Below are 57,671 nucleotides of genomic sequence, written 5' to 3' on the forward strand. Positions count from 1 at the left end.
CGCTCGCAGTCCAGCGGGAGGAATCCTCAGCGTCGCGCTCAATCAGCGCGGCGTCCGCGAAGTCCTGCAGGGTCTCGCCGAAGACCTCTGCGGCCTCCGCCTCGGTGAGCGGGCGAGCCAGCAGGAAAAACGCCAGCAGACGCGCCAGGTTCTTCTCACCCACACTGTAATCGTCGCGCAGAATGTGCTCCACACGCCACAGACCCGGAACCACCTGGTCACGAGCCATCGCCTCAGCCGCCTCAACACCCAACAGCTCCTGCACAGCGTCATAGCTGTAATTCAACGCCAGCAGGCGTTCACGGATGCGGGTCAGGCGGGCGTAATCATCGCTGCGGGGAGCATCCGCAACGGCGGCATACTCGGGAGCAAAAGAGGCGGCAGAAATAGTCATGCACACCATTCTACGCACCCGCCGCACCCGACCGCCCTGCCCAGCTGCCTTACCTAACCGCCCGAGCGCGCCGCACCGCTGCATGTGTTTTCCAGCTCCGACCCACCCACTGACCAAAACCGTCATCTGCGCAAGAGTACCCAGCCCATCGCATACACTGAAACCATGAGTAACCTGTACCCCGATGAAAGTATCAGCGTCGACAAGTGCTGGGAGCGTCTGCACGCAAACACTCTCGGCCGCCTCATCCTCACTGACGGACAGCACGTTGATGTGCTGCCCGTGCTCTACGCCGTCGCCAGCCAAGACGACAAGCAGGAAATCTACATCCGCACCACCCGCGGCAACAAGTTCTCCTCCGTGGTGGTCAGCCGCCGCGTCGCCTTCGAAATCGATGAAACCCTCGAAGACGGCATCCGCTCCGTCATCGTGGTCGGTATCGCCCACTGGCTGCCGCCGGAAATGACCCCGCAGATCGTGCGCACCTTCGACCTGCCCGATTCCGAAACCCACGAAATGCAGTGGGTGCGCATTGCGCCGCAGACTGTGTACGGTCGCGAATACCCGCTGCTGCCCGCATACCTGGACGGCACCCACCCCGACTCTGACACCCTCACCAGCTAGAAACGCAGGTGAGCGGGTGCGGTGCGCCCCAGCACCCGCCTCCATGTACCCCGTGCACACACCACCGCTTCGGTACCGTATGATGTACCGAGTACCCTGCGCACTCATGCAAGCTCAACACGCCCGGTCCTCATCAACTAGAACCGTGCCAGCTCGCCCAGTGCCGGGCCACCGCGCGCTCGCCGCATGAAACGCACCGAACGCACCACATCAACTCAACATAAACTACACCCCCACCGATCACCTCACCCACGTACAACCACAACCGACCGGCGCCCACAAGCGCCAGCGTAGGTTATGGTTGAATACGTAGCTTTTCAACACACAGATAGAGGAGTGCCGTGCCCGCTCAGGCAAAGACCGGAAAAGCCCTGCTGATTGTGGAGTCTCCCTCCAAGGTCAAAACCATTAGCAGCTACCTCGGCGAGGACTACCTTGTCGACTCGTCCATGGGCCATATCCGCGACCTTCCGCAGCCCTCCGAACTGCCCGAAAACCTCAAAAAGAGCCCCGTCGGCAAGTTCGCTGTCAACGTTGAAGAGAACTTCGAACCCTACTACGTGGTCAACCCCGACAAAAAGAAAAAGGTCGCCGAACTCAAGCGCAAGCTCAAAGAAGTAGACGCGCTCTACCTGGCAACCGATGGTGACCGCGAAGGTGAAGCCATTGCATGGCACCTGAAGGAAGTCCTCAAGCCCAAGGTACCCGTCTACCGCATGACCTTCCCCGAAATCACCCGGGAAGCCATTCAGCGCGCCTTCGGCGAACTGCGCGATATCGACCTGCACCTGGTCGACGCACAGGAAACCCGCCGCATCCTCGACCGCATCTACGGTTACGAAATTTCCCCCGTACTCTGGCGCAAGGTCGGCCGCGGCCTCTCCGCAGGCCGCGTGCAGTCCGTCGCAACCCGCCTCGTCGTCGAGCGCGAACGCGAACGCATGGCATTCGTCGCCGCCAACTACTGGGACCTAACCGGACGCTTCCTCACCGCAGCCTCCGAAGGCTTTGACGCCAAGCTGGTCGCCGTAGACGGCAACCGTGTCGCAACCGGCAAGGACTTCGCCGACGACGGCACCCTCAACACCTCCAAGGTCACCCACCTGAACGAGGAAGCCGCCCGCGCGCTCGCCGCAGCCCTGCAGTCCGCCGCGTTCTCGGTACGCTCCGTTGAGACCAAGCCGTACAAGCGCCGCCCCGCAGCGCCGTTCACCACCTCCACCCTGCAGCAGGAAGCCGCACGTAAGCTGCGTTTCTCCTCCCGCGTGACCATGCAGGTGGCGCAGCGCCTCTACGAAAACGGTTACATCACCTACATGCGTACCGACTCGGTGGCACTGAGCGAGCAGGCGATCTCCGCCGCACGCCGCCAGGCCTCCGAGCTGTACGGCGCAGAATTCGTGCCCTCCGCACCGCGCGTGTACACCTCCAAGAGCAAGAACGCACAGGAAGCCCACGAAGCAATCCGCCCCGCCGGTGACACTTTCCGCACCCCGGACGCCGTGCGCGGCTCCCTGTCCAACGACGAGTTCCGCCTCTACGAACTGATCTGGAAGCGTACCGTCGCCTCCCAGATGGCTGACGCGACCGGTTCCACCGCCTCCGTGCGCCTGGGCGCCGTGGCATCTAACGGCCAGGACGCCGAGTTCGCTGCATCCGGTACCGTCATCACCTTCCGCGGCTTCCTCGCCGCCTACGAGGAGGGCGTTGACGCATCCCGCGTGGCTGAGCGTGAGGCGAAGGACGCTGAGAAGCGCCTGCCGAACCTGACCACCGGCGAGGCACTGACCGCCGAGGCGATTGAACCCGCCGGCCACGAGACTCTGCCGCCCCCGCGCTACACCGAGGCGTCCCTCGTGAAGACCCTGGACGAGCTGGGCATTGGCCGCCCCTCCACCTACGCGGCGGTTATTTCGACCATCATGGACCGCGGATACGTGAACGTTCGTTCTGGTTCGCTGATTCCGTCCTGGATCGCGTTCTCCGTGGTGCGCCTGCTTGAATCCAGCTTTGGCCCCTACGTGAACTACGAGTTCACCGCGCAGATGGAAGAAGACCTCGACCGTATTGCACGCGGCGAAGAATCCCGCGTCGAATGGTTGGGAGAGTTCTACTTCGGCGGCGGCTCCAAGCGCGGCCTGAAGCCCATCGTCGACAACCTCGGCGAGATTGACGCCCGCAGCATCAACTCCATCCCGATTGCGGACGGCATTGTGCTGCGCGTGGGCAAGTTCGGCCCCTACCTGGAGGCTGAAGGCACCCTCGACACCGAGACCGGCGAGCTGACCGAGCCGGTTCGCGCGAACGTACCCGCCGACCTGGCACCGGACGAACTGACCGAAGCGAAGGCACGTGAACTGCTCGAACAGGGCAAGTCCGACGGCCGTGTGCTCGGCGTGGACCCCGCCACCGGCCGCCAGATTGTGGCTCGTGACGGCCGCTTCGGCCCCTACGTCACCGAGGTGATCGAGGAGATGACCGAGGAGCAGATTCAGGCGTACCTGGACGCTCAGCCGACCGAGTACTACAAGAACGGCAAGCCCAAGCCGAAGAAGAAGCCGAAGCCCGAGAAGCCGCGCACCGCGTCCCTGTTCAAGTCCATGGACCTGGCGACCGTGACCCTGGAGCAGGCTCTGCAGCTGATGAGCCTGCCGCGCGTGCTCGGTACCGACGCTGAGGGCGTGGAGATCACCGTGCAGAACGGCCGCTTTGGCCCGTACCTGAAGAAGGGCACGGACTCCCGCTCGATTGGCAGCGAGGACGAGATTTTCACGATTACGCTGGAGCAGGCACTGGAGATTTACTCCCAGCCGAAGCAGCGCGGTCGTGCGGCGGCTAAGCCTCCGCTGGCTGAGCTGGGCGTGGACCCGGTCAGCGAGAAGAAGATCGTGGTGAAGGACGGCCGCTTTGGCCCGTACATCACCGACGGTATTACGAACATTACGGTTCCGCGTGCGGAGTCGGTCGAGTCGCTGACCCACGAGCGTGCGGTGCAGCTGCTGGCTGACAAGCGCGCGAAGGGCCCGGTCAAGCGTAAGACCGCCGCGAAGAAGACCACCACGGCTAAGAAGACGACTGCTAAGAAGACGACTGCAAAGTCTACTACCGCGAAGAAGACGACCACTCGTAAGACCGCGGCAAAGAAGACCGCCGAGTAGCCGAGCGTAGTTCTTTCTGAACTGAAGGCGCAGGATGCGTCCCGAAACCCCCGCGTGGGGTGGGGCGTCTCCTGCGCCTTTTGCGTGCCCGGGAAAATGGATGCCCGGCGAACGTTTGTGCTCGGGGTGCTCGGAGGTGCGGCGCGTTTTGTTCCCGTGCTGTGTTTCTTAGGCTTGCGCTGCGTTTTTGTGCCCGCGCTGTGTTGATGCTGGGCATCCGCCCGGATTGTTTGCGGAGTGAGCCGCGCCTCTGACAGACTGGAAGAGGCGCCGCACCTGCGGTACCGCACACAGATAATATCCCGCCGCGCGGCGGGGGAGGGGAGCGCACCGTGCGCCTGGGAGTTCTGGATGTCGGGTCGAATACGGTCCACCTGCTACTGATTGACGGCAGCCCTGGAGCGCGCCCCGAACCGTACGCGTCGCACAAGATTCCGCTGCAGCTCGTGCAGTATCTCGACGCTGAGGGCAATATTTCGCAGGAGGGCGCGGACGCGCTGACCCGCTTTGTGGCCAGCGCCCGCGACTTCGCCATCGAGAATGAGGCGGAGGACCTGCTGGCGTTCTCCACGAGCGCTATCCGTGAGGCGGGTAATGGTGCGGCGGTGCTGCATCAGGTGCGTGAGCAGACCGGCGTGAGCCTGAACGGTATTTCGGGCGACCAGGAGGCGGCGATTACGTACTTTGCGGTGCGCCGCTGGCAGGGTTGGGGTGCGGGCCGCATCCTTGATTTTGATATTGGTGGCGGCTCGTTTGAGTTTTCGACGGGCACGAACGCGCTACCGGATGCGGCGATGAGTGTGCCGTTGGGTGCGGGCCGTTTGACGCGTGAGTTTTTTGATGAGCAGCCGCCGAAGCCGAAGCAGGTGAAGCGTCTGCGTAAGTATGTGCGTGAGCAGATTGTCCCGGTCGCGGAGAACCTGTTGCAGTATGGCACGCCGGATATGACGGTGGGTACGTCGAAGACGTTCCGTTCGTTGGCGCGTATTTGTGGTGCGGCGCCGTATTCGGCGGGCCCGCATGTGAAGCGTGAGATGCATCTGCAGGATTTGCGCCTGTGGACTCGCCGTATGGAGGCGATGACGGTGTCTGAGCGTGCTGACCTGCCGGGTGTTTCGAAGACGCGTGCGGAGCAGATGCTGGCGGGTGCTATCGCTGCGGAGGCGGCGATGGAGGCGTTTGGTATTGAGACGATGCGTGTGTGCCCGTGGGCGCTGCGTGAGGGCCTGATCCTGAAGCGTATTGAGCACCTGGCGGAGGGTACGGGTACTCCGGTCAACCCGAAGACCCTCCTGGGTGAGTAGCTGGTGCATAACGTGGCCGAATAGCCGCAGTGAACCCCGCAGGCTGGTGCGTAATGAGCGCCGGCCTGCGGGGTTCAAGTTGTACTTTATTGTTTCGTGATAATCTGTGAACGTTGACGGCTGTACAGCGATGTAAAATGCGGCTGTCTAGGAAGTTTATCCACCAACAAAGTTGTCGGAAAGGAAGTGCCTATGGTGACTAACAAGAAATCTGTGAAGATCCAAGACGTTATTGATGAAGTTAATAGCGTATGGGGTGAAGCGCACGAAGAAAAACGAAAAAGAATATTTCTTGACAATATATTAAAACTCCCCTTGTATGCATTTTTCATCTTTTCATTATTTTATTTTTCTGCTATTATAATCGCTTTTCCATTTTTAATTTCATTGTCTGGTGACGAGGATGGCTCTCATATTTGGCTAGTGTCTGAAATATTTAATATTCCATATTACTTATTTGATTTAAGAGTCGGAATTATTTCCTCCATTGCCAGTCTTCTTCTGAGTTTATTTGTAAGTGTTGGAAAATTTGCTGACGGGGAAAAAGGTCTTATTGGAGAAGCTCGACGAGCTGCATATCGAAAATTTGCAAGAATGGTCGGATATATTATTTTTGCTGCCTTTGTTCTTAGTTTTTGGTATGGTTTTCTGGCAGGGTATTTGAATGGCACCTCGTATGCGCCAGAATTTATCGGTACGGAGGGGAGAGGCCCTGGGTGGGGGACGCTACTTGTGCCGAGGGGAATGGACCTTAGTCGGTACGGGGATATCCCCTTGTGGGTCCTTGTATTCTTTGCATGGTTTACCCTATCATCTGCGCTAATGCTTACATATAATGAAAAAGACCTCTTGATCCAAAACGCATACATTGTGCAGAGAGTTAACCATATGAATATGTCTGCCGATTTTAGTGTTAGGGATGCATATAAATTGGCTCTGCAGGCGATTGAATCGGAGAGGGATATTCCCTCCCTATCGAGATTCTCTAATGGTAAAAGAAGAGAAAAATATAGTGATTTGTTTGTGGGGGATGGCGGATATTATGGATTTAAATTTGTTGAGATTACCATCTGGTCAAGGTTGTGGCGATGGCTTTTATTATTTTTGGGTCTATCATTGTATTCTTCTGTATTGATGCTCATGGCTCGAACGTTTGAAGGGTGGCCTCTGGTTTTGCTCACCCTGGTAATTCTATTTGTGTTTGAGATGTATATTTATGCAACTAATGATCCCATGTATAGGGAGATTTATAAAATAAATTTGGAGAATGTTCACGGAATGGATAGGGTTAAAGAGTTTTTTAAATCTAGTGTATTTGCTGCATTTGTTGAGGCGGCACGTCTGGTGGTACTGGCTGTTATTGTTTATGTTTCTTTCGTGGAATATCAGCCTTCGTTTATACCTATATTTATGATTATTATTATTTTTTATCTTGGGCGGATTGCTGTGAACTCTGATATTAAGATATTGTTTGAGTCTAGGCTCAAGGAATTTTCTGACGAGTTTCTTGCAGTGCATATTTCTCGCAATGAAAATGTAAATTATCTGATAGTTGCATATATCTACTGTATGATGCTTAAAGTAAATGAATTCTATCTGGAATATAAATCTGAAATTTTGGATTCAGAATCTAGTATCTCTATGTCGGTAAAATATAGAAAGTCTAGGGTTGCTATCCGTAGGACTCCGAAAAGTATTCTCATGCACAAAGACTCTCGTTCCCAGTAAAGGCAAACTTAGAGAATCTGCGTGTGGCTTCTCGCTATTGGGGGTGCCCATAACCCGTGCAGAATTTGTGCCGTGGTTTAGCGTCTTCGATCATGGTTTTTAACTACGACCAAAGACACTAACCTATGGCACAAATTTCGGCACTGTAAAATAAAAGCAGTCCCGAGTGCACACGCATCCGGGGCTACCCATTTCGCTTTTTGAAGGACTGTCTATTGTCATTTTGATATAATTACAGAGGATGTAATTAACAGGCAGAAGGGCTGGGTTATATTGATATATTACAGAATTTTTTATACTAAAATTTAGTGACGTAACAAGAGTAGTGACTTTACAGAGACTATTGACGAGAGGCTATTGGAGGTATCGATGAGTTTTCTAAACTATAACAAAGACGAAAAGTTAGAATTTAACTATAAGAGGGCATGCGGGTTGTGGCTAATTGTGGTGGCGGCAGTTATCGCAATAGCCACCATGACCGGAGGAAAGCAAATAATAAACATGCAAGTATTCAGCATTGGGTATGTCGTCAGCTTTTTCTCAATCAACATGAATAAAAAGGTGCTGAATAGCCTGTCTAATGGCCCTTCGAGCGAATTTCAGAAGAAAGTATCTTCACGTGCCGTTATTCTATTGTTTGTCTTAATGGTTTTGTTGGGTGGTCCATTCTTCGCAACTGAAAATTGGAGATTGATTTGGCTGGGAGCGTTGATGGCAACCGCACTGCATTTCTTCCCTTATTATTTTGTGCATGGAAAGTCAATGATATACCTGGGCCTTATCTGCGCCGTTAATATTTTCGTGGGTTATATTTATAGCGACATTCCATTAGAGGTAATTGCATATATTGATGCGGCAATTAAGCTCATGTTTGGAATTTACCTCCTATTTCTTTCAAAGCCCTCAAAGCAAGTATAAGACGCAGATTTTGATGCGCTAAAAAAGCGGCCCCGGACGCTTACATGTCCGGGGTCGCCTGCTAGGAAAGGAACAATCACCGATGACGAACCAACTACTGTTAGCACAGGTGCTAGCTGAGGGGACCGAATCTACGCAGAGTCTTACCGCTATACCCTGGACAACAATAGTATCTTCTGCAATTGGTCTTCTTGGCTCAATTCTTGTCGCGTGGTGGAGCGGTCGAAAGATTGACAAGCAAATGGAGCTGTCGAAACAGGCTACTCCACCGGAGCTAACTCGTTATAAGACATGGGTTGAAGTATCTGAAAAATATAAAGAGCTCATGGAATTTGAGAGAGCTAATAGTTTTGAAGACACTGAAAAGGAGTATCAAGAAATTAGAGCATCCCGAAAAGCTGCCCTTGATCGTGCTGTTTGGGAACGGAGGGTGCTTTCTTCGTGCTCGGATATAGTTGCTCAGAGGAGACTCTTGGAACTTCCGGAAGGGTATATTTTTACTGAAAACGTAAACTCTATCCAAGCAGTTCCCTCCTTTGAGTCTAAAATATCTATCATCTTCCATTTTATCTCGTATATTATTTCGATTATTTTTTCAGTCGTATTCATCATTTTCCTTGCGAAATATTTTGTAATATTTTCAGGGCATGCTTTAAATGCTGAAATAGATTATCTCCAGGCTTTTCTTTTTATTGTTTTTGGTTTTCTGCTCTTTTTTATGAGTATGATGGCTGTCCGTCTTTTATATATTGTATTGGATGGTTTTATCGATGCCCTGAGGGGTGTGAAAATCGCAGAACATGAGTATATTAAAATCGTTCAGATATATGCGAGGGAGGAAGTTTTTGCAGAGGTAATTAAAGTGGCATCAAAAACGTATAAAAACGCTTCAAGGGTAAGGTATTCATTCCTTGATGAAAAGTATTCGGATATGATTAATCTTCCTGCTGTGTGGCGCTCTGGCGTTTGGTATTCAGGTATCTCAAAGTTTTTAGGATTTATGGCACCTTATTTTGTTCTAGAAAAGTTTAATAAGAGTGAAAAGCCCTACGGTTCTTATTTAGAGGGGGCATTTGAAATTGATGCTAAGAACCCTGTAGATGAAGAATCGCTTGCTCAGGATAGAGCAGTTTCAGATAAGAAAGACAAGAACTGATTTGCTCTAGATAACCTCTGACTCCCCGAGGGCAAACATTGAGAAGCCACATGTGTTTCGAACAGCCACATCATAAGTGGCTTCTGGAAACACATGTGGCTTCTCGCTATGGGGCTGTAACCCGTGCAGAAATTGCGCCATGGTTTAGCGTCTTCTGCCATGGTTTTTAGCTACGACCAAAGACACTAACCTATGGCACAAATCCGGAACTCATGACCGAATCTCCGGCTGCGCCAGGTAGGTGAGAGCCGGTTATGGGTTATGACTTAGCCTTTTTGTCGATGGGTTAGTGTCTTCACTGCGGGTTAAAGACCCACGGTGAAGGCACTAACCTATCGAAAACCTTGGTCTAAAAAGCAGGAGGCCCCGGACGCACACGCATCCGGGGCCGCCCGCCACCTGTCAGAGCCTACTTCTTAGCGCCGAACGCCCGCGTCCACGCCCAGCGAGTCAGCACCGCCGTGCCCACCGCAACCGCCATCGGTAGCCACGCACTCGCACCCTGACCCGTAAAACCAATCAACAACGTCAACGCAGACAGCGGCGCATTCATCGACACACCCAAAAACGCTGCCGTACCCGTCAATGCCGCCGCATACAACACCATCGACGCGCCACCCGGCACCCCACTCAAGCCGGGGAACGCCCACAGCGCCAGCGCCGCCACACAAAACGCAGCCGCCGCACCCAACGCCAAACCCGGCGTCAACGTACCGCCATACGAGCCCGAACGCAGACTCAACAGCACCACGGCAGCCTTCGCCACGCACAACGCCAACACGTACCCTGCCGCTGCCGCAGACAAGCCGCCCGCCGCCGCATCCAGAGACACATTAAACGTGTGCTGAGTCAGTAGGCGACCATTACCCAGAATCTCCGGAAGCCACAGCGAAACTACCGCGACCAGCGCAAACGACACCGAAATACGCCACAAAAGAGAACGGTCCTTCGCCTTAATCTTCTCAGCGCGCTGCGACAACACCCTAAAACCCAACGCCAGGGGAGCCAACACCACACCCGTCAACGCCGCAACCGTCAGCGTCGTCGCATCCAACGGAAGCTGCGGCACCGGGTACGTCGGCGCACTCGAAATCACCAGATTCGCTGTGGCCGTCGCCGTCCACACCGTCACCGCACCCACATACAGCGACCACAGGCTCAGGCCCGCAGCCATCGCCTCCACAAGGTACACCAGGCCACCAATCGGCACCTGATACACCGCCGCCAAACCGGACGCCGCACCCGCCGCCACCAGCAGACGACGCTCACGATCACCCAGCAGCGGCGAACCATCCGCGCGAGTGCCACCCACACGCTCCAGAAAACGCGCGCACCGACCCGCAGCCAGCGCACCCAGCTCACGAGGCGCGACCTCCTTACCCACAGGGGAGCCCGCACCCACCGCAACAATCTGAATCACCGAATGCGAAATCTGCCGCCACAGCGACGGCGCACGATCCTCCTCGGTCGCACCGGCAATCTGCGACTTCACGCCGACCACACGCCGACCGCCGGACTGCAGGTAATACCAAACCAGCGCCACAAACGGACCCAACGCCGCCAAAACCAGGGCACGACGCGCCGGGTCAGCGCCGTCAGTGACCATCGGGTGGTGGCCCTCAGACTGACCGAAAGTTAGCTCCTGCATAAAATCCAGAACATAGTGCAGAACAATCGCGCCCAAGCCGCTGAACACGCCCGTGACCAGTGCGGCAAGGGTCAGCCCCAGCAGGAGGCGAAACAAAAAAGAGCGGGAACCAGCAGGATTCTGCGGGCTATTCGAGGAAGAACCAGAATGAGAAGACATAGAAAAAGGGGTGTGTTGCGTGCTGTGTTGTTGAAGGTTTCATATCCGGCACAAACTGCCGCGGTTGAAGTTGCTTTCATTCTACGCCTGCACTTTTGGCGGCTTATGGGCAGGCTACAAGGTGAGAAGCTGAGCCCGGCGCATGGGGGCGCGCTGAGTGAAGCCGCCACCCAGAAAGCCCGGAAGAAGCACGAGCCAGGTCACATGCCCGTAGCCGCACCCGCTATGCTGGAAGGGTACGCCTCCACACGCCCGCCGCGCACAGCACACCGCGCGCCCGCAGGGCGCAGGCACCCCATTAGGAAGGATCAACGATGACCGCAACTATTGCTTTTCTCGGCACCGGCTCCATGAACGGCTCAATCGCCGCAGGTCTGCTCGCCGCAGGCCACGACCCCGCCCACATCCGCGCCACCGTGCGTAGCGAAGAATCCCGCGCCGCTCTCGCCCAGCGCCTCGGCGACAAGGTCGAAATCATCACCACCGGCGGCGAAGCTGACGGCAACCACAAGGCAACCGCCCACGCAGACGTCGTGCTGCTCGGTGTGAAGCCCTACGGCATCGTCGAGCTCGCCCGCGATATTGCACCCGCCCTCGCCCCGAACGCCGTCGTGGTGTCCGTTGCTGCTGGCGTGACCCTCGAAACCCTCGCCGAGTGCCTTCCCGCAGGTCAGCCCATTGTTCGCTGCATGCCGAACACCCCCTCCTCCGTGGGCAAGGGCGTGCTCGCCATCTCCACCACCGACACCGTGAAGGACGAGCAGAAGAAGCTCGTCGAAGAGGTCCTGGGCACCGTCGGCACGGTCGTTGAGGTCCGCGAGGACCAGATGGATGCGGTCACCGCTGTCTCCGGTTCTGGCCCGGCATACGCGTTCCTGCTTGCGGAGGCGATGGCCGCCGCCGGCGAGAAGCTCGGCCTGGACGCAGACACTGCACTCAAGCTTGCCAGCGCAACCGTTGCCGGTGCGGGATACCTGCTCGACACCAACCCGGATGCGCCCGCCCTGCGCCGCGCCGTGACCAGCCCGAACGGCACCACTGAGCGTGCACTGAACACCTTCGTGGACGGTGGCCTCTTCCCGCTGACCGAGGATGCGATGCGCGCCTGCGCCGCCCGTTCGGCGGAAATGAGCCAGCTGTACACCGCTGACGAGGACTAGTCATTACGGACTAACCAGCGGGGACTAATACCGTCCGGTAGCATCCCTATGATTGGATAAAACCACAGAAAACAGCCTCCTCCCGACAGAACGGGAAGAGGCTGTTTTTCTATGTCTATTCGCAGGCTTCTCAAACACGGGCCCTCAAATACGCGCTCCTCAAAGCCGGCAAAGACAGGAAAAGTAACCGCCGCGGGGTATGGAAAAATGCGCTTAGGGGCGCGCCGCGAAACGCTCAATCAAATCCACCTGACCGGACACAATCAGAATGTCACGCGAGTGAATGCGGGTGGTCGCGTCCGCGTAGGTGAAGTCCTCACCGGGGGACTTAATACCGACCACAGACACGCCGTACTTGGAGCGGATATCCGACTCGGCGAGGGTGAAGCCGTGGGTCTCCTTCGGCGGGCGCATCTTCGCAATCGCGAAGTCGTCATCAAACTCAATGTAGTCCAGCAGTCGACCCGAGACGAGGTGCGCGGCGCGGCGGCCGGCGTCCGCCTCCGGGTAGACCACGTGGTGCGCGCCAATACGCTCCAGAATCTTGCCGTGCGCGGGGGTGATAGCCTTCGCCCAGATACGCTCCACGCCAATGTCTACGAGGTTCGCAGTAATCAGCACGGACGCCTCCACGGAGGTGCCCACACCCACCACGGCGGAACCGAACTCGTCCGCACCCAACTGGTGCAGGGTGTCGATATCGGTCGCATCGGCGGAGACCACGTGGGTCAGCACGCCGGACCATTTCTGCACCAGCTCGGGGTCCTTCTCGATAGCGAGAACCTCCTTATTCTGCAGGCGCAACTGGGCAGCCACAGCCGAACCGAAGCGTCCCAAACCAATCACGAGAACGGGGGCGTTATGTGCACTAGCCAATGGTGGGCCTTTCTTCGGGGAACTTGTAGAGGCGGCGGCGTGAACGCATCGCCAAGCCGGTTGCGGCGGTGGTTGTACCCACACGACCAATAAGCATCAGAACGCTGAGCACGTACACGCCCGCAGGTGGCAGGCTGGCGGAGAGGCCGTTCGAGAGGCCGCAGGTCGCGAAGGCGGAGATGACCTCGAAGATGACTTCTTTGAGATCTGCGCCGCTGATGATAAGAATCGATGCGGCGCCAACACCTACCACGGTAGCACCCATAACAATCACAGAGATGGCAATGCGCAGAGAGGATTCGGGGATGGTGCGATTGAACGCTACAACCTTCTGGTCACCTCGCGCCTCGGCAAGAATCGATAGGGCAATCACGGCGATGGTGGTGACCTTCACACCGCCTGCGGTTGAGCCGGAGCCGCCACCAATGAACATGAGCGTGTCCGTCAGCAAGGTGGAGACGGGCGTAATGCTACTCATATCGACCAGGTTGAACCCGCCTGAACGCATCATCACGGAGGCGAAGATGGCGTTGAGGATTTTATCGCCGGGAGAGTAGGAACCGATGGTTGCGGGGTTATTCCACTCGAAAAGACCCCAGAAGAAGGCACCAAAACCGAAGAAGAAGAGGGTCGTGACCATGGTCAGTTTTGCGGTGAGCTGCCAGTGCGATGGGCGGAAAGGGTTGCGCTGAATCGCAATGAACACGGGGAAGCCGAGCGAGCCGAGGAACACCGCGATGCAGATGGGCACGAGCAGGAAAAGATCGTGGCCGTAGGGTACGATGCCGTCCGAGTGCGGGGTAAATCCGGCGTTGTTGAATGCCGAAACCGAGTAGAAAATGCCGTGCCACAGGGCCTCGTGTGGTGCTTCACCGAGCGCGAGGAATCGTGGGGTGAGGAGCATTGCAATGAACGCTTCGATGGAGAAAGACGCGTACGCCACCGCTTTGACGATGCCGCCGACCTCGCCGAGTCGGCTAATATTCAGGTCTTCCTGCGCGATGAGTTTGGTGCGCAGACCCATTTTGCGGCCGATAGCCAGCGCCAGCAGGGAGGTGATGGTCAGCGTGCCCAGGCCACCCACCTGGCAGGCGAGAAGAATCATTGCCTGACCGAAGGTTGACCACTGATCTGCTGTGGAGACGGTGGTCAGACCGGTCACGGTGACCGCGCTGGTGGAGGTGAAGACCGCGTGGTGTAGCGCGACGCGCTGCCCGTCTGCCGAAGAAATCGGCAGGGACAGCATGACGGTGAAGAAGATGATGACTAGAAAGAAGGCACCGATTGCGGTGCGTGAGGGAGACGCCAGAACTGAGGAATCAATGAAGTCGCGGAAGCGTTCGAGAGTCTTCTGGTTGAACTCTAGTGGGGTTCGTTTGCGCTGAGTCTTGGGGTCTTCGTGGTCACGTAGGGTCGGCAGACGGTCAAGATCGATGCCGGGCACGCTGGTGAGGATGCTGAGGTTTTCAGCTTCGAGGCGATCGCGGCGGCGTCGGCGAACCTGCTGTTTTTGGGGTTCGGAGGTGGCACCGCTGAGGGTGTCCCAGCGGCGGTTGAGCTGGCCCTGGGGGTGGTGGTGTCGGCGCCGGGTGCGGCGGAGTATGCGTCCCATGCGCCTCCTTCAGTGGGTGTCTGGGTGTTCTTCAGCGGGTGTTTGGGTGTTGGTATGTTGGGTGGCGGTTTGAGCCTGCGTTTAACGCCTTCTAGTGTATCGCGCCGGGTGCCTGCTGAGGGGGTTGAGGCTCTGGTAGTTCGGGGGTAAATATGTGAGCTTGGAGAAGGCGTACGGCTGGTTTTGTGGGGTGGAGCCACGAAAACTATATATTCTGTATTGGTTATATATGTATTGAGGGGCTGGGCGGCTCGCATATGCCTAGGATGAGATACAGGAAATCACCACGAGATGTGATAGGCACTTCATGCTTTTCTCCCCTTCAGCGCTTCATATTGAGGTAGCATTCAGCGGTCTTTCAGAATTTTTAAAGGTAATTTCTGTATCACCCTCATTCTAAGCTTGAGGCGCCACTTTATATGTCATAATCGCTATATGCATTCTGATGTTTTTTCTGTCATCGCGGATCCGACTCGCCGCCGAATTGTGCGTATTCTCGCTGAGCAAACCCACACGGTGGGTGCAGTGGTTGAGAAGCTGGGCATGAGCCAGCCGACCATTTCGAAGCACCTGAAAGTCCTTCGCGATGCAGATGTGGTCTCCGTGACCGTGGAGGGGCAGCGTCGCCTCTACTCCCTGAACCCGGATGTATTCGCCACCGTGACCGAGTGGATTAACGAGACCGTTCAGATTGCACGCCAGTCCAATGAGGCGCACGCACCCGTGGCACTGCCCGGTGGCGTGACTGCATCTGCCTCCGATAAGGCGACGGTCGAGAAGATTACGGCTGAGAAGGTTGCAGAGAAGCCGGTCGAGAAGAACTCTGAGCAGAGCACCCAGAAGCCCGAAGCTGAAGAGCCCGCTCAGAAGCTTGTACCCGCTGCAACTGCACCGGCTGCATCCGAGAAGAGCACAACTGCGGAGAAGCTCGAGGCGACCGACCCCGAGACTCTCACCGTTGAAGCGCCCACCTCCGAGGAAATCGAGCAGGCTCGCATTCAGCGCGCCCGCGCACAGTACCTGACCCCCAGCGCGCGCATCTACTCGCGCCCTGCGGAGCATGCTGCTGATAGCACCGCTTCCGAAGCTGTCGCTGAGAAGGCGGGAGTTGCTGAGTCCACCTCGCAGGAAGAGGCTGTGGATAGCACCCCGATGCGCCCCTTCACTCCCGCATCCTACGGTTACGATGCTGGGGTGACCCCCGCGGCGTCGGCACCCCCCGCTCAGCCCGCTACCCCTGCGGCACCTGCTGAAGCTAAGCCTGTTGTAGCGCAGAAGCCGGTGGCATTCCCTCAGCCTGCGGCTGTGGTGCCTTATGGCATTGACCCCGCTGCGGTTGTGGGTGGCTCGATTCAGCCTATCGCTGTGATCCCCGAGGCTGTTGTGCTTGAAAAGATCGCCGAGGAAAAGGCTACCGACGAAAAGGTTGCAGCTGAGAAGCCTGTTGCACCCGCTGAATCCGCCAAGGAAGAAGCAACCCGCAAGGAATTTGCAGCTGAGGATTCTGCAGCTGAAAAGTCTGTGATTGAGAAGAACGTAGTAGATGAAGCCGCGGCAGAAGAGCCCGTGAAGACTGAATCTGCTGAGGAAGTAGCTTCGCCTGCAGAAGCTACTGAGAAGGCTGAACTCGGTAAGGTCGAGCCTGCCAATGATGAGCCTGTCGAGGGTGAGCCTGCTAAGGCTGAAACCTCCGCTGAGGAGCCCGAGTATCAGACCATGCCCGCTTACGATTCGGTGTACCGCCCCAGCACTGAGACGAACAGTGCTGAGACGAAGGACAACCACCGCGGTGGCCTCTTCGGCTTCCTGCGTGGCCGCCGCCGCTAAGACGGGCGGCTAGGGTCTGCCCTGCCGATCACTTCCGGCATTAACTCTCTGTAAAACACACACACTCTCACTCACTTTTTGACCGAAAGACGCATTCACGTGGCTATTCATCGTAAAATTCTGCGCTGGCTCGAGAACGAACTGTTCGAGGGCAACATTCAGCTGGGTCAAGATCTGCCCAGCGATAGCGAAATTGCGCGCGCTATTGGTGTGGGTCGTTCCCGTACCCGCGAGGCTCTACGCACCCTGGAAGATATGGATCTGGTGCAGCTGTACAACGGCCGCGGCAAGGAAATGCTGGTGCACCTGAGCGATGAGCCGGCTTCCGCGGCGAGTGCCGCTCTGCGCCTGCACATGTCTAGCTCGCGTTACCCGACTCGTGACCTGGTTCAGACCCGTATTCTGCTGGAAAGCTGGGCGATTGCGCGTATTGACCCGAAGACCGCCTCCTTCGCGGAGATGGACGAGGTCCTGGCGCAGATGGAAGATTTCGACCTGTCGATTCGTGATTTCCTGGAGCTTCTGCTGACTTTCCACCACCAGGTGATGCGCTGTGCGGGTAATGAGCTGCTGGTGGGTCTGCTCGCGTCGGTGCGTCAGCCGAGCTTTGAGTCGATGCTGTCGCTGGTGGGCCGTATGCCGCTGTGGAGTAGCGCTGTGGAGCGTCTGCGTGCTGAGAGCCGTGCTATTGCGGAGGCTTTGAAGGCGGGCGATTCGGCGACGGCTCGTGCCATGGTGATTGGTCAGCTGCGCGGCATGTATGCCGATGCCGGTATTGACCTGGAGCAGGAGGCGACCTCTGCGAACGGTCTGCCGGGTGAGCCGATTGCTTCTGAGTTTGCGCCGGTTGATGTGGATGAGTTTGCCGCCGATGACTTTGATGATTTGATGCAGGATGATGCGTCCTTCGCTGATGTGGGGGCGTTGCCCGCCGCGGATGCGCCTGAGCCTGTGGTGGAGCCTGCTGTTGAGGTCCCGGCTGAGTCTGCGCAGTCTTCTGCCGTGGAATACAAGGTGCCTGAAGGCGATATCGTCTACATTGAGGAGACGGCTTCTGAGAGCCCTGCCGAGCGTGTTGATACCTCTGCTGAGACTACTTTTGGTGCGGATGCTTCTGCATCTGACAAGGTGGAACGTGTCATTCCCGCTGCATCCCAGCCCGCACCTGCTGTAGCTTCCGCAGCTCCCGCACAGCCTGCCGCGCATTCGGTGAGCCCGGATGTGCCGCTGAGCTTCGGTACCCCGCGCCGCAGCACCCCGGTTGCGCAGGCTGCACCCGCCTCCCAGGCTCCTGCCGCGCAGAATTTTAGCTCGCAGACTCTCGGCTCACAGCCTCTTAGCTCGCAGATTCCCAGCGGTCAGTTGCCGAGCGTGCCTGCCGCCCAGGCGCAGGAAGAGGCTGAGGGCCCCGCGAAGGTTCTGCGTGCTTCTGCGGCGGCTCCGCGTCGTCGTAGCGGTCAGATTATTTCTCCGGTACGTGCGACCATCATTAAGCCGGTGGACCGTAGCAGGGTTCTGACTGCGCCTGCCCGTACCGCGCGTTCTGCGGCTGTCGTGACTGCTGCGGCGCCCGCGGAGGCTGAGTCTTCTGAGAAGGTTCTGCGTGCTCCGGCGCGCCAGGAGGCGCCCGCCGTTCAGCCTGCTGAGCCTACTCGTCTTGAGGCGGCTGCGACCATCCACGACACCTATGAGAAGCTTCCGCATGAGGAGCCGGTGCAGGAGCGCCGCGGCATCTTCTCGAAGATGAAGCGTTTCTTTGGCGTGGATGTGTACGAGCCTGAGGAAGCTCAGGAGAGTGCCGAGAAGGATCAGGCAGTGAAGGAGCAGACTGCGAAGGCTCAGCCCGAGGTTAGTGCCGATGTGAAGCCGGAGAAGCCCGTTGTGGATGCAGAGGCGCTGGCTCGTGCCGAGGCTGAGCGTGCTGAGCGTCTGAAGGCCTTGCACGCGGCGGTGGAAGAGACCGCTGTGGAAAGCTCTGCTTCGGAAATTCCTGCTGAGGAGGTTTCTGTAGAAGAGCCGGTTGAAGAACCCGCTGAGGAATCGGCTGAGGCCGCCTCCCAGGCTGAGGAGAGCTCTTCTGAGGGCGCTGTAGCATCTTCTGGTTCGGCTCTGTCTAAGGGACGGTCTAAGGGCTCGAAGAAGTCGAAGAAGAAGCGCCGTTAGGGCTGCCGAATCCCCGGTTTCACCCGGAAATACCCTCGATAAGCCTGCGGGAGAAGCGGAAATTCAGGGAAAAACTCCTGAAAAGCCGCTCTCGAATGGTGAAAATGGGGGTAAACCTAGTACTCTAGGTAGGTAGCGCTCTAAAACGCAAGGGTATTTCTGTGCCTAAAATGCGTTTTGGATCGGTTATACCGGTATAAATATCCCCGGGTAGCTACCGAGTCGAATGGCTCGGCCGGGTACGAGTAAAGTGAGGAAATCCTATGGGTTCCGTTATCAAGAAGCGCCGCAAGCGTATGTCCAAGAAGAAGCACCGCAAGCTGCTTCGTAAGACCCGCCACCAGCGCCGCAACAAGAAGTAAATAGACTTCTTTCGCCCCGCCCTCCGCATGGAGAGGCGGGGTTTTTGCGTTTCTGCAGTTTCGCGGGCTGGGTTTTGTACGCCGGGTTTTGTATTTGTAGAGGGTATGTGCGGGTCACCTGTTTGGGGTGCGGCGCGCTATCTGAGAGACTGGGATTATGACTGAAACTTCCACCATTAAAGTTCACCTCATGCGTCACGGCGAGGTGCACAACCCCGAGCGTATCGTGTACGGCCGTCTGCCCGGCTACCGTCTGTCCGATAAGGGCCAGCAGATGGTGCGTCTGAGCGCTGAGGAGTTCGCGGCTCGTGCTGAGCGCGGCGCCCGTTTTGTGCATCTGGTCTGCTCGCCGTTGCAGCGTACCCGTGAGTCTGCCGCCCCGGTTGAGGAGCTGCTGGGTCTGACCGCGCAGCCGGATGAGCGCGTCATTGAGGCGGATAACTACTTTGAGGGTCTGCACGTGAACGCGCAGGAGCTGCTGAAGAACCCGCGTCACTGGACGAAGCTGTACAACCCGGCGCGCCCCTCCTGGGGTGAGTCGTACCTGGACCAGATTCGCCGTATGGCTGCGGCTGTCCAGGACGCGGCGCGTACCGCCTACGAGTTGGGCGGCGAGGGTGCGGAGGCGATTATTGTGTCGCATCAGCTGCCGATTTGGATTACTCGCCTGGGTGTTGAGGGCCGCATGCTGCAGCATGACCCGCGTGCCCGCGAGTGCAACCTGGCGTCGATTACGACTCTGGCGTTTAGCACCACTGATTTTGAGCATGAGATGCCGCATTTTGTGGGATATGCGGAGCCTGCTGCGCCGCTGTACGGTGGCGTGATTCAGCTGCCCGGTAGCTAACAAACCCGGTAGCTAGTTCCCGCTAGTTCCCAAAGCTGTTTTGAGCATAGTAAGAGGCTGTGAGCCCATCCGTGACGGATGCGCTCACAGCCTCTTTCTATAAACCTTGAGGGGCGCACGGGCTGCAAACCTAGCTGTCCCGGCTAGTTCTGCCCGTGACCCTGATTCGGTGTGCCGTCCTCGGGGTCCTTATGCTCTGAATCTTTACGCTCGGAATCCTGCTTGTTGTTCGATTCTGCTTCGCGGCTGCGGCGTTCGCGTTCTGCTTTTGCTTTGAGCCAGCGCAGGTACTCTTCATCGTCGTCGGGGGAAGACACCGAGGGCGCCAGGGTGTTGCGTCGCTGGCCGAAACCGGGGCGAGGAGCGCCTGCTGCGGGCTGCGCCTTGGGGCGGCCCAGGATGAGCCACATGAGCGGACCCACCACGGGGAAGAGCAGGGTGACGAGAACCCACAGCCACTTGGGCAGGGTTCGCGCCTCGTGTGCGGGGGTGCGGACGGCGTCCAAGAGGGTGTAGAGGGTCAGCCCCACGATGAGGGCGGCACCGCCAATAATCAGCATGGCTCGAATCATAAGCACTACTATGACATACCGCCGCGTTATCGCAGAACTATGAACAGGGTGCCCGCTAGCGGCTTAACGGTGCGGCAAACCGGGGCAGATTCGTGCGTCGGCTTAGTAGCCGGTCTTAGTAACCGGTGAACACCTGAACCTCGTGGCTAATAATATTCAGCGAACCCAGCCACACGGCGAGAGCAAGAATCACGGAGTACACGAGCGCCACAATACCCGCCTGCTTGAGCACGGGGATCAGCTCGCGGCCGCCGCGCGTCCACACGGTCACGCAGGAGTGGATGGTCGGGCCGACCAGCAGGAAAATCAGCAGGAACCAAGGGTTCTCATCGAGCAGGAGCACGCCCAGACCCAGCGCCAGCGCCATCTCCACGATGTAGGTGATGCGCGACCAGCGTTCGCCCAGGCGGACCGCCATGGTCAGCTTGCCCGCCTCAATGTCGGTGGGAATGTCACGCACGTTATTCGCCATGAGCAGCGCACAGGAAATCAGACCAATGCCGATAGCACCAACCCAGCCGAGCAGGGTCAGGGTGTGCGCCTGCGTGTAGAGGGTGCCCAGGGTCGCGACCAGACCAAAGTAGACGAAGACGAACACGTCACCTAAGCCCATGTAGCCGTAGGGGTGCTTGCCGCCGGTGTAGCCCCACGCCGCGAAGACGCTGGAGGCGCCAATCGCTAGAAACCACCACTGGTTCGCCAGGGCCACCAGGGCAAGACCGGCAAGCATCGCCAGACCGAAGCAGGCAAAGGCGGCGTACTTGACGGAGCGGGGGCTTGCCACACCGGAACCGACGAGGCGCAGCGGACCCACGCGGTCTTCGTCGGTGCCCTTGATGCCGTCGGAGTAGTCGTTGGCGTAGTTCACGCCGACCTGCAGAAAGAACGCGACGAGGAACGCCAAGAACGCGTAGAGCGGCTTGAATTCGTTGACCTCGTAGGCGGCAGCTGAGCCGGCAATAATGGGGGCGACGGCGAGCGGCAGGGTGCGCAGGCGAGCGCCTTCAATCCATTGGGCGGCAGTTGCCACGGGGGTTCCTTCCGGGTCTAAGTGCGTATGATGCGTGGGTGTTGTGCATGTTGGTCAGGGCGTGCGGGCGGCTGCGTGTACGGGGTGAAAACCCGCGGATGAGCCTGCTTTAGCCCTGACGATAGTCTCTGTCCAGGATACTGTATATTTCTGCGCGGTCCGGCTTGCCGGTGCTGGTGAGCGGGAAATCTGGCAGGATGCTCAGCTGCTTGGGGGCGGCGGGGGCACCGAGCTTTTCGGCGCAGCGGGCACGCAGCAGGGCACAGAGTTCTTCATTCAGGGCGGGGCGATTCTCAGTAGGCGTAGCCGCGGCAGCCGCGGCACCAGCAGAGGGCACGAGCGTGACCGCGGCGGCAATGGCGGTGCCCCAGCGGGCATCGGGTAGGCCGATGACGCAGGCTTCGCGTACGGCGGGGTGCTCTTCGAGGACGGTTGCCACGGCGCGGGCGGAGATTTTTACGCCTCCGCTGATGAGCACGTCGTCGCTACGGCCGAGCACCTGCAGGCGCGGCTCGTTGCCGTGCCCAGCGCCGCCAGGGTCATGCGCGGGGCTGTCGGGGTCATGCGCGGGGCTGAGCAGACCGTAGTCGTCGGTGCGGTACCAGCGGGTGCCGTCCGCGGCGGTGAAGAAGTGCTCGGCGGTGCGGGCGGCATCGCCAATGTAGCCGCTGGCGAGGTGCGCGCCGCTGATCCAAATACGGCCCACCTGCGCGGGCTTTCCCTCAATATCCGGCGCTGTGGGCATATTTTCTTCGGGCATGCCTTCTTCGGGCACGAGCTCCACCCGCACGCCGGGCAGAACCGAGCCGGAGTAGACGCATCCTCCGGCGGTTTCGGCGCTACCGTAGGTGGTCACCGTGTTCAGCCCCAGCGCGGTGGAGGCGGTGAGCAGGTCGGCGCTGGCGGGGGCGCCTCCGAGCAGGATTCCGGTGAAGGAGCCGAGCGCCTCGTGAATCTCAGCACCCAGGGTCGGGTTGGCGTCCGCGCTTTCAAGGAGCTTATGTAGCTGAGTGGGCACCAGGGAGATAAACCTGCGTGCCGAGCTCATGCGCTCTACCGCCTGCAAAAAGACTTCAGGAGTAAAGTGCACCGGTTCGGTCACGGAGCGGGCAATGACCGGGGCGGTACCGGCGAGCACAGAGCGGGCGAGCACCTGCGCACCGGCAATATAGTGCGCGGGAAGCGCCAGGAGCCACTGCGAGGCGGCATCGGAGTTTGAGCCGAAGAAGTTCTCGGTGGCTGCCGCGCTGGCGACAAGAGCTCGCGCGGTCAGCGCGGTGCGTTTGGGAGTTCCGGTGGATCCGGAGGTTCCCACCACCAGGGCAATAGGCTCGGCAACCTCTGCACTCTCCACACCAGCACCCGCCGCGTACCCATTCAGCGCAAACTCACCCAGCAGCTGCTCAAAGGCACCCAGCATGGCGTGAGGGTCGGCGGGCTGGTCGGCGCGCACCTGTACCGCCTGCGGGTGCAGGGCAGCCTCCTGCGGGGCGGGGGAGGGCACGAGTCCGGGTGCGGGGGTGTTCATCATGGCTAAATCCTTAGCGGCTGTTGGTAGCGGCTGCGTGCTTATGAGCCGGGGCATGTCATATGCCTGGGAGAAAAGAGGGGCGGCATCAAATGCGCCGGAGCCGGATTCTTAGCTGAGGGTATCAGGGTTGAATCCGGCTCCGAGCCTATGCATCTGAAACTACTTCTGCGGAAGGTACTCCTCCTAGAAGCACTGCTTAGAAGTAGTAGGGGTAGTTGGACCAGTCCGGGTCACGCTTCTGCAAGAACGCGTCGCGGCCCTCCACAGCCTCGTCGGTCATGTATGCCATGCGGGTTGCCTCACCAGCGAAGACCTGCTGGCCGAGCATGCCGTCGTCGGGCAGGTTGAAGGCGTACTTGAGCATGCGGATTGCCTGCGGGGACTGGCGGGCAATGTGCGCCGCGTATTCCAGGCCCTTGTTCTCGAGCTCTGCGTGGGGGACTACGTCGTTGACTGCGCCCATTTCGTACATGCGCTGTGCGTCGTATTCCTTGGCGAGGAAGAAGATTTCGCGGGCGAACTTCTGACCCACCTGGCGTGCGAGCAGTGCCGAACCGTAGCCTGCGTCGAAGGAGCCGACGGTTGCGTCGGTCTGCTTGAACTTGCCGTACTCTTCGGAGGCGATGGTCAGGTCAGCAACTACGTGCAGGGAGTGGCCGCCGCCTGCAGCCCAGCCGGAGACGAGGGCGATAACGACCTTGGGCATGGTGCGGATGAGGCGCTGCACTTCCAGGATGTGCAGTCGGCCTGCGCGTGCCGGGTCGATGCTTTCTGCGGTGTCGCCGCTGGCGTAGTGGTAGCCGTCGCGGCCGCGGATGCGCTGGTCGCCGCCGGAGCAGAATGCCCAGCCGCCGTCCTTGGCGGAGGGGCCGTTGCCGGTGAGCAGCACTGTGCCTACGTTGGAGGTCATGCGGGCGTGGTCGAGGGCGCGGTAGAGTTCGTCCACGGTGTGCGGGCGGAATGCGTTGCGGACCTCGGGGCGGTCGAATGCGATGCGCACGGTGGGCAGATCGCGTAGGATTTCGCCGTTTTCGTCGCGCTCAACCTGGCGGTGGTAGGTGATGTCGGTGAAGTCTTCGAAGCCTTCGACGACGCGCCAGTCGGCGGGGTTGAAGATGTCCGAGACCTTTTCGGGAAGTTGTGCAGTCATAGACCCTATTCTACGTTGCCCGGGCGCTGCGTGAGGCTGTGGCATGGGTTGCCCAAGCATATAAGAAGGCCCGGACCGCGTGTGTGCGGCCCGGGCTTCTCAATATGAAATGGATGTTATTTATCCATTGATAATTTTATTGATTAGAAGCGGCATAGCGCTAGAAGGGTTCGGTCCTATTCGGTTGAATTCCATATTCGGGTCGTTTCGTTGGGCTTTTTTGATAGCGGTATCATATTTTTCAATGGGGAAATCAGTATGAAGCTCTTTATTGTTTTTTCCTGTCATGAATGGGCGGGAAGCAGAGATTGCCTTAACTCGATTATTTATATCTGAATTTGACATATATCCATTAGGGGAATCTTCCATGTGCCAAAGTAGCCATACTTCAAATTTAATATTTGTAACGACCATTAATATATTCTTTTCTTTTGCTTCTTTTAGTGCCTGTTCTAAATTAGTATGCTGATCGACATCAACTACACAGAAAAAACTTTCATATTTATCTGAATCTTTATTTTTATAGTTTAAGCAACCCTTAAGGATACTGCCGGGGTCGGTCCCCTTAGGGGGAATTATATTAAAGTGGACCGAAGTTTTTTCAGGCCTGAGGTGTTCCTTTAATCGTTTAAAGTACTGAACTTCTGTTTTCTCGCCTTCGACGCATATGAGTATGTTTTTTTTGGGGGTGCGGATGGGTCGTTTATTTCGGGCGAATCGACTATTATTCCCCATTTTTTTCTTTCTGTGAATTTAGTTTCGATGAAGGATAATTGACTAGAGCCTTGAAAATACTGTCTGCAATAAACGGAACAGCACCGTAAGTTCCCATAAGGTAAAGTTTTTCAGTGTCGCTATTTAAATCTGTCTGAAAATCATCTAATGAAAACAGCTCTGTGACACCTTGGCGAGTTTTTTCGGTGAACCATATATTTTTACTGCTTAAGCCGAGATCCTCTTGGGCAGCGAGAAGTGTTGCGTCATGAGTGGTGAAAATTATTTGAGCGCCATGTATGTTTATGGAAGTATCCGTAAATAGCCTAACAAGAAGATGCACTAGGTACGGGTGCAGACTGGAATCTAACTCATCCCCGCATACAACCCCACCTTTACGGATGGCTTTCAATGCGGCAAAAGATACGGCGAGCCACGCTAAGGTTCCATCGCTTTCTTCTTCTATATAGAGCGGCGGTGTGTTTTCATCATAGGAATAATGGAAAAACTCTAGGCGTCGTTGGATTATTCGGGCAATTTTGGGTTTAAGGGAATCTGATGAATCATCGCCATCAGTAGAGTCTAAGTTTGATAGTAATTCCTTAATTTTTGCCTGTACTATAATGGGAATATCAGGCGGAAAATTTTGCCCATCAAATTCATTTTCTTTTTGCAAAAGGCCAACACTTTGAATACCGATATCAGCAATCTGCAATAGCAACTCAAGTTCTTCAAAAGAGATTGCATTTTTTGCGAGACCTTCTATTATGGAGTCAATACGAGATTTCTGGTCCCTGTTGAGTAGTATGAAATCAATTCCATGTATGATGCTTTCTGATACTTCCCATAAGATATCTTTCCTCTTAAGAACGAGTGCGCGTGAAAGTATAAGTTCCCGATCATTTACTTCAAGCTTTTGAATTCCTTTTGAAAATATTGTGCTATATTTACCTTCTCCTAGTTTTTCCCGACTAAAGATTCTTTTCCATCGTTTGGTTGGAATATATTCGAGATACTCAAAAGTAATTCCTTGAGGGGAAGCTCCAAAGCTATATCGATACCTTTTGTCGTTAAGCAAAAAATCCAGCTCATAGGCGCTCTCTGAATCTTGATAATGCTTATCCAGTTTAAAGGGAGCACAGGGGAAATCAGGGTGGCTCTGCCAGGTAGTAGATGAATTTCGGATAGCAGTTATAAAATACAGGAGCGCATCAAGAAAGTTAGATTTTCCTGATGCATTTGCACCAAATATGCTTGCAACATTATTTACATATTGGTTCCAAGTTTTTCCTTCGGCTGGGGTTAGCCTGTTAATGGAGGGGTCTAGGAGCTCCAATGCTGCCTCATCCCTCACGCTCTTATGGTTTTTAATCCTAAAGTTGAGAATCTTCATATTTTGACGATATCATACCCCTCTCGCAGTCCGGAACTACGAATCCATGTAAAGACGAAGCAGCCCGGCACTACAAGCTGTAGTACCGGGCTGCCGGGGAAGGCTGCGAACCTACGTCCTCACTTCCGATAAAGGTTCTGAAGGTTCGCTGAGCTGTCCTCGATGTATCCGCTGAATGCGGAGGTTTATTAAGTCAAACCTTTACTTGACCTTTGCGAGCTCAACCGCGCGGTCGAACTCTTCGTCAATGGCGTCGTTCTTCTTGTAGGTCATGAGCGAAACCACGATGGCGACAAGCAGCGCCGAAGCGAAGCCGGGAACCATTTCGTAGAGCACGGACTTCATGGGGCTCTGGCCCCATGCGAATGCCACAACGGCACCGGTAATCATGGAGGCGAGTGCACCCTGGGTGGTCAGCTTACGCCAGTAGAGGGAGAGCAGAACGGTCGGGCCGAATGCCGAACCGAAGCCAGCCCAAGCGAATGCGACCAGCTGCAGAATGGAGCTGTTGGGGTTCCATGCCAGGGCACCGGCGACCAGCGCCACGATTGCCACACCTGCACGGCCGAGCCACAGGGACTTGGACGCGCTGAGCTTCTTCGAGGAGAAGATGCCGTAGAGGTCCTCCACCAGAGCGGAGGAGCACACGATCAGCTGCGAGGAGAGGGTGGACATAATTGCCGCCAGAACCGCAGCCAAGATGAGACCTGCAATAAAGGGGTGGAAGAGAATCTGCGAGAGGTCCAGGAATACGGACTCTGCGGTTTCGGGGTTGGTGAGGGAGGCTTCGGGGTGGCGTGCAAAGTACGCGATGCCCATGAATGCGCCGCTGAGTGCACCGAACACGGTCAGAACCATCCAGCTGATGCCGATGCGGCGGCCGGACTTTGCGTCGGCGGGGGTGCGCATTGCCATGAAGCGCACGATGATGTGCGGCTGGCCGAAGTATCCCAGACCCCAGGCGAGGGATGAAATAATACCGGCGAAGGTGGTGCCTGCGAAGATGCTCAGGGCCTCGGGGCGTACCTGGCTGATGGACTCAACCACGGGGCCCACGCCGCCGAGGTCAATGATGGTGATGACCGGAACGGCGATCAGCGCTGCGAGCATGAGCAGACCCTGAACCATGTCAGTGTAGGATGCGCCCATGAAGCCGCCGAAGAGCGTGTAGAACACGGTGATGCCTGCCAGCAGGAGCATACCGGTGTGGTATTCCTGACCGAAGGAGGACTTGAAGAACAGACCGCCGGACACCATACCGGAGGAGACGTAGAAGGTGAAGAACACCAGAATCACGACACCGGAGACGATACGCAGCACGCGCTTGGTGTCCTTGAGGCGGTTGCTCAGGAAGACGGGGACGGTCACGGCGTCGCCTGCTACTTCGGTGTAGCTACGCAGTCGCGGTGCCACGAACTTCCAGTTGCACCATGCGCCGATGGTCAGACCGACGGCGAGCCATGCCTGGGAGAGGCCGCTGAGGTAGACGGCGCCGGGCAGACCCATGAGGAGCCAACCGGACATGTCGGAGGCGCCCGCTGAGAGAGCGGCGACGGTGGGGGAGAGCTGTCGCCCGCCCAGCACATAGTCGTCAAGACTGTTGTTTTTGCTATTTGCCCATAGGCCGATTGCGATCATGGCAACAAAATAAATCGCCAGCGCGATGACCTGGTATGTACTCGCGGCCATAATGTTCCTTCTCTCCTGGTGATAGTGTGCGCCTGTGTGTATTTATGCGCTACCCCATAACTTTATGAGTGGCATAGGATACAGTCTAGGCTTTGAGGGCTTGAAAATAAAGTCTATTTGACGCTTAGGAATGAGAAGCTGTGGAATAAATATGTATTTGCTGTGTAAATTTTGTGGTCGTACAGGTGGGGCAATGTGGGAGCGTGTGCGAAAAAGTGCCCGAAAAATCCCTGGATTTCAGGGTTTCGGGCACTTGAGTGAAAGATATGTAGTTGAAAAGCAACGCAAACGCTCAATGGCATATGCATCTAAAACGAATTAAACGAAAAATTTAAAAGCCGTTCGGAGTGTTGAACTGTTACAAGACACTGTCACAGAGCCTTAGAGATCCCTCACGACCCACGGCTTAGCAGCCATACGAGCCGGGTCAAAACGCTCCAAAATCGCTGCCGCATTAGGCACCGGGACATCCGCGGAATGGGCGGAGCCATCAGCGTTATACACCGGAATAGATGCGGCAATCCACCCCAAAATCGTCGGGATTTCAACGCCGGCCTCACGCAGCTGCGGCAGGGTTACCGCCCCGTCACGCTTCGCCAGGCGCTTACCCTCCTCGTTGAGTGCCAGCGGCACGTGAGCGTAACGCGGCTGCGTCAAACCCAAAAGCTGCGCCAAATACGACTGACGAGGCGCCGAGGGGAGCAGGTCGTCACCGCGCACAATCTGCTCAACCCCCACAAAAGCATCGTCCACCACGGAGGTTAGGTTATAGGCGTAGGTGCCGTCATTGCGTACCAGCACAAAATCATCCACCAGGCCGGTGTAGGTGCCGTAAAAATCATCCTGCACCGTGTAGCTTGTGCACTCGGCACGCAGACGCAGAGCCGGCGGACGCTGAGCACGGCGCTCCTCCCGCTGCGCCTTGCTCAGCTCACGGCAGGTACCGGGGTAGGCGCCCGGCGCACCGTGTGGGGCACTCGAAGCCTCCTGAATTTCGCGGCGGGTACAGAAGCACTCATAGACGAGGTTTGCCTCGCGCAGCTGCGCAACCGCCTTCTCATAGGCGGCAAGGCGCGTGCTCTGATACAGTACGCCCGCTTCCTGACCGTTGACAGTCTCTGAGGAAGCGCCGGGGCTTGCATCCCAATCCAGGCCCAGTGCCGCCAAATCAGCAATCTGACGCTCCGCGGCGCCCGGGCGCACGCGATCCAGATCCTCCACGCGCAGATAGAAGGGCTTGTCACCGCGGCGAGCCATTGCCCACGCCAAAATAGCGGTACGCAAATTGCCCAGATGCAAGTCCCCCGAGGGGGAGGGGGCGTAGCGTCCGGTACCGCTGGGGAACGGCTGAGCTGAGGGGTTAGAAGACGGGGTAGGCGAAGAAGTCATACTCCTATCCTATAGGGCGTGATTTTCTCGTCCTTACTCGGTCTTGACCTGGGTGCCGTTCCGAAGTTGGCGGGCTGACCTGGGCGGCGGCTAAAGAATCAATCTACAGAGGTTGTCAAGCATCACGTGTCAGCTGTCCGTAGAGGCGAAATTGTGCAGAATGATGTACTTTTATCCCCTTAGTGGCGTGCAATAGTGCAAAAATATGTTCTTCAGAAGGCCGAATAGTCCCGCAAGCGCCAAAAATTCCAGTAGGGTTGTATCTATGGCTCGTACTATTGAACTCGCAGACGGCGTGTACCGTATTGCGACCGACAACTACCGACTGAACACCGGACTGGTCCTCGGACTGGAACGGGCACTTGTCGTGGATACCGGCGCAGGTCCCCGTCAGGCAACCGAAATCTATGATGAGGTTCGCCGTCTCACGCGCCTTCCTATCACCGTCGTGAACACTCACGGTCACTATGAGCGTTTCTTCGGTAATGATGTTTTCGCGGCAATGGGTGCCGAAGAATTCTGGGCGCATCCTCGCGCCGCGCGTGCAATTCGTAAATACGGTGAGGCGCAGCGTCCCTATGTCGAGACGCTTGAACCGGAAATGGCACACCACCAGGGTGCAGCCACCGACATTATTGTTCCCAACCGCCTGGTCGCCAATAGCGGTGACGGCATTACCTTTACCCCCATTGACCTGGGTGAGCGTAGCGCAACCCTGATGTATATGGGGCCCGGTCACACCGACGGTGATATCCTGGTCGGCATTGAAGACGTGCTCTTCATGGGCGGTCTGATTGAAGAGGGCACCGACCCCTACTTTGAGGATTCTTTCCCCGATCGTTGGATCGATACTCTCGGTGCCGTGCTCGAATTTGATCGCTACCGCGTGTTTGTGCCCGGTAACGGTGAGCCGGTGGACCGCACCTTCGTGGAGCGTGAGCGTAACACCATGGTGACTGCGATTGAGTTGATTCGTTCCTCCACTCTTGATCGTGATGACGAGGCGACGACCGCGGCAATGTATAAGCTGCCGTACGCGCCGGGTGCTACGCGTTTTCTACTGGATCGTTTGGCTCAGCTTGAGAATGCACCCGTGGGGGCGTACCTGGATGCGGAACACCCGGATACCAGTGGTTTTACGGGTCCGATTACTCTGGGTCAGGCTTCGTATTAAACCCTATATGCAACATGCCTCATGGGGCATAAATACAGGTGAGGGCTGGTTTCTGTGATAGAAACCAGCCCTCACCTTTCTATGCCCTCAGCTGTTATACATCTTCAGCGAGGGTTACGTTTTAGCGCTGAACGTACTGGGCGCGCATTGCCTCGCAATCAGCCGTCAAAGAAGCCGGGACATCGCCCATCGCCTCACACAGCTGAACAAAACGGTGACGCCAATCCAGGTGCTGCAGTGCCTGACGAATCTGCTGTTCACCCTGCGCGGGGGTCCAGCGCGAGACCGCATTGGCAACCTGCGCGAGGCCCGCGCGTGCATCCGCGTGATCAATGTCGATGGTCGCGCCATCCCACAGAATTTCACGTACGGTGGTGGTGTTCGGAACCTTGCCGACCACAGTCACGCCCGAAGCCAGGGCATCGGTCCAACGGCCGGTAATGTACTCCTTGGTCGGGTGAGTGTACGGTGCCGGGCTGACCGAAGTGGAGAACGCCAGCAGGAACTTCGCGCGGTTCAGCGAATCCTGCAGATGCTGAGCCGACTCGCGGTCATTTGCGCCGAAGGGCGGGCGGCCCTCAAAGCTCAGACCCAGCTCGGCGGCGAGGGCGGCGGTCGCCTCGTCATCTTCGTAGGCGGCGGGCTGACGACCCACGCGCAGCAGGTCGGTGCTCTTCGACTCCAGCGCAGCCAGACGGTCAGAGAACGCACTCCACACATCCGCACCCCAGGGCAGAACGCCGGGAGTCTTCACGCCCGCAACGGTCCAGGGCTGAACGTCATCAACGTCCGCAACGAAAATACGGTCGTAGGTGGAGGACTTAGCCACCGCGGGAATACGGTCATCCCAGAAGCTATCAATGACCCAGCCGTAGATCGCGCCGTAGCGGCGGAACGCGAAGGAACGCTGCGAAATGGCGTACAGCTGACCGGGATCAGAAGCAATCACCAGGCAGCGCTTGGAACCGCCCTTGAGGCGGGGCAGACGCGCCAGAAGCTTCGTTTCCTTGCTGAGGGATGCGCCCACATCCACGGTGTGTACGGTACCGCCGGTGTAGCGGCCGAGAAGCTCCGCCATGGCGTGTACGGGAACCCAACCGGCTCCGGAGGGGACGGCAACAATAATATCGAGTGAGCTCATGAGAATCCTTGGGAGCGACGTCCGCCGCATGCACCCGGCTCACCGGGGTAAAACCTCGGGTCGCGTGCGGTGTTCATCAGCGGCAAGAGCGTGAATGTCAATCAATGATAGATAGGGTGCCTTACGTCAGCAGGCGCGCAGGAAAACGCGAATGTAGCGGCGAGTGAAACCGCTACAACCGGCTAGCTTTCAGCCACGGAAGGCTACGGCACAGGTAGTTTTCAGTATATCGGTCAACCCTGCGCACGGGGCTTAGCCTGCAACCTTGAGAAACGGCTTTAAGGTGTGTGAATGCGCACCTCAACGCCCGATTCGGTCCCAAAACCGGCAGCCATGCGCGCCAAATCAGTATTCGGGGCGGCAGCCACCGTGAAGAAACGATCCACAGCGGCGGTGAACTGTTCCTGACGAGCCATATCGCCGTGTTCAAGGGTCGTGAAAATACCGCCGCCGGCATCGTCAAAGACCTCAACGCGTAGTTCGGGCAGAAGCTCAGTATTCGGCAGGTTCAGCGAGGACACATCGTGCTGGAAGGTCAGGTCACCGCACAGCAGGGTCACCGGCAGGGCGGCACCACCAATGACCGGGCGGGAGTTCTCATCCACGCCCGCAGGGTAGTAGCCCGACAGAGACACACCAATAGCGGTCGCGATGGTGCCGTCAATACCGGCAAGACCGCGGTTCGCAAACACGCGCGCGGGGGCGGGATCGCCCAGGGCGGGGGCTGCCGCATCCAAATCACGCACCAGGTTTGAGGAGCCCAGCACCATGAGGCGGCGCTGAGCCACCGCATCCTGCCAGACGCGGCGGGCGTAGGAGCGGCCAGCGGTGCGGTTGCGGTAATCGGTGTAATCTACGGAGCCTGCAGAATCAGAGTGCTCGTAGGCGGCAATGGCGTGCAGGCACTCATCCTGTAGCTCGCGGGCGGGCTCAACCCACTGATCCAGCCAGCTCAGCTCGTCCACCAGCTCATCAGCGGCAGCAGAGGATGCGCACGCAAACTCGGCAAGCTCGTGCGGGGACGACAGCTCCACGAAAGAGCGAGCGCCCGGCTCGTACCAGCTGGCGCGGCGCGGGGCGTAGAACGCGCACTGAATATCTTCGCGTTCCAGCAGTGCCGTAATCGGGCGCGAAAGTGTCGGGTGACCGAAGAGCACCACACGCTCAATCTGCGCGGCGGGCACGAAAGACTCATCGCCGAGCAGCTGTGGGTAGTGAGGAATCGAGGTGGCGCCGTGGCGCGCCTCAGAGGAAGGCTCCGCAAACAGTGGCAGGTTCAGCACGCGCGCGAACTCCGCCGCAAACTCACCGGCACCGTCAGCGGCAACCACCACGGTGCGGTGCGCCGGGGTGAACTCCGCCAGGTCCGCCTGCGCCTCCAAAGAATCCAGAAGCCAACGCTGCTCGGCACTGGAGAGCCCGGAACCCTCAGCACGGGCGGCGCGGGCGCGACCCTCAGCCTGCGGGTCGTAATCCTCCAGCAGGCTCTGCGCCCACTGCGGCAGCATCTGCGCAAAACGACCCGAGGGGGTCAGTGGCGTATCGAAACAAATGTTCAGGTGCACCGGGCCAATAGGCTCAGCCGACCGCTTGCGCCAGTGCTCGGCGCTACGACCGGTCAGCGCATTCAGGCAGGCGGCAAAAGCCTGAGTCTGTTCGCCCTCCACCTGCTCGGGGTAGGAGGTCAGATCGGCTTCAGCACGCACAAAAGGATGGAAGAAACTCGCCTGACGGGTTGTCTGATTCACGCCGCTACCGCGCAGACGCTCCGGGCGGTCCGCGCTCAGCACCGCCAGGGGCACACCGGCGTGGTACGCCTCCATGACGGCGGGCATGTACTCGCCCAGAGCCGTACCGGAGGTGCACACCAGACCCACCGGCTGGCCGGACGCCTTGGCGATACCCAGGGCGGTAAAGGCTGCACTTCGCTCGTCCACGCGCACGTGCGCAATGAGCGCGCCGGCTTCAGCGGCGGTGGCAATAGCGTACGCAAGAGGTGCACTGCGCGATCCCGGAGACACGACAACATGCCGCATACCGGCACGAATCAGCGAATCGAGCACGGATATTGCGGTGAGCATGGCGGGGGTTGAGCGGTTTTCAGTCACCGTATCATTCTAATGCCGTAAGGTTTTTCATTCAGTTATGGTTACCCTTCACAGGTGCGACCTTGACAACTACAGTCTTTACAGCCCGCAGGCGCGTTCCAGTACCCGGTAGCAGGCAGTGATGCGCTCCACCCACCACTGGCGGGTCTGCTCATCGGTGGCAAGACGCTCCAGGTGCTGCGGGCTGGGGGTGATGACATGCAGGTCCATGAACCCGTCGCGGGCGATGAGCGGCTCATCGGTGACGTCCTCAGCCATGAGGGAGACCGTACCCAGACCGCACCCGTACCTCAACGTCGGTAGGGAAGCCGCCAGAGAGGCACCGGTGGCAATACCCACCGAAGACTCCAGCGCAGAAGAAACCACCGCCGGAAGCTGCGCCTGCTCCACCAGCGCGAGCGCACGACGTACACCGCCCAGCGGCGCTGCCTTAATAACCATGAGGTCCGCGGCGTTTGCGCGGGCCACCTTCAGCGGGTCTTCCGCCTTACGAATCGACTCGTCCGCGGCAATGCGGACGGGTAGCCCCTCCTTAGCGATGGCGAAGCGGAGTGCCGCCATGTCCTCAATGGATGCCACCGGCTGCTCGGCGTAAATAATGCCATACTCGCAGAGCTTGCGCAGCGCCTCAAGGGCGCCGCCGAGGGTGTAGCCCATGTTCGCGTCCACCTTCAGGCGGGCATTCGGGAGTGCATCTCGCGCCGCCGCCACACGCGCAATATCGTCAGCGAGGCTCTGCCCCTTCTCAGCCACCTTGATTTTGAGCTCCTGAATCTCACCCTCGTACTTGGCGAGCACCTGCGGAACACGCTCCGCCGGTACCGCCGGCAGGGTTGCGTTCAGCGGGATGCGCGTACGCACCGGCTCCGGGGCGGGCAACCACGCCGCCTCCAACGCGCAGGCAAGCCACGCGGCAGACTCCTGCGCGCCGTACTCGAGGAAGGGCGCGAACTCGCCCCAGCCATGCGGGCCGTGAATCAGCGCGCTCTGGCGGCTATTGACCCCGCGGAAAGTGACCGTCATCGGAATTTCGACCGTGAACAGGTTCTCCAGAACCTCCTGCAGCGGCGACAGGGGAGTGTTCGTGAGGTGAAAACCGTAGCCGAGAGGCGGCACGCTCATACTGGTGTTCAAGGTATCTGCCCTTCTTCGATGCGCTATGAGCTCACCATAGCATTCTGGTGCCGGGTGGGCGCGCTCGCACCCTGTTATGCATTCTCTGGAAACTCTCAGGTTATGGTCGAAAAAACTTTAGTTTTTCATAGCTTAACCTGGAATAGTAGGTAGTTATTCGCCCCAGAGAACCGGCGCTGTGGTATGAGAAAACGGTAGCTTGGGGGCTACCGCCCAAACAGTGGGTACCGGCAGGGCGAATACCGCTAACAGACATGAGGGTCAGAAGGTACGGAAGAGGTTATGAAGAAGACATCAAAGGCGCAAACAACAGGTGCGGGGAACCCCGGTTGGGGCGATTCGGAGAACCTGGACGCTACTCGCGCTCTTCACTCTTCTGATGACGCGCCCACTACAGTGTTTTCCTCTGATGAGACTGCGGTGCTCTCTGACTATCAGGACCCGACTGCGGTGCTCTCTGACTATCAGGACCCGACTGCGGTGCTCTCTGACTATCAGGATCCTACTGAGGTGCTTAACGCTCACGAAACGGCTACCCCCGCTGCGGGGCACAGCGATGACCGTACGAAAGTTCTGACCGATTACGGTTCATCGCCGGCTAACGAAGCTGCGCCGGCAGGTTCCGCGAACGCTGAATCCGCGAATACCGAAGTTATTTCTTCGCACCCCGAACATACAGAGGTTATTGGTGCGACCCGTCCTCTGCCGCGCGCCTACCGCGCCCCGATTAAGATTCCTGAGACGATTCCCTCGCCGCAGGAACGTGCTTCCCAGGGGCACTACGGTGCGGATGAGCCGATGCAGGCTACTCGCCGTCTCGATCCGCCGAAGCCTCCGGTGAGCAGTTTTCCGCTGAACAATCAGATGGGTGCCCCCCAAATGGGTACGCCTCAGATGGGTGCGCAGCAGCCGCTTCCTCCGCAGATGCCCCCGCAGGCGCCTCCGCAACCGGTGGCTTATCCTCCCGAGGCGTATCCTGCCGCCGCCTACCCGAACGGTGCGTATGTTCAGACCGGTCAGGTTCCCGTGGATGCTTCGGGCCGCCCGGTGGATCGTCCCGGCGAAGAGCAGGGGCACCACCTTCCGAGTACCGGCGTTTTGATGCGTCACGTGATGGCGTTGCTGTTCTTGGGTCTGACGCTCTACGGTGCGTTCGTGTTCTTCATTTACACGGCGACCGGCCAGCAGGTTGATGAGCAGGCGTACACCGAGTACGCACACCAGTTCAAGAGCTACCGCGGTCCGACCCTGACCGCGTTGGATTCTCTTCCTGTGGTTGTCGGCGTGATTGCCGTTTTGGGTCTGGTTGCGGTGCTGATTTGGAAACACCGGTTCCTGCCCTCGCTGATTGGTGTGCTGGTCGCGGCTGCGGCGGTGACGAGTACGTATCTGCTCAAGCACTATCTGATTGTGAAGCCCGACCTGGGTGTTCAGGAGGCGCTGAGCAACTCGGCACCCAGCGGCCACACGACCTTCGCCGCGGCGGCTGGCGCGGCGCTCTTCCTTGCGGCGCCTCGTTTCTTGCGGCCCACGGTGGCTCTCTGCGCGGCGTTTGCTACCTGCCTGACGGGTGCCTCCACGATTATTAATGGTTGGCACCGCCCAGCGGATGTGGTGACCGCTATCCTGGTCACCGCCATCTGGACGGTTGTGGGTATGGGCGTGCTGCGTTATGTACGTCCGGCAGATTTTGCGGTGGCGGCGCGTGGCGGTTTGGTGCTGGTGCCGTTGATGACGATTGCGACGCTGTTCCTGTCGTTCTGCGCGGTCATCCTGTATCTGATCGCGATTTTTGCGCCGATTCCCGGTGGTGCGTTTACCGCGGCGACCTGCATGATTATTGCGGTGAGCTTTGGTACGACGGCGTTGATGGTGAACCTGTTGCGCCCGCGTAATAGTAATCGCTCCGCCTATTCGAAGGTGTGGAGTTATCAGTAAATAATGTTGTTCCCCTCCCTGCGCGGGGTGTTTTAGCCCGGGGTGTTTTGGCTCGGTGTGAGCTGAGGTATTGTCCTGTTGCGGGGAGGGGAATACAATATAACTAATTTAGTATTTTATATACCAAATATAGGGAGGGGGTGCGCGCCCCCTTTCACTCATCCCTGAAAAGAAAGGTTCGTACCATGGCAGGTACCCATGAAGGCCGCGTCCTCGTATTCCCTCAGCTCACCGAAGCGCTGACCCCCTTTGAAGATAAGCCCCAGGCTCGCAAGATTGTTGATGCCGACGGCGGCAACCTGACCCTCATGGAACTGGCTGCAGGCCAGTCCTGGCACGAGCACCACAGCGTGCACCCCATCTTCGTGCAGGTGCTCAAGGGCGAGGTTATCTTCCACGTGAAGGACCGCGATATTACCCTGGTGCCCGGCAAGCCGATTCACGTGACCGCTAAGCTGCTGCACTCCCTGCGCGCCGTGAAGGACTCCACCCTGCTGGTGACCATGCTGACCGGCGAATCGCACCCCGAACCCAAGGTCAATATTGACGTCGAAGAGGTCTAGAACCCAAGTAGCCGCGACATAGAGCATTAAAAAGCGGGCGGTGCTGCGCGAAACAGAATGTTTCGTACAGCACCGCCCGCTACGTTTTTCAAGAGCTAGTACTAGTCTACTACGGCGTGGGTCGGATCGAGCACGCGCGCCAAGAAAGCCTGAGTACGTTCGTGCTGGGGGTTGCCAATCACCTGATCGGCGGGGCCCTCCTCCACGACCACACCATCGGCCATGAAGACGACCTTATCGGCGACCTCGCGGGCGAACGCCATCTCGTGAGTCACCACGATCATGGTCATGCCCTCGTCAGCAAGGTTGCGCATAATGCTCAGAACCTCGCCGACCATCTCCGGGTCGAGCGCACTGGTCGGCTCGTCGAAAAGCATCAGATCCGGGTGCATGGACAGTGCACGCGCAATAGCCACACGCTGCTGCTGACCACCGGACAGCTGAGCCGGGAAGCGGTCTTCCTTACCTTCCAGGCCAACCTTGGCGAGCTGCTCGCGGGCAACCGCCTCCGCCTCCGCCTTGGAACGGCCCAGAACCTTAATCTGAGCAATCGTGCAGTTATCCAGAATGTTCAGGTGACCGAACAGGTTGAACTGCTGGAACACCATACCCATGTGGGTACGCACGCGGTTAATGTCTACGTCCGGGTCGGTGACCTCGGTATCGCCCACCATGATGGTGCCGTCATTCGGCTCCTCCAGCAGGTTCACGCAACGCAGCAGGGTGGACTTACCGGAACCCGAAGGGCCAATAAGGCACACGACCTCGCCCGGCTCGACCTGCATGTCAATGCCCTTGAGAACCTGAACCTTGCCGTAGGACTTGTGCAGGTTAGAAATGCGCACCGAGGAGGCGGCCATGGATGAAGTTGAAGCAGTCATAGTATCTTCCGTAATCCGTATCTGTCGTTGCGCTTACTTGCGGCCCGCAAGCTGGGTGCGGCGCTCAAAATATGCGGAGAGCTGGCCCAGCGGAACAGTGATAATCAGGTAGCACAGACCCGCAACCACCAGGGGAGTCAGACCCGCGTTAGCGGCGGTCAGACCCTCACGACCGAACTTCGCCAGCTCGTACTGAGAAACCGTCACGCCCAGCAGGTACACGAGGGAGGAGTCCTTGGTCAGCAGGATAACCTCGTTGGTCAGCGGCGGCAGAACCACGCGGAACGCCTGCGGAATAATGATCGAAATCATCGCACGAGTGTGGGACATGCCCAGGGAACGTGCCGCCTCCATCTGGCCCTTCGGGATCGCCTGCAGGCCCGCACGCAGAACCTCACTAATGTAGGCTGCCGAAACCATACCCAGGGACAGGGTCACCGGAATCAGGTTATCCACGAAGCGGATCTTGAACGCCAGGGGAATACCGTAACCGAACGCGAAGAAGACCAGCAGCGCCGGGATGCCGCGGAAAAGCTCCACGTACAGGGTCGCAATCCAACGGTAGGGAGCGATAGAGGAAATACGCATGAGCGCCAGCAGCAGACCGCCGGAGAGGCCCACAATGAAGCCCAAGGTGGTGTACAGCAGGGTGTTCTTTAACGCCACGGTGATGACGTCGGGGAACTGCTGAGCCGCAACGTCCAGGTTGAATACCTGCTGGCTGAGGGTCTTCCAGTCAGCCAAAAGAATGGCTGCCAGAGCGATAACTGCCAGAAGGGCGTACTGTGCGTAGCGGAAGAGCTTCTGCTTCTGACGGGGTGAGAGTTTAGAGGACATGCGCTTTCTTATCCGTGTGCTGTTCGGTCAAGAGCGTTTTATACGCTCACAAGGGTAGAGGCCGGAGAATCCCCCAACCCAAAAGTAATAAGGGTACTCCTGAATTGGGGGAGAGACTAACCGGCTAGATGCTTAGGAAGCGGAGGAAGAGGCGCTCGCGGAGGTGGAGGAAGTGGCACCAACCCACTTGGCCTTCATCTTGTCGAGTTCGCCGTTTTCCTTGAGCTTGGCGATGGTAGCGTTTGCCTTGGTCAGCAGTGCCTTGTTGTTGGAGGAAACTGCTGCGGCAATCTGCTCGGTGTTCTCGGAATCCTGGTAGGCGATCTTGAAGGAGTCCGGGTCGTTGGTCAGTGCCTCGGATACCACGGAGAGGTTCGCTGCGACTGCCTTGACCTGACCGGTCTTCAGGGCGGAGAACATGAGGGAGGTGTCTTCGTACTGGATGACCTCTGCACCGTTTTCCTTGGCGTAGGTTTCACCGCTGGTTGCCTGCTGCGCACCAACGCTGACACCCTTCAGGTCTGCGGCGGAGGTGATGGAGGAACCCTTGGGGACCAGGATTGCCAGGTTGTCGTCGAAGTAGACGGTGGTGAATTCCATCTTGCTCTTACGTTCGTCGGTCACGCCGATACCCGCAAGGGCGATATCGCACTGACCGGTGGCCAGGCCGGTTCCGGAGTCCAGGCCCTCGAAGCTGATGGAGGTCAGCTGAGCCTTCACGCCCAGATCAGAGGCGATAGCGTTGGCGATGTCTGCATCCAGGCCGACGATGGTGCCGTTTTCTTCGTATTCGAAGGGCTTGTAGGGGGTGTTGGTGCAGACGCTGAGGGTGCCGGACTTGACGAGGCTGACCTCGCCGTTGGCGTCGGAGTTCTCGTTGGCGGTGGAGACGCAGCCGGTCAGCGCTAGGGGCAGTACTGCCAGTAGTGCGAGGGGCTTAAGGGATGCCTTCTTGAGGATTGCGGTGTTCATTGGGATGCTCCTGTGTGGGGTGTGCTCTATGAAATCTATGGTCTATTGTGCGCGCCTATGTTAAAAAATGCAAGTATATACATAAATATTCATAAATTTTTGCTGAATATGAATAATTTACACCCCCAAAAACTGAATAAAACCCCGAATTAGCGACTCAAAAACCATTCCGGCACATCCCTTAGCGCGCCACATGACGCAACTACGGTTCACCCAACTATCGAATCCCCTAACCTCCATGCCACAATTGAGAGCGTGAACGCAGAGAAGAACACCCGCGCCAACCGCGCAACCCTAGACAAGAAAACCAGCGATATCGCCGCCATGTTCGATACCGTCGCTGAACGCTACGACCTCATGAACGGCATCCTCTCCCTCGGCCAGCACATCTACTGGCGCAAGCAGGCAGTCGCAGCCGTCGACGCACACCCCGGCCAGAAAGTGCTGGACGTAGCCGCAGGTACCGGCGTCTCCTCCGAACCCTTCGCCGACGCCGGCGTGGATGTCATCGCAGCAGACCTCTCCGAAGGCATGCTCGACGTGGGCCGCCGCCGTCGCCCCGACATGACCTTCGTGCAGGCAGACGTCACCGCCCTACCCTTCGACGACGAAACCTTCGACGCAGTGACCATGTCCTACGGCCTGCGCAACGTCGCCAACTACCCCAAGGCACTGAGCGAAATCTACCGCGTACTCAAGCCCGGTGGACGCATCGTCATCCTCGAATTCTCCACCCCGACCTTCGCCCCCTTCGGCGCGGTCTACAAGAACTACATCATGAAGGCGATCCCGCCGATCGCCCGCGCAATCTCCTCCAACCCCGAATCCTACGAATACCTTGCCGAGTCCATCATCGCCTGGCCCAACCAGCAGGAACTGGCGCAGAAGTTCAAGGAGGCGGGCTTCACCTCCGTACAGTACCGCAACCTTACCGGCGGTATTGTCGCAATTCACCGCGCCTTCAAGCCCGAAGCACATAGCGCCTAAACACCGCGTTCACACACCACCGAAGACACTAATACCACTGAAGACACCAACACCAAGAAGATAGAAGACACCGTGAGCAACGCAGAGCAGCCCATCGCCGCAACCGACCTGCTGGGAGACCTCGACCTGAAGCTTCCCGCAGGCTTCGAACTCATCGCCGCAGACCCCAAGCTGGGTCCGCAGATTCTCTCCTCTCTCGCGCGTATTGAGGAACGCCTGGCAGAGGCAATCGCACAGACCGACCACCTGGCGGACGTCGCGTCCCGCCACCTGCTCTCCGCGGGCGGCAAGCGCGTGCGCCCCCTGCTGGCTCTGCTCTGCGCAGCCGTAGACGGCGAAATCAACGACGAGGTCATTGAAGCCGCCGTGGTCGTTGAGCTGACCCACCTGGCAACCCTCTACCACGACGACGTCATGGACGATGCCCCCAAGCGCCGCGGCGTGGACAGCGCCCAGATGATTTGGGGCAACTCCGTCGCGATTCTCACCGGCGACCTGATCTTTTCCCGCGCATCCCTGCTGGTGTCCGAGCTGGGCACCCGCCCCATGAAGATTCAGTCCCAGACCTTCGAACGTCTGGTGCTCGGCCAGCTCTTCGAAACCACCGGCCCCCGCGAGGGCCAGGACCTGCTCGACCACTACATTGCCGTCATTGAGGGTAAGACCGGCTCCCTGATTGCCGCAGCCGGCGAGTACGGCTCCCTGCTTTCGGGCGCTTCCGAAGAGGTTATCTCCATGGTCAAGGCGTACGGCGAGCTGGTCGGCGTGGCATTCCAGCTGGCAGACGATGTCATCGATATTGTGAGCGACGGCAAGACCAGCGGTAAGACCCGCGGCACCGACCTGCGCGAGGGTGTGCCGACCCTGCCGACCATCCTGCTGGACCGTGCGGTAGCCGCCGGCGACGAATCCGCTATTGCTGTTCGCGCCCTGCTGGATGCCGACCTGAGCTCCGACGAGGCACTGGAAGCAGCCGTGGAGGCGCTCGCCGCCCACCCGGTCACCCAGGAAGCATGGCAGATTGCCTACGACTGGGCGGATCGCGCAATCGCTGCGATTGCTCCGCTGCCCGAGTCCACCGCGAAGGCTGCGCTGGAGTCCTTCGCGCACGCTGTGGTTCACCGCGAAGGCTAAAATCCGCCCTGTAGCGTGTACCCGAATCTAACGATTTTCGGGTGTCTCATACTTCAAAACCCCCGCTGAATCTGCCCGGATTCGGCGGGGATTTTCTGTGTTACGACTAGTCAGTGCCGGTTTTTGGGGTGGTTTGGGGCTGCTCTCACCCTCCGAAAGCTTCCGCATGCTGGGGTCTTCTTGACCACCATATGCCTTTAAGGTAATCCTTATAGGCATGCCTGAGGTACACATCCACCCCTCAGACCTCTAACGGCTCCCACTCCCAACCCGTGTTGGAGAGCCGTTTACTATTTCTGGACGCGAGCAGAGCCCCACCACCCCGACGGGTTATTCTCGCACCAACCATCCGCGTCCCCACACATTCGAGGTTTACAACTATGGGAGCATCTACCCCTAAGGCGCCCACGAAGCGCGAAGGCTTCTCTAGCCGTCGCGTCTTTATCTTTGCCGCCATCGGTTCTGCTGTTGGTCTGGGCAATATTTGGCGTTTCCCCTACATCGCATTTGATAACGGCGGCGGCGCCTTCATGATTCCCTACATTGTCGCCCTGCTGACCGCCGGTCTGACCTTCCTTTTCTTTGACTACGCGATCGGTCACCGTGCGCGTGCGTCGTCCCCGCTGGCATTCCGCCGTCTGAACCGTAAGACCGAGTTCATCGGCTGGTGGCACATGGGTATTAACTTCGTGATTGCTATCTACTACGCCGCTATTGTGGCGTGGGCTCTGCGTTACATGGTTTTCTCCTTCACCAATGAGTGGGGCGATAACCCGAAGGCGTTCTTCCAGGGTGAGTTCCTGAAGGTTGCAAAGGATCCCGGCGTCTCCCTGGACTTCAACATGAACGTCCTGATTCCTATGGTGCTGGTGTGGGGCGTTCTGCTTGCTGTGATGGCTCTGGGCGTTCAGAAGGGTGTGGGCGCAGCCAACATTATCTTTATCCCGCTGCTGCTGGTCATGTTCGTTGGTTTGGTGATTTACTCGCTGACCCTGCCCGGTGCTGTGGACGGTCTGAATGCTCTGTTCACCCCCAGCTGGGACTCCCTGGCTAACCCGGAGGTGTGGGTTGCTGCGTACGGCCAGATTTTCTTCTCGCTGTCCATTGGCTTCGGCATTATGGTCACCTACTCTTCCTACCTGAAGCCTAAGACTGACCTGACCGGTTCCGGTGCTGTGGTTGGTTTCGCGAACTCCGGTTTTGAGCTTCTTGCCGGTATCGGTGTGTTCGCTGCTTTGGGCTTCATGGCTCAGGCTGCTGGCACCCAGGTGAGCGAGGTTGCGACCAGCGGTATTGGTCTGGCGTTCATTGCGTTCCCGACCATTATTTCTCAGGCGCCCGGTGGCGTGCTGATTGGTATCCTCTTCTTCGGCTCCCTGCTCTTTGCTGGTTTCACCTCCCTTATTTCGATTCTTGAGGTGATTATTGCGGGTATTCAGGATAAGTTCGCGACCTCCCGTCTGGCATCTACCACTCTGGTGATTGTTCCGATGGCTCTGATTTCGCTGCTGCTGATGCCGACCACCACCGGTCTGTACGTACTGGATATTCTCGATAACTTCGTGAACCTCTTCGGTATTCTGGCTGCTGGTCTGTGCGCCATTATCGTTGTGGCGTATGTGGTGCGCGCGCTGCCCGCTCTGGCTGAGCACCTGAACCGTTACTCCTCCATCAAGGTCGGCAAGATTTGGATGATTCTGCTGGCTGTCGTGACCCCGCTGGTTCTGGGCTACTCCCTGATTCAGAGCGTCATTAAGCTTGTGGCAACCCCCTATGAGGGTTACCCCACGGATCTGCTGGCAATCTTTGGTTGGGGCATGAGCGCGCTGATTCTGGTGGGCGCGATTGTTGTTTCTCTTCTGCCCTGGTCGAAGAAGTCTCGTGCGGCTGAAGAGCCTCCGGCACCTCCGGTGATTGCCGGTCAGGTTGAGCACGGCCACGTTGATTCGACCGTTACCCGTTAGGAGCCCTCATGTCTATCTCTGCAATTGTGATGCTCGTTGTGGCAATCCTGATCATTTGGGGTGGTCTGGGTTTGGCTCTGCTGAACCTGCACCGTCATCCGGATCTGGATGCTCTCGATGATGCTGCTGAGGCTCAGGGTTCTGAGCTTTAGCGTGTGAGCGTGATATAAAGTGATGCCCCGCTGGCGTTAGCTGGCGGGGCATCACTGTGTTTTATACGGGTGGGAGAGGGGGCGCTACTTGCTCTGTACGTCTTCAGCCTGCACGAGCGGGATCATGCCGGTTTCCGGGTCGGACAGCGCGGAGGCGCGGTAGGAGCGGGAGGCGCGCACCGCATCCACGGTGAAGATGATGAGCGCAATCCAGATGAGGCCCAGACCCAGCACCTTATCGGCGCTCATCTGCTCGTGCAGAACGGTCAGCGCCAGAACAAACTGGATGGTCGGGCCCAGGTACTGCACCATGCCAATAATCGACAGCGGAAGAGCCTTGGTTGCCGCCGCAAAGAGCATGAGCGGCACAACGGTGACCACACCGGTGGAGGCGAGAAGCCAGAAGTGTCCGGGACCTTCACTGAAGAGAGTCATCTGCCCCTGTGCGTTGAGAATAAACAATGCTGCGATGCCGAAGGGCGCCAAGATAAAGGTCTCTAGGGATAGCGAAACGATAGGGCTCACGTCGTGGGCGACGCGCGCCTTCAGCAGACCGTAGATGCCGAAGGAGAACGCCACGCCCAGGCCCGTCCAGGGTACCTGGCCGTAGATGAGGCTCATCATCAGCACCGCAATACAGGAAATTGCGACGGACACCCACTGTGCCGGGCGCAGGCGCTCCTGCAGGAAAATCACGCCCAGCACCACGGAGACCAGCGGGTTAATGAAATAGCCCAGGGACACGTCAATTGTGTGGCCGCTGGTCGTTGCCATCACGTATATAAGCCAGTTCGCGCCGATGAGGAACGATGCCGCCGTCAGCACCAGCATGATGCGGCGGTCCCGTAGCGCGCGGCGGAAGTCAGCGGTTGCCCGCAAAATCGGTAGCAGCAGGGCGCAGAAAAGGAGGGAGAAGACCACGCGCGCCACGACAATCTCAATCGGTCCCGCCGGAGCCATCATCACAAAATACAGGGGGAGCATGCCCCAAATAAGGTAGGTGCCGATGATGGTGATAAACCCGTTGCGGGTAGTGTGCTTCTGTGTTTCTGACATGGTTTCTTCTTCTGACCTGATTCTTTAGTGACGTTCTTCTAATGCTAGTCGTCGGGATGCGCCAGCGGGGGCATTGATGCGCACTGAGGCTACTCTACCCGCCGGGCACGCCACAGGCGCGGCACCACGAGGATACCGCGCCTGAGGAATGTTGCGTATTCGGTTTAGAGGCCGAAGAAGCGGGAGAAGAAGCCCTTCTTCTTGGGCTGCTCTGCCTCGCGGCGTGCAGCTTCTGCCTGCTCGCGGCGGGCTGCCTCTTCGTGCTCTGCCTGCAGGTCGGGAGCTGCACCAGCGTTGCGGATGGGTTCCACGTGCTGCTCCTCGTACTCTGCTGCCTCCTGCTCAACCTCGACGGGCTGCTCAGGCTCAGCAGCGACCGGCTCCTCAGCGTATTCGACGGAAGCCTCAACGGTCTCGTACTCGTCAGCATGCTGCTCGGTGCCAATGGACTCGTCGGTGTAGACGCGGGCCTGCTCGGTCTCTTCTGCCTCGTACTCGCCGGGCAGGGTCTCCACGGTGACCAGGCCGGGCTCTGCGTGCTCTGCCGGATCCTGATCGAAGGGAGCCTCGTCGGCGGGGTAGAGGTTCTCGGTGCTCTCAACGCCGGCAACCTCGGTTTCTGCGACCGGTGCGTGCTCGGCAATTTCGACGGCGCGCTCAGCCTCAGCTTCGGCACGTGCGGCGGCGCGTTCTGCCGCCTCCTGCTCGCGCTGTGCGTTCTGTGCGGCTGCCTCAGCGGCTGCCACGCGCTCAATCTCGGCGCGCAGTGCCGCGAGGGATTCGCGACGCTGTGCGGCAGCGGCTGCGCACTGCTCCAGGACCTCGGGGCCAACCTGAGGTTCGGCCTGCTCGATGCCGCTGATGCGGCCCTCGTCGAACCACAGGCGCAGGGCACCGTCGGTTGCGGTCAGCACGGCGGTTGCCTCGGTATCCCAGGCAATGTGGAAGCCACGCTGCTGAGCGTAGGAGTCCACCGCCAGAACCTGGTTGTGGATCTCTTCGCTCTGCAGGGTCTTAGCAATGACGCGGCCGATACCCTTGTAGGTCGGTGCTTCAAGGGTCAGCTCAGCGCCCTCCAGTAGGGTCCATGCGCGCACGCCAGCGCCCGCCGGCAGCGGGTAGTGTGCGTACAGGCCGCTGACGGTCTTGGTCGCCAGGGTCAGGCGGCGTGCCAGGGACTCGGAGAGAGGCAGTTCGTCGGTGGTCAGCTCGGTCAGGCCGTCACGCTCACCGGTCTCGCGCGCCTGAATAGCGGCAGAAACAACGGAGTCGGGGAAGTAGCCCAGCTGCTGCCAAGACCAAATCCAAGTACCGCGGTTCTCGGATTCGGTGCCCAGCAGGTGCGGCTTGAGCGAGAGCGGGGGAGTGGTCTCAAAATCCAGAGACTGGGAGGTGAAATCCACGTTCCACTCGGAGGTACCCACGAGCTCAGCGAGTCGAGCCTGGTACTCGGTGGAGATAAAGATCGATGCGTCGATAAGGTCCTGCAGAGAATTCGTCATGATTCAAGATTATCAACCTTTTAGCGTTCACTATGCCGTGTATCCCCGGTTTTAGTGTGCGCTTTAGGCGTATTGGGCTTTAAGGTGCCTGATTGAGCCGTGTCCAAGAGCTCTGAGGGAGAGATAGAGCATATATCTTTCGGCGTAAACTATCTGCTTTGAGTGCCTGTGTTCGTTAGAATCGAAGGGACGGCTTCTTCCGGCACCCTGTAAGCCGACACTACGACCGAACACGGATGCCTCCAGCCGCGCCGTATTCACACTCAAGGATGTATGAACTATGACTGAACCCCGCCTTGCCGAGACGAGTAGCCGCGCCGCGCGCATCCAGGATGCGCTGAATAACATTGGAAGCTGGCTGCTGGATGTCGTTAGTGTTGACCCGGGCTGGAGTGAAATGGTGCTGGACGTCAAACCTCTGGCAGGTCAGATTTTCGTGCGCGTGCGTGAATTCCGCGACGGTGAAGAGTTCATTGGCACCATCGGCCCGCTCAAGGACGGCTCGCCCATTATTGCTGAGGTTCGCAAGCTGCAGCGCGCCGCCTACGACGGTAACCGCGGCACCTGGTTTACCGCCTCCATCGTGGTGGCGGCAACCGGCTGGCCCAACCCGCAGTTCAGCGTGGGTGCCTCCTATAACCGTGACGATGAGCCGGCTAGCTGGAAGAATGAAGGCACCCTGACCGCAACCGACGTGCGTGAGCACCTGGCTGAGTTCCCTCGCGATGCTTCGCGTATCCCGCAGTGGGCTCGTGAGCGTATGGAGGGGCGCGCCCGCCACTCTGCCGCCGCGACGCTGTTTTCGAGCGAGCATGAGATTCCGAACCCGTACCTGGTCGCCGCCCTGGAAACCTTCCGTAACGATGTGCAGGAGCGAACCCTCATTAACGTGGTTCGTACGATGCTCGGTGGTGACGTTCTGCTCGACGCTACCGGCTCCCTGCTCATTCCCTCCGAGACCGACCCGATGGGCCCCGACTCGGTGCTGACCCACCAGGTCATTCGCATGCCCGAGACCGGCATGCAGGCGCTGTGCGTGTTCTCTTCCTCCGAGCATATCGGTAAGAGCTACGTACGTCAGGAATCCGAGGGTGACGAGCTGATTCTGCGCGAACCGGCGATGAAGGTCTTCATTGACTTCCTCAGCAATGAGGCACTGGACCTGATTGTGGTTGACCCGGGCACCGATCACGAGTGCTACATTGAGCGCGCTCAGGTGCACTGGATTGTCACCTCTCCCCGCAATGACGGCGCGAAGATGGCGCTGGTGCAGGACAACATGCAGATGCTGCTCGGCTCGCTGGTGTCCCCGGCGTCCGTACTGCTGGTGGGCGTTGACCCGGCCGACCCGTCCGGCACCTCCTTCGTGTTTGACCCGGATGAGAACGGCAACCCGCAGAGCCTGCTGGTGTTCACCTCGCCCATTGAGATTGCGGCACTGGACCCCCATATTGAGGTGCGTTCGGCGAACGCCCTGGATATTCTGCGTTACGCCCTGGAGATTGGCGCACCGAGCGTGAAGGTGAACGCGATTAACCCGTCCACCGTGCTGACCGCGGCGCAGATTCGCGAGCTGCTGGAGATTGTGGGTTCGCAGCCCCGCATGGGTGCCTAAGTTCCTGCTTCATATACCTTAAACCCTTAAACCGTTGAGGCGGCGACACGAGTTGTGTCGCCGCCTCAACGGTTTTAAACGCTCATGACCGAGCCTGCCCGAATCCCCGGGCTATAGGGTTATGCCGCTAGGATGCGCGCTGCCGCTTCCTGCTGAGCGCGGGCGAGCGCCGCCTCCTGCTCGGTCTGGCAGTCTACGCACACGCCCTGATAGAGCACGTCTGCGCTGAAGAGCGCCATGCCGTGAAAATCGCTGGGGGTCAGGCAGGGCGCGGAGCCGACCGCGCAGTCCACGTCTTCGACCTTGCCGCAGCGTACGCAGAAGGCGTGGTGGTGGTTGTCACCCGTGCGGGTTTCGTAGAGGGCGGGGGTTCCCGGCGGCTCAAACTTGCGCAGCAGGTCGATATCGGTCAGGTCGGCAAGAATCACGTAGACCGACTGAACAGTGATGGCGGGGATGCGCTCGCGGACTGCCTGCACGATGGTGTCGGCGGTGGAGTGCGGGTGTTCCTGCACTGCGTGCAGTACGGCGAGGCGCTGCTTGGTGACGCGGCGGCCCTTGGCGCGCAGACCGGTGGTCCATGCTTCTTCGAGCTGTTCGGGGCTCATTGCGGAGAGCAGGGGCAGGCTGGTGGTGTGGGCGCAGCCGGTATTGTGATGGTCTGGGTGCTGGGTCTTCTTCGTTTCGGAGGTTGTCTTTGCGTCGGTCATAGGTTTAAGTCTACACATTATTATGAGAAATTCATCATTATCTTATGAAAAACTCATAATAAGCCGGTGGGGCGTCCCTTTCATCCACTCAGTGGCACCCCTTCTCGCTCTGGCCTCGGGCGTGAAGAGATGCCGTACAATCAAAGAACCTAGAGTAACCCGCACCGGCGATCACCATCAAGGAGGATAGGGTCATGGTGTATGACTTCACAAACCCCATCTATATTCTGCTGATGATTCTGCTCTTTGGTGTGCCCATCGTGACCCCGGTGATTTACGGTCAGTACCGCAGTACTACCACCGGTTTTGATTTGGAGGGGCAGCTGATGCTCGGCCTGCTCTTCACCCTATTCCTGGGTGCTTACGGCACGATTCTGCTACTGGGTATTTTTCCGACTGCTACGGCGCAGGTGCTGGAACAGGTGCCCCTGGTGAATATTCCGGGCGCCATTCCCTGATCCTTCGTGCGCTTTTGGCATATGGGTGACGCTCTGGGTGAATCCGCGCGCCATAAGGTGCGCCGGCGGGTGCTTGCACGTATTCTATAGAGTCAAGTACACGCTGTACGCGCTGACCTATTTGCTCAGGAGGATACCCATGCACAGTCATAACAACGGACTGAAAACTGCCCTGTTGATGGGCTCCATGGTGGGCATGATGCTGCTCATCGGTGGTCTGCTTTCGGCGACCTTCCGCACCTCTTTTTTCATCTGGATTATGGGTCTGGTGAGCTTGGCTTCGGTCGCGTACACCTACTGGAACTCCGATAAGCTCGCCCTGCGCTCCATGAATGCGTACCCTGTCAGCCGTGAAGAGGTTCCGGTGCTTTACGACATTGTGGAGGAGCTGTCCTCCCGCGCGGGTCAGCCCATGCCCGCCCTCTACGTGGCACCGACCATGACCCCGAATGCGTTCGCAACCGGTCGTAACCCGCAGAATGCCGCGGTGTGCTGCACCGAGGGTATTCTGCAGCTGCTGGATGAGCGCGAGATGCGCGGCGTGCTCGGCCACGAGCTGATGCACGTATACAACCGCGATATTCTGACCTCTTCGGTGGCGGCGGGTATCGCCTCCATTATCGGTACTGTTGCCCAGTTCCTTTCGTTTGGCGCGATGTTCGGTGGATCCAACCGCGATGGTGAACGTTCGAACCCTCTCGCCATGTTCGTGGTTGCCATGCTGGCTCCCATTGCTACGCAGGTTATTCAGATGGCTATTAGCCGCACCCGCGAATTTGATGCTGACGAGGATGGCGCACGCCTGACCGGCGACCCGCTGGCTCTGGCTTCGGCACTGCACAAGCTGGAGAGTGGCGTGTCCATGTACCCGATGGACCCGAACAACCGCAACGCTGAGGCGGCGAGCGCCATGATGATTGCGAATCCCTTCGGTTCGCTGAAGGATATGCTCTCTACTCACCCGCCGATGGATCAGCGTATTGCGCGTCTGCAGCAGCAGGCTCGTGAGATGGGTCAGTACTAGGCCTTTTCTCACCCTCATCTCCGGGCGCGAATGTGGTGCTGCATGAAGATGGCGTTGCATGAATATGACCCGGGGTGACGATTGTGACTCGCGATGACGGGTCAGCAGACAAAAAGTCTTCGGGGTGGCTACTGTGGAAGTAGCCACCCCGAGGACTTTTGCGTTTCGGCTTCTAGTTGCCTCCCCTCACCCAGCGCTGGGCGGGGAGAGGGGTGAGAGCCTCGCCGGAGCTTAGCGGTAGTTGACGAACTGCAGGTCAACCTCAAGGTCGGCGGACTTGAGCATTGCAATGACTTCCTGCAGGTCATCGCGGGACTTGGAGGAGACGCGCAGCTCATCGCCCTGGATGTTCGCCTTCACGCCCTTGGGGCCCTCTTCGCGGATCATCTTGGAGATCTTCTTTGCCTGATCCTGCGCGATGCCTTCCTTGATGGAGCACTCGATGCGGGTTTCCTTACCGGATGCGTAGGGCTTGCCGGAGTCCAAGGACTTCAGGGAGATGCCGCGCTTGACCAGCTTGGACTGGAAAACGTCCAGCACTGCCAGGGCGCGCTCTTCGGCGTTTGCCTTGATGAGGATCTTGTCGCCGGAGTAGTCGATTTCTGCACCAACGCCGCGGAAGTCGTAACGCTGGGAGATTTCCTTCTGCGCCTGGTGCAGCGCGTTGGAAACTTCCTGCTTGTCCACCTTGGACACAATGTCGAATGAGGATTCGCTAGCCATGGGCTTTCCTTTCGTGAATGAGGTGCTACTGGCACCGGTTAGTACTAGCCTACCGGGTCGGGGCTCTTGTTCACAGCTAACTACCAGAATAACGGGCCTGTTTTACAGGCGTTACTAACCTAAAAAGAGGACAATAGAAATATGACCACTCCTAACCTGTCCGCAACGGACCTGCGCACGAGCGAGGAAGCTCGCGACCTGCAAACCCTCCTTTTCATCGACCTGCATACCTCTTTGGGTGCTGAGCCCGAGGGTATTCCTGAGGCGGAGCGTCTCAACGAATCTGATTGTCACGATATTCACCTTGACCTGCATGAGGAAGATGCTGAGCCTTCTCCCTTTGACGGTATCGGTATCACTCTGACGGAGCCTTCGCTGGTGGCGCGTTTCCGCGGTGTTCGCCGTGACCTGGAGCGTGAGATTGCCGGTGACATGTGCACTGTGGAGCAGGCGCGCCGCTACCTGGAGCACCTGGAGATTGTGCTTCTGCTTGAGCAAGATGGCGATACGCCTTCCCGCTCCTTCTAAAACTGCTGTAGGCGGTGGCTTTATTTACAGGCTTTATGCAAGGGCTTTATTCACGGCTTTACTTATTAGGGTGAGAGCGCGGGCTACGATAAATACAATCAGATATATAACCTTCGTCACAAAACCCTATGTGAAGTGTACAAGTCCCTAAAACTGCTGTAGAGTAGTCTCTGTTCGCTTGAGCGAGCAACTAGCACCTAGCTAGGCGGCAGGTTACCCGAGCGGCCAAAGGGGGCTGACTGTAAATCAGCTGGCACTGCCTACGGGGGTTCGAATCCCTCACCTGCCACAAATAGCCCGGTTACGAAAGTAACCGGGCTTTTGTGTATCTAAAACCAGTTTTATAGCGGATTCCGCAGCCGCTTTCCAGCCCAGCGGCTTTCCACCGCGGTAATCTTCCACCACAGTGGTCTTCCACAGCAACGGTCTTTCATGGTTGCGCCCGTATTTTCTGGGTGCCCGCATTGGGTGCTTTCCTCAGGATGCTGTAGGGGACGACCATGGGGCTTCGCCCGCCGGGTCGGGCGCCTCCATCATTCGGCTACAGGAACATTCCTCAGAGTATTTGCGACACGCCCGTAAACCGGCTGAAACAGCCGCGAAAAGTATTTACTATGACCGCAATTCGTCATATCTTTCACAATGTTTGAATCTCAGGGCGAACAATTCGCGATTAGGGTCTTGAGGGTGTAGCTTTATCTCATGGCTACTATTGAAATTACTCAGCAGAACCTGACTGCTACCGTCGAGAGCAACGACATCGTCTTCCTGGACTTCTGGGCAGATTGGTGCGGTCCCTGTAAGCAGTTCTCCCCCGTCTACGAGGCTGCTTCGGAGAAGCACAGCGACATTGTTTTCGGCAAGGTCGACACCGAGGACCAGGGCCAGCTCGCTCAGGCAGCAGGCATCACCTCCATCCCCACCATCATGGGCTTCCGTGGCGGTATCCTGGTGTACCAGCAGGCTGGCGCACTGCGCGAAGACCAGCTGGAGACCGTAATCGGTTCGATTCGCGAGCTCGACATGGACAAGGTCCGTGCAGAGATCGCAGCAGCAGAGGGCTCTGCAGAGAAGAAGTAAGCTCACCACCACAAAAGAGTTTGAACGGGGCGCACCCGCCGGCACAACCGGCAGGGGCGCCCCGTACCCTTTTAACCTCGGTAGGGTGCAGGGGCGTTAGCGGCCGCGGTGATCCTCAATGCTCATGCGCGCCCCGTAGCGTTGCTTTGAGAAGCCCGAAGCGTGCATGAGCCGCACCAGTCGTTGCCGATGCGGGCTGTAGGGTGCCAGTAGGGCGAGCATTCCCGCGTCATCGGTGCGCTGACCTGTGAATAGCTCACCAATCGCGTGCGCCAGATGGTAGTCGCCCACGCTGATGGCGTCCGGGTGCCCGCACACGCGTTGCAGAGCCTCGGAAATGCTCCACGGGCCCACGCCGCGCACAGCGTGCAGGCTCCGCGCCAGTAGCGCGATGTCGCCTGTAGCCGCAATGTTTTTTAGAGACTCGGCGGAACGAGCGTAAGCGTACACGGCATCGTAGCGGCTTTTATCAACGCCCGCCCGATGCCAATCCCAGGTCGGAATCGTCGCCAGGGTCCGGGCGCTCGGGTAGACGCGCATGCCCTCCGGCTGATGCCCCAACCCGGTCGAAGGGGCGGGGGAGCCGTACTTTCGCAGAACCCAGCCCAGGGTTCTGAACGCTTCGGTCTGGGTGATGCGCTGCTCCACAATGGCGTTGAGCATCTGCCGGTCCAGCTGCCCCGAGGCGCTGAGGCGGAGCCCCGGATTCTGCCGCCACGCCTGCTGAATACGCGGCGGAAGAGACTCAAAAGAAGATAGAGCGCCAAACTGCTCGGCGGGGTCGTGCAACCCCAGCCAGTACGTCATTTCCTGCGCTAGCGCCTGAAGGTCGGCTCGCGCCCGCATCTGCTGATCAGCGGCACTATAAGAAACCCAGATGCGAATACGCACCGGGCGCATCAGCAGACGATGCAGTGCGGGGAGAGTCGTCGGAAGATCGGCTGGCTGCGCCAATCGTTCGGCGTACAGCACCGCCGGGAACTCGTGAAACGGCGTGCGAGCCGTCAACCAGATTCTCTCGGCATCATCCGCGCGGCTCAGCGCGCGATACGAAAGATCCTGAGCGCCGCGGCGTAGCGACCCCAGCGTCTGCGCCAACTGCACCGGAACATGCGGCTCAATTACAATCTCGCACACCTCCGGGCTCAGAGTGCCCGGAAGGAAGGAAACAGCGGGGGAGAGAGTACGAATCTGAACGCGCGGTTCGCGAGGAACATCCGCAAGCGCCTGCGCATAGGGCACACCAGCTGCCGCCAAAGGATGCCGGATGCGCCGCGCACCCGCTGCCGGGCGGCTACCGGGGGTCGTGCCGTCAGGGGTGACACCGTCGGGGGTTGAGGAAGGAAACGTACTCACCACACCAGTCTATGCGCCCAAACCGGGCGGCAACATCCGGGGTAGATATTTGAGGAACAAGATACAAAAAGTGCAGGAAGGGCAGGTACGCCACTAATGCGATACTCTAAAAGGTAGAGCGAGAACGAACGCCAATACCGGCACGACATAGGCGGTGCGTTCCACTCGTTCCGTGGGCGCCTGTAGCCCGGACACACACCCCGAGAGAAGGACGCCTATGGCAGCGGAAGCACACGAAGCATCCTCGAATACTGACGCACCTGAACAGAAGAACAGCACCGCCGCCAGCGGTGCGGGCCGTACTCAGCGCTTCAGGAAACAGCCGCGTCAGTCCCTCACCGAGCGCGTCAAGAGCATCCGCCCCCTCGAACTGCTACCCGGTCTGCTGCTTGCCGCCGCCGTCATGGCGCTGTACACCTACTACTCGCTTCAACAGATGAAGCACTGGGTGACCCCCTCCTGGGACCTGGCGATTTTCACCCAGATGGCGCAGGCGTACTCGCACTTCTCCGTGCCCATCGTGCCCATTAAGGGGCCCGACTTTAACCTCTGGGGTGACCACTTCCACCCGATTCTGGTGCTCCTGGGGCCCGTCTACGCGCTGTTCCCCTCGCCGACCACCCTGCTGGTCGTGCAGAACGCCCTGGTTGCCTTCGCAAGCTTCGCCATTGTGCGCTTCACTCAGCGTGCCTTCGCGCTCGCCCAGAAAACTGAGGGCGCTGATACTGCGGAAAACCTCAAGTCCGCAAAACTTCAGGGCGTTATCCCGACCATCACCGGTCTGCTCCTCGGCGCCGGATTCGCCCTCAGCTTCGGCGTTCAGCAAGCTATCGCCGCCCAATTCCATGAAGTAGCCTTCGCCGTGCCGCTGCTCGCCATGAGCCTCGGCTACCTGGTGCTCGCCTCACGAGTGAGCGGCACCGAACGCGCACGCTACCTCGCCTACGCCTGCTGGTGGGCTCTACCCATTGCCTTCGTCAAAGAAGATATGGGCGTTACTGCCGCAGCCATCGGCCTGATTATCTTTATCCGCACCGGCTGGCTGAGCACCGCCGTAGACATTCTGATGCCGCGCCTCTCCGCCGGTACCCCCGCCCCCATGCGCACCCGCATGCAGCAGCTCTACTCCTCCTGGGCGCGCACCCCCGCCGTCGCCGAATCCACCATGGTCATGGTGTGGGGCGTCTTCTGGTCCGTCGTCGCGATCTACGTGATCCTGCCCTACTTCAACAGCGGCGGAAACTTCGACTACGCCGACAAGGTGAACTTCTCCGCAGCCCTGGGCGACCCCTTCGGCTCAGCACTGCAGATGCTCAGCAATAACACCAAGCTGGCAACCCTCGGCCTGCTGCTCATTACCGGAGCGGTCCTCTGGGTGATTTCTCCTCTTGCAGCAATTGCTCTGCCGACCCTTGCATGGCGTCTGCTCTCCACCATGGAATCCTACTGGGCGAGCACCTGGCACTACTCGCTTGTGCTCATGCCCGTCGTTTTCCTCGCACTGCTCGACGCTGTCATGCGGATACGCTACGGCGTGGTTCCCGCCGCGATTCCGGTGCGTTCAGGTGCGCGAGTAGCCGATAGCGCCTCCGACGAGGAGCCTCAGACCAACACCGAGCCCGGCCGCCTGACCGCACTGGCACGTCGCATGCCTGTATGGGCTCTACCCGCTGTGGCGCTCTTCCTTGCCGCATCCCCGATTTTCGTACCCGGTTCCCAGCAGCCCCTCGCATCCCTGGGTAATGCGCAGTTCACCGCCTCCGCGCTGACTACGACTGACCAGATGAAGCAGGAGGCCGTCCAGAAGGTACCCGAAGGGGTGACGGTCGCATCTGACCTGTCGATTCTGACCCAGCTGATTCCCGGTCGTACCGTCTACTGGATTGGCCACACCGGTGAACCCGCACCCGACTACGTGGTCATTGACCGTAAGAGTAACTCCTGGGGCGGCAACCCGCCGACCAACGCCGCACAGTACGCGGCTGACCGCTACGGCCACTCCTACGCGAAGTACGCGACCGTCGGCACGATTGATATTGTGCGACGGGTCGACTAGCCCCTCGGCTCAGCATCTTATTGAGCGCCCACTCCGCAATCGCTGGGGTGGGCGCTCGCCGTTAAGAGATGAGGTTTTAAGCACCTTTTGGGGTTAAATAGGCGACGCTAAGGTAGACTAGGTAGAACACGGGAACCCCCGATGAAGGTCTTGTGCGCACCCAGCACCCAAGGTGGTGCTGGAATTGTAGGTGCGCCGTACTCACCATCACCGATTGATACGCCCCACAAAATTGCGGTTCATACCGTACACGAGGGCCACTCTTAACGATCTCTGGTCCAGCGTCTTTGCTACGTCTGCTGTAACAGACACACCACCGCCGTAGAGCGGGAAGGCGAACCACCAGGAATGCGTGATATTGCATGTGAGCATTACCCGCCCTGTACACCCCTGTAACACAGGGACTACTGTGCGCCGAGCGTAGAGTATGAGCAGATGTGCGGATAATGTGCCGAGAAATTCAAGACCACCCCCAGCAAAAGCCGCTACCCGTAGCATCCGTAGAATACCTCTGCAGAATGTGTCGGTAACGGAGGACCCCTGGACGCTCTACTCCCCAGGGGATGATGTGTGGCTGGGCCGTGAAGGGGACACCCGGTAAGCGCCGAAAAGCGTGCGCTATCCACCCCTACCGTATAGAGGAAAAATTGACTGAGAATACTGCTACCCCGGCCGAACTGAACGCCGAGGCAGAGACCGTTGTGACCGCTGAGAACATTACCGAGAACACCGCAGAGAATATCGTTGAGAACCCTGCTGTAGAAGCAGAAGAAACCGCTACAGAAGCGCCTGCCGCAGAAGAAACCGCCGAAAAGGCTGAAGAAGAAGGCGTACGCTTCACCGACCTGGGCCTGGACGCCCGCGTCCTGGCGGCTCTGGAAGAGGTAGGCTACGAGAAGCCGTCCCCCATTCAGGAACAGACCATCCCCCTGCTGCTTGAGGGCCACGACGTGGTTGGTCTGGCACAGACCGGTACCGGTAAGACCGCAGCATTCGCGCTGCCGGCACTGTCCCGCATGGCTGAACTCGCCGACATCAACGGCGTCTCCCGCGACACCCAGGTTCTGGTCCTGGCACCCACCCGCGAGCTGGCTCTGCAGGTTGCAGAAGCCTTCTCCTCCTACGCAACCCACATGGAGGACTTCACCGTCCTGCCCATCTACGGTGGCTCCCC

At 58.5% G+C, this 57,671-nt stretch carries 48 protein-coding genes and 1 tRNA gene (2 of these 49 cut by a window edge); 26 read left to right on the forward strand and 23 right to left on the reverse strand.

From position 1 onward, the window contains the following. Nucleotides 1-394 carry the 5' portion of a DUF7059 domain-containing protein gene (locus RM6536_RS05395; protein ID WP_231917936.1) on the reverse strand. The gene continues 1,358 nt to the left of window position 1, outside the view, so the window shows 394 of its 1,752 coding nt (coding positions 1-394); it begins with the start codon at nt 392-394; its stop codon lies beyond the left edge, outside the window. A gap of 165 nt (nt 395-559) precedes the next feature. Here RM6536_RS05395 and RM6536_RS05400 point away from each other — a divergent pair, with 165 nt between their 5' ends. From RM6536_RS05400 to RM6536_RS05425, 6 genes are all read left to right on the forward strand, one after another. Further along, the gene (locus tag RM6536_RS05400; protein WP_044145909.1) at nt 560-1,018 is read left to right on the forward strand and encodes a pyridoxamine 5'-phosphate oxidase family protein; all 459 of its coding nucleotides are present in this window, start codon (nt 560-562) and stop codon (nt 1,016-1,018) included. Between the two features lie 341 nt (nt 1,019-1,359). Continuing rightward, entirely contained in the window at nt 1,360-4,176 is a 2,817-nt protein-coding gene (gene topA / locus RM6536_RS05405) for a type I DNA topoisomerase (RefSeq protein ID WP_060824346.1), read from the forward strand. A 332-nt stretch (nt 4,177-4,508) separates the two neighbouring features. After that, nucleotides 4,509-5,480, forward strand: a complete 972-nt coding sequence (locus RM6536_RS05410; protein ID WP_060824347.1) for a Ppx/GppA phosphatase family protein — start codon at nt 4,509-4,511, stop codon at nt 5,478-5,480. Nucleotides 5,481-5,672: 192 nt separating this feature from the next. Continuing rightward, nucleotides 5,673-7,208, forward strand: coding sequence for a hypothetical protein (locus RM6536_RS05415; RefSeq protein WP_060824348.1), 1,536 nt, complete (start codon nt 5,673-5,675; stop codon nt 7,206-7,208). Nucleotides 7,209-7,577: 369 nt separating this feature from the next. After that, entirely contained in the window at nt 7,578-8,126 is a 549-nt protein-coding gene (locus tag RM6536_RS05420) for a DUF6609 family protein (RefSeq protein WP_060824349.1), read from the forward strand. A gap of 82 nt (nt 8,127-8,208) precedes the next feature. Then, on the forward strand, nt 8,209-9,282 hold the full coding sequence (locus tag RM6536_RS05425) for a hypothetical protein (RefSeq protein WP_060824350.1): 1,074 nt from the start codon (nt 8,209-8,211) through the stop codon (nt 9,280-9,282). Nucleotides 9,283-9,691: 409 nt separating this feature from the next. Here the strand turns inward: RM6536_RS05425 and RM6536_RS05430 are convergent, their stop codons facing one another. Continuing rightward, nucleotides 9,692-11,089 (reverse strand): chloride channel protein, encoded by a 1,398-nt coding sequence (locus tag RM6536_RS05430; RefSeq protein WP_060824351.1) that lies wholly within the window; start codon nt 11,087-11,089, stop codon nt 9,692-9,694. 314 nt (nt 11,090-11,403) lie between these two features. Between RM6536_RS05430 and proC the strand changes: the two genes are divergently transcribed. Next, nucleotides 11,404-12,249 carry a pyrroline-5-carboxylate reductase gene (gene proC, locus RM6536_RS05440; RefSeq protein ID WP_060824353.1) on the forward strand — a complete coding sequence of 282 codons (846 nt, stop codon included), beginning with the start codon at nt 11,404-11,406 and terminating at the stop codon, nt 12,247-12,249. A 213-nt stretch (nt 12,250-12,462) separates the two neighbouring features. Here the strand turns inward: proC and RM6536_RS05445 are convergent, their stop codons facing one another. Both RM6536_RS05445 and RM6536_RS05450 read right to left on the reverse strand, forming a co-directional pair. Further along, a complete protein-coding gene (locus tag RM6536_RS05445; RefSeq protein WP_060824354.1) occupies nt 12,463-13,125 on the reverse strand; it encodes a potassium channel family protein in 663 nt (220 codons plus the stop codon). Continuing rightward, on the reverse strand, nt 13,118-14,737 hold the full coding sequence (locus RM6536_RS05450; RefSeq protein ID WP_060824355.1) for a TrkH family potassium uptake protein: 1,620 nt from the start codon (nt 14,735-14,737) through the stop codon (nt 13,118-13,120). Before RM6536_RS05450 ends, RM6536_RS05445 begins: the two co-directional genes overlap by 8 nt. A 435-nt stretch (nt 14,738-15,172) precedes the next feature. On the opposite strand from RM6536_RS05450, the gene RM6536_RS05455 reads away from it, so the two are divergent. From RM6536_RS05455 to RM6536_RS05465, 4 genes are all read left to right on the forward strand, one after another. After that, complete coding sequence (locus tag RM6536_RS05455; RefSeq protein ID WP_060824356.1) at nt 15,173-16,564, forward strand: ArsR/SmtB family transcription factor; 1,392 nt, start codon at nt 15,173-15,175, stop codon at nt 16,562-16,564. A 99-nt stretch (nt 16,565-16,663) separates the two neighbouring features. Beyond that, on the forward strand, nt 16,664-18,727 hold the full coding sequence (locus tag RM6536_RS05460; protein ID WP_060824357.1) for a FadR/GntR family transcriptional regulator: 2,064 nt from the start codon (nt 16,664-16,666) through the stop codon (nt 18,725-18,727). Nucleotides 18,728-18,990: 263 nt separating this feature from the next. Further along, entirely contained in the window at nt 18,991-19,089 is a 99-nt protein-coding gene (locus tag RM6536_RS08945) for a 30S ribosomal protein bS22 (protein WP_005504750.1), read from the forward strand. Between the two features lie 157 nt (nt 19,090-19,246). Next, complete coding sequence (locus RM6536_RS05465; RefSeq protein ID WP_060824358.1) at nt 19,247-19,936, forward strand: histidine phosphatase family protein; 690 nt, start codon at nt 19,247-19,249, stop codon at nt 19,934-19,936. A 143-nt stretch (nt 19,937-20,079) separates the two neighbouring features. Here the strand turns inward: RM6536_RS05465 and RM6536_RS05470 are convergent, their stop codons facing one another. The 8 genes from RM6536_RS05470 to gluQRS all read right to left on the reverse strand — a co-directional run bounded on the left by RM6536_RS05470 (nt 20,080) and on the right by gluQRS (nt 29,404). Then, complete coding sequence (locus RM6536_RS05470) at nt 20,080-20,508, reverse strand: PLD nuclease N-terminal domain-containing protein (protein WP_060824359.1); 429 nt, start codon at nt 20,506-20,508, stop codon at nt 20,080-20,082. Nucleotides 20,509-20,623: 115 nt separating this feature from the next. Continuing rightward, a complete protein-coding gene (locus tag RM6536_RS05475; RefSeq protein ID WP_060824360.1) occupies nt 20,624-21,538 on the reverse strand; it encodes a 1,4-dihydroxy-2-naphthoate polyprenyltransferase in 915 nt (304 codons plus the stop codon). Between the two features lie 109 nt (nt 21,539-21,647). After that, the gene (locus RM6536_RS05480; protein WP_060824361.1) at nt 21,648-23,069 is read right to left on the reverse strand and encodes an AMP-binding protein; all 1,422 of its coding nucleotides are present in this window, start codon (nt 23,067-23,069) and stop codon (nt 21,648-21,650) included. Between the two features lie 196 nt (nt 23,070-23,265). After that, entirely contained in the window at nt 23,266-24,219 is a 954-nt protein-coding gene (locus RM6536_RS05485; protein WP_005508297.1) for a 1,4-dihydroxy-2-naphthoyl-CoA synthase, read from the reverse strand. Between the two features lie 120 nt (nt 24,220-24,339). Continuing rightward, nucleotides 24,340-24,954 carry an RloB family protein gene (locus RM6536_RS08950; protein WP_081094656.1) on the reverse strand — a complete coding sequence of 205 codons (615 nt, stop codon included), beginning with the start codon at nt 24,952-24,954 and terminating at the stop codon, nt 24,340-24,342. After that, nucleotides 24,944-26,326, reverse strand: coding sequence for an AAA family ATPase (locus tag RM6536_RS05490; protein ID WP_060824362.1), 1,383 nt, complete (start codon nt 26,324-26,326; stop codon nt 24,944-24,946). The genes RM6536_RS08950 and RM6536_RS05490 overlap by 11 nt, the downstream gene beginning before the upstream one ends. A 201-nt stretch (nt 26,327-26,527) precedes the next feature. Then, a complete protein-coding gene (putP, locus tag RM6536_RS05495) occupies nt 26,528-28,015 on the reverse strand; it encodes a sodium/proline symporter PutP (protein ID WP_060824363.1) in 1,488 nt (495 codons plus the stop codon). A gap of 381 nt (nt 28,016-28,396) precedes the next feature. Beyond that, nucleotides 28,397-29,404, reverse strand: a complete 1,008-nt coding sequence (gluQRS, locus tag RM6536_RS05500; protein WP_060824364.1) for a tRNA glutamyl-Q(34) synthetase GluQRS — start codon at nt 29,402-29,404, stop codon at nt 28,397-28,399. A 265-nt stretch (nt 29,405-29,669) separates the two neighbouring features. Between gluQRS and RM6536_RS05505 the strand changes: the two genes are divergently transcribed. Beyond that, a complete protein-coding gene (locus RM6536_RS05505) occupies nt 29,670-30,578 on the forward strand; it encodes an MBL fold metallo-hydrolase (protein ID WP_060824365.1) in 909 nt (302 codons plus the stop codon). A gap of 121 nt (nt 30,579-30,699) precedes the next feature. On the opposite strand, the gene RM6536_RS05510 is transcribed toward RM6536_RS05505, so the two are convergent. The 3 genes from RM6536_RS05510 to RM6536_RS05520 all read right to left on the reverse strand — a co-directional run bounded on the left by RM6536_RS05510 (nt 30,700) and on the right by RM6536_RS05520 (nt 34,949). Next, nucleotides 30,700-31,719, reverse strand: a complete 1,020-nt coding sequence (locus RM6536_RS05510) for a glycosyltransferase (RefSeq protein WP_060824366.1) — start codon at nt 31,717-31,719, stop codon at nt 30,700-30,702. 278 nt (nt 31,720-31,997) lie between these two features. Next, nucleotides 31,998-33,827: a 2-succinyl-5-enolpyruvyl-6-hydroxy-3-cyclohexene-1-carboxylic-acid synthase gene (gene menD / locus RM6536_RS05515; protein ID WP_060824367.1), complete on the reverse strand. Its 1,830-nt coding sequence runs from the start codon at nt 33,825-33,827 to the stop codon at nt 31,998-32,000. Between the two features lie 78 nt (nt 33,828-33,905). After that, complete coding sequence (locus RM6536_RS05520; RefSeq protein WP_060824368.1) at nt 33,906-34,949, reverse strand: o-succinylbenzoate synthase; 1,044 nt, start codon at nt 34,947-34,949, stop codon at nt 33,906-33,908. A 294-nt stretch (nt 34,950-35,243) separates the two neighbouring features. On the opposite strand from RM6536_RS05520, the gene RM6536_RS05525 reads away from it, so the two are divergent. Both RM6536_RS05525 and RM6536_RS05530 read left to right on the forward strand, forming a co-directional pair. After that, nucleotides 35,244-36,899: a phosphatase PAP2 family protein gene (locus tag RM6536_RS05525; RefSeq protein ID WP_060824369.1), complete on the forward strand. Its 1,656-nt coding sequence runs from the start codon at nt 35,244-35,246 to the stop codon at nt 36,897-36,899. A gap of 185 nt (nt 36,900-37,084) precedes the next feature. Beyond that, nucleotides 37,085-37,462: a cupin domain-containing protein gene (locus RM6536_RS05530; protein ID WP_049327511.1), complete on the forward strand. Its 378-nt coding sequence runs from the start codon at nt 37,085-37,087 to the stop codon at nt 37,460-37,462. A gap of 101 nt (nt 37,463-37,563) precedes the next feature. On the opposite strand, the gene RM6536_RS05535 is transcribed toward RM6536_RS05530, so the two are convergent. The 3 genes from RM6536_RS05535 to RM6536_RS05545 all read right to left on the reverse strand — a co-directional run bounded on the left by RM6536_RS05535 (nt 37,564) and on the right by RM6536_RS05545 (nt 40,152). Then, entirely contained in the window at nt 37,564-38,343 is a 780-nt protein-coding gene (locus tag RM6536_RS05535) for an amino acid ABC transporter ATP-binding protein (protein WP_012902969.1), read from the reverse strand. Nucleotides 38,344-38,376: 33 nt separating this feature from the next. Continuing rightward, nucleotides 38,377-39,180 (reverse strand): amino acid ABC transporter permease, encoded by an 804-nt coding sequence (locus tag RM6536_RS05540; RefSeq protein WP_005504788.1) that lies wholly within the window; start codon nt 39,178-39,180, stop codon nt 38,377-38,379. A 132-nt stretch (nt 39,181-39,312) separates the two neighbouring features. Further along, nucleotides 39,313-40,152, reverse strand: coding sequence for an ABC transporter substrate-binding protein (locus RM6536_RS05545; protein ID WP_049349163.1), 840 nt, complete (start codon nt 40,150-40,152; stop codon nt 39,313-39,315). 255 nt (nt 40,153-40,407) lie between these two features. On the opposite strand from RM6536_RS05545, the gene RM6536_RS05550 reads away from it, so the two are divergent. The 4 genes from RM6536_RS05550 (at nt 40,408) to RM6536_RS08955 (ending at nt 44,389) form a co-directional block, all read left to right on the forward strand. After that, nucleotides 40,408-41,139, forward strand: coding sequence for a demethylmenaquinone methyltransferase (locus RM6536_RS05550; RefSeq protein ID WP_060824370.1), 732 nt, complete (start codon nt 40,408-40,410; stop codon nt 41,137-41,139). A 72-nt stretch (nt 41,140-41,211) separates the two neighbouring features. Beyond that, the gene (locus RM6536_RS05555) at nt 41,212-42,273 is read left to right on the forward strand and encodes a polyprenyl synthetase family protein (protein ID WP_060824371.1); all 1,062 of its coding nucleotides are present in this window, start codon (nt 41,212-41,214) and stop codon (nt 42,271-42,273) included. Between the two features lie 380 nt (nt 42,274-42,653). Next, entirely contained in the window at nt 42,654-44,237 is a 1,584-nt protein-coding gene (locus tag RM6536_RS05560) for a sodium-dependent transporter (RefSeq protein ID WP_060824372.1), read from the forward strand. 8 nt (nt 44,238-44,245) lie between these two features. Continuing rightward, nucleotides 44,246-44,389, forward strand: a complete 144-nt coding sequence (locus tag RM6536_RS08955) for a methionine/alanine import family NSS transporter small subunit (protein ID WP_005504798.1) — start codon at nt 44,246-44,248, stop codon at nt 44,387-44,389. Nucleotides 44,390-44,473: 84 nt separating this feature from the next. Here the strand turns inward: RM6536_RS08955 and rarD are convergent, their stop codons facing one another. Both rarD and RM6536_RS05570 read right to left on the reverse strand, forming a co-directional pair. Then, complete coding sequence (gene rarD / locus RM6536_RS05565) at nt 44,474-45,445, reverse strand: EamA family transporter RarD (protein ID WP_060824373.1); 972 nt, start codon at nt 45,443-45,445, stop codon at nt 44,474-44,476. A 164-nt stretch (nt 45,446-45,609) separates the two neighbouring features. Continuing rightward, the gene (locus RM6536_RS05570; protein WP_060824374.1) at nt 45,610-46,947 is read right to left on the reverse strand and encodes a DUF6882 domain-containing protein; all 1,338 of its coding nucleotides are present in this window, start codon (nt 46,945-46,947) and stop codon (nt 45,610-45,612) included. 280 nt (nt 46,948-47,227) lie between these two features. Between RM6536_RS05570 and RM6536_RS05575 the strand changes: the two genes are divergently transcribed. Further along, nucleotides 47,228-48,562, forward strand: a complete 1,335-nt coding sequence (locus RM6536_RS05575; protein ID WP_060824375.1) for an SseB family protein — start codon at nt 47,228-47,230, stop codon at nt 48,560-48,562. A 119-nt stretch (nt 48,563-48,681) separates the two neighbouring features. On the opposite strand, the gene RM6536_RS05580 is transcribed toward RM6536_RS05575, so the two are convergent. Next, nucleotides 48,682-49,272, reverse strand: coding sequence for a Fur family transcriptional regulator (locus tag RM6536_RS05580; RefSeq protein WP_060824376.1), 591 nt, complete (start codon nt 49,270-49,272; stop codon nt 48,682-48,684). Nucleotides 49,273-49,466: 194 nt separating this feature from the next. Between RM6536_RS05580 and RM6536_RS05585 the strand changes: the two genes are divergently transcribed. Both RM6536_RS05585 and htpX read left to right on the forward strand, forming a co-directional pair. Then, nucleotides 49,467-49,730, forward strand: coding sequence for a hypothetical protein (locus RM6536_RS05585; RefSeq protein ID WP_060824377.1), 264 nt, complete (start codon nt 49,467-49,469; stop codon nt 49,728-49,730). Between the two features lie 139 nt (nt 49,731-49,869). Beyond that, the gene (htpX, locus tag RM6536_RS05590) at nt 49,870-50,754 is read left to right on the forward strand and encodes a zinc metalloprotease HtpX (RefSeq protein WP_060824378.1); all 885 of its coding nucleotides are present in this window, start codon (nt 49,870-49,872) and stop codon (nt 50,752-50,754) included. A gap of 231 nt (nt 50,755-50,985) precedes the next feature. On the opposite strand, the gene RM6536_RS05595 is transcribed toward htpX, so the two are convergent. Continuing rightward, the gene (locus RM6536_RS05595) at nt 50,986-51,477 is read right to left on the reverse strand and encodes a YajQ family cyclic di-GMP-binding protein (protein ID WP_005508322.1); all 492 of its coding nucleotides are present in this window, start codon (nt 51,475-51,477) and stop codon (nt 50,986-50,988) included. Between the two features lie 141 nt (nt 51,478-51,618). On the opposite strand from RM6536_RS05595, the gene RM6536_RS05600 reads away from it, so the two are divergent. From RM6536_RS05600 to RM6536_RS05610, 3 genes are all read left to right on the forward strand, one after another. Further along, a complete protein-coding gene (locus tag RM6536_RS05600; RefSeq protein ID WP_060824379.1) occupies nt 51,619-52,005 on the forward strand; it encodes a hypothetical protein in 387 nt (128 codons plus the stop codon). A 207-nt stretch (nt 52,006-52,212) separates the two neighbouring features. Next, nucleotides 52,213-52,294 (forward strand) — tRNA-Tyr (locus tag RM6536_RS05605). Between the two features lie 413 nt (nt 52,295-52,707). Then, nucleotides 52,708-53,085, forward strand: coding sequence for a thioredoxin family protein (locus tag RM6536_RS05610; protein WP_005504813.1), 378 nt, complete (start codon nt 52,708-52,710; stop codon nt 53,083-53,085). A gap of 96 nt (nt 53,086-53,181) precedes the next feature. On the opposite strand, the gene RM6536_RS05615 is transcribed toward RM6536_RS05610, so the two are convergent. After that, nucleotides 53,182-54,441, reverse strand: coding sequence for a DNA-3-methyladenine glycosylase family protein (locus tag RM6536_RS05615; protein ID WP_231917937.1), 1,260 nt, complete (start codon nt 54,439-54,441; stop codon nt 53,182-53,184). Nucleotides 54,442-54,658: 217 nt separating this feature from the next. Between RM6536_RS05615 and RM6536_RS05620 the strand changes: the two genes are divergently transcribed. Continuing rightward, nucleotides 54,659-56,497: a DUF2079 domain-containing protein gene (locus RM6536_RS05620; protein WP_060824381.1), complete on the forward strand. Its 1,839-nt coding sequence runs from the start codon at nt 54,659-54,661 to the stop codon at nt 56,495-56,497. A gap of 647 nt (nt 56,498-57,144) precedes the next feature. Further along, a protein-coding gene (locus tag RM6536_RS05625; protein ID WP_060824382.1) for a DEAD/DEAH box helicase crosses the window boundary here: on the forward strand, nt 57,145-57,671 show its 5' portion. It continues 1,672 nt past the right edge of the window; 527 of the gene's 2,199 nt are visible here — the first part of the coding sequence; it begins with the start codon at nt 57,145-57,147; its stop codon lies off the right edge, out of view.

It is taken from the genome of Rothia mucilaginosa (assembly GCF_001548235.1).
In the GTDB taxonomy this organism is placed as follows: Bacteria; Actinomycetota; Actinomycetes; order Actinomycetales; family Micrococcaceae; genus Rothia; species Rothia mucilaginosa_B.

Excerpts from the sequence above, each read along its gene's own strand:
- RM6536_RS05400 (WP_044145909.1), top strand. The coding sequence starts at position 560 with ATGAGTAACCTGTACCCCGATGAAAGTATCAGCGTCGACAAGTGCTGG.
- RM6536_RS05415 (WP_060824348.1), top strand. The coding sequence starts at position 5,673 with ATGGTGACTAACAAGAAATCTGTGAAGATCCAAGACGTTATTGATGAA.
- RM6536_RS05420 (WP_060824349.1), top strand. The coding sequence starts at position 7,578 with ATGAGTTTTCTAAACTATAACAAAGACGAAAAGTTAGAATTTAACTAT.
- RM6536_RS05425 (WP_060824350.1), top strand. The coding sequence starts at position 8,209 with ATGACGAACCAACTACTGTTAGCACAGGTGCTAGCTGAGGGGACCGAA.
- RM6536_RS05430 (WP_060824351.1), bottom strand. The coding sequence starts at position 11,089 with ATGTCTTCTCATTCTGGTTCTTCCTCGAATAGCCCGCAGAATCCTGCT.
- proC (WP_060824353.1), top strand. The coding sequence starts at position 11,404 with ATGACCGCAACTATTGCTTTTCTCGGCACCGGCTCCATGAACGGCTCA.
- RM6536_RS05450 (WP_060824355.1), bottom strand. The coding sequence starts at position 14,737 with ATGGGACGCATACTCCGCCGCACCCGGCGCCGACACCACCACCCCCAG.
- RM6536_RS05455 (WP_060824356.1), top strand. The coding sequence starts at position 15,173 with ATGCATTCTGATGTTTTTTCTGTCATCGCGGATCCGACTCGCCGCCGA.
- RM6536_RS08945 (WP_005504750.1), top strand. The coding sequence starts at position 18,991 with ATGGGTTCCGTTATCAAGAAGCGCCGCAAGCGTATGTCCAAGAAGAAG.
- RM6536_RS05465 (WP_060824358.1), top strand. The coding sequence starts at position 19,247 with ATGACTGAAACTTCCACCATTAAAGTTCACCTCATGCGTCACGGCGAG.
- RM6536_RS05470 (WP_060824359.1), bottom strand. The coding sequence starts at position 20,508 with ATGATTCGAGCCATGCTGATTATTGGCGGTGCCGCCCTCATCGTGGGG.
- RM6536_RS05480 (WP_060824361.1), bottom strand. The coding sequence starts at position 23,069 with ATGATGAACACCCCCGCACCCGGACTCGTGCCCTCCCCCGCCCCGCAG.
- RM6536_RS05485 (WP_005508297.1), bottom strand. The coding sequence starts at position 24,219 with ATGACTGCACAACTTCCCGAAAAGGTCTCGGACATCTTCAACCCCGCC.
- RM6536_RS08950 (WP_081094656.1), bottom strand. The coding sequence starts at position 24,954 with ATGGGGAATAATAGTCGATTCGCCCGAAATAAACGACCCATCCGCACC.
- RM6536_RS05490 (WP_060824362.1), bottom strand. The coding sequence starts at position 26,326 with ATGAAGATTCTCAACTTTAGGATTAAAAACCATAAGAGCGTGAGGGAT.
- putP (WP_060824363.1), bottom strand. The coding sequence starts at position 28,015 with ATGGCCGCGAGTACATACCAGGTCATCGCGCTGGCGATTTATTTTGTT.
- gluQRS (WP_060824364.1), bottom strand. The coding sequence starts at position 29,404 with ATGACTTCTTCGCCTACCCCGTCTTCTAACCCCTCAGCTCAGCCGTTC.
- RM6536_RS05505 (WP_060824365.1), top strand. The coding sequence starts at position 29,670 with ATGGCTCGTACTATTGAACTCGCAGACGGCGTGTACCGTATTGCGACC.
- RM6536_RS05510 (WP_060824366.1), bottom strand. The coding sequence starts at position 31,719 with ATGAGCTCACTCGATATTATTGTTGCCGTCCCCTCCGGAGCCGGTTGG.
- RM6536_RS05520 (WP_060824368.1), bottom strand. The coding sequence starts at position 34,949 with ATGAGCGTGCCGCCTCTCGGCTACGGTTTTCACCTCACGAACACTCCC.
- RM6536_RS05525 (WP_060824369.1), top strand. The coding sequence starts at position 35,244 with ATGAAGAAGACATCAAAGGCGCAAACAACAGGTGCGGGGAACCCCGGT.
- RM6536_RS05530 (WP_049327511.1), top strand. The coding sequence starts at position 37,085 with ATGGCAGGTACCCATGAAGGCCGCGTCCTCGTATTCCCTCAGCTCACC.
- RM6536_RS05535 (WP_012902969.1), bottom strand. The coding sequence starts at position 38,343 with ATGACTGCTTCAACTTCATCCATGGCCGCCTCCTCGGTGCGCATTTCT.
- RM6536_RS05540 (WP_005504788.1), bottom strand. The coding sequence starts at position 39,180 with ATGTCCTCTAAACTCTCACCCCGTCAGAAGCAGAAGCTCTTCCGCTAC.
- RM6536_RS05545 (WP_049349163.1), bottom strand. The coding sequence starts at position 40,152 with ATGAACACCGCAATCCTCAAGAAGGCATCCCTTAAGCCCCTCGCACTA.
- RM6536_RS05560 (WP_060824372.1), top strand. The coding sequence starts at position 42,654 with ATGGGAGCATCTACCCCTAAGGCGCCCACGAAGCGCGAAGGCTTCTCT.
- RM6536_RS08955 (WP_005504798.1), top strand. The coding sequence starts at position 44,246 with ATGTCTATCTCTGCAATTGTGATGCTCGTTGTGGCAATCCTGATCATT.
- rarD (WP_060824373.1), bottom strand. The coding sequence starts at position 45,445 with ATGTCAGAAACACAGAAGCACACTACCCGCAACGGGTTTATCACCATC.
- RM6536_RS05570 (WP_060824374.1), bottom strand. The coding sequence starts at position 46,947 with ATGACGAATTCTCTGCAGGACCTTATCGACGCATCGATCTTTATCTCC.
- RM6536_RS05575 (WP_060824375.1), top strand. The coding sequence starts at position 47,228 with ATGACTGAACCCCGCCTTGCCGAGACGAGTAGCCGCGCCGCGCGCATC.
- RM6536_RS05580 (WP_060824376.1), bottom strand. The coding sequence starts at position 49,272 with ATGACCGACGCAAAGACAACCTCCGAAACGAAGAAGACCCAGCACCCA.
- RM6536_RS05585 (WP_060824377.1), top strand. The coding sequence starts at position 49,467 with ATGGTGTATGACTTCACAAACCCCATCTATATTCTGCTGATGATTCTG.
- htpX (WP_060824378.1), top strand. The coding sequence starts at position 49,870 with ATGCACAGTCATAACAACGGACTGAAAACTGCCCTGTTGATGGGCTCC.
- RM6536_RS05595 (WP_005508322.1), bottom strand. The coding sequence starts at position 51,477 with ATGGCTAGCGAATCCTCATTCGACATTGTGTCCAAGGTGGACAAGCAG.
- RM6536_RS05600 (WP_060824379.1), top strand. The coding sequence starts at position 51,619 with ATGACCACTCCTAACCTGTCCGCAACGGACCTGCGCACGAGCGAGGAA.
- RM6536_RS05610 (WP_005504813.1), top strand. The coding sequence starts at position 52,708 with ATGGCTACTATTGAAATTACTCAGCAGAACCTGACTGCTACCGTCGAG.
- RM6536_RS05620 (WP_060824381.1), top strand. The coding sequence starts at position 54,659 with ATGGCAGCGGAAGCACACGAAGCATCCTCGAATACTGACGCACCTGAA.